Below are 57671 nucleotides of genomic sequence, written 5' to 3'. Positions count from 1 at the left end.
AACGTGCCTCATCGACATGTATCTCTCGAATGTAAGCTGCTGCGGCAGTTGCTTGTTCGTGGGGCAGCCTACGCACACGAACTTGTCGTCGAACAGCGCCGCTCTTGGATGCGCGCTCGACATGAACCATTCTGGACAAATCAGAAAATCGACGTCACCGCGCCGGAGAAGTTCATCGGGGTCGTCATCGAGCGGCAGCAATTCGAAGCTGACGGCGGGTGCTTCGCGTGCAACACGCTCCACGACCTTTTCAAAAAACACGAGTGTGGCGAAATCGGAAAGGGTGATCCTGAAACGGCGATCGGACTGAGCTGGATTGAACGGATCCCAAGAAATAATCGAACTCTGGATCTTCAAGAGTGCGCCGCGAACAGCGGGCGCGAGCGTTTCCGCACGTGGGGTTAGAACACGTTCGCGGCCGTTCATCGTAAACAGTTCATCCTTAAAATAATCGCGCAGCCGTCCGACGGCCGCGCTCATGGCCGGCTGACTTAGGTTGATGCTGCTTGCCGCCGCCGTGAGGTTGCGCTGGGTCAGCAGTGCGTCGAGCACAACGAGAAGATTCAGATCAAGGCCTTTGAAGCGCATCGCTTTCACTTATCCATAGCGTGGATGCTCGCGATCTAAACAATCGATTTTACCAAACTTCCAGGGCGCTGCATAGACGACCGCACCTGAGATGCACCCGATCAGGCCACTGCTTCTGTAGCGTGTGCTGGGAAATAACTTGCAAGTCGCCGATTATATCGAACTCTCCTCCATCTCCGAGAAGCCTATTTGGCCGATAAGGGCTTCAGGTGGTCGTAGCTGGGCCGGTGCAAGTCCGGAGGTTCGCGAAATCGGCCGTATCTGCACAGCGCAGTGGCTCACCTGGACCCCGCCGTTTCATCATGGTTGGGGAGGTTGATTTCTTGGTAGGCGAACTCGGATTGTACAGTGTGCATCCGGATCTTGAGAGACTCGAATGAGCCATTCTATCCGCATCATGCGTCCGGTGCTGCAGCAGCTTGGCATTCCATTTAGTACGGTTCGGCACGCTCTGCGGAACCGTAGCGAGAGGTTCTGCAGAGCCGGCCTGGCGACAATGGGGCCGGGCGGTCGCGTCGTCACACTTGATCGCGACCGCCACTGCGCTCCAGCTTTTGCGATCAGTTCCTGCAATTTGTCCGCTCGGTTGCAGCCAGTCGGCCTTCGATACCACGCTGCGATTCGCGCAAATTTCGATCCTTTTCACCGAAACTGGCGCGCTCGCCGTGCCCAGGATCGGCTGGTAGCAACCGCGACAGATGGGCTTGAGTCTGATGCTTAATCAAATAACAGTCGGAGCGAAGGGACGCGGCTCGCGCCCAGCGGAAATAAAGGACCGCGACCTAAGTCTCGATTTCGCCAAAGGTATACTAATTACTTTGGTAGTAATTGGGCACTTATTGCAATATGTAATTTATAGAGGTACTGACGACTTCTGGATATCTCCGTATTATAACGTAATATACATATTTCATATGCCGCTCTTTATGGCGATAAGTGGATATGTTTCTTCTGGGGCAATTTTTCAAAAACCGTTCACTCAAGGGGTCCGCGATCGAGCAGTACAGTTATTGCTGCCAATGTTTGTTTGGTGTGCATTTATTTTCGCACTAAAGTCCGCTACAATTTATCCAACGAAGAGTCAAACTGACGTATTGCTGGATCTATCGAAGGAAGTCATCGGAACATACTGGTTCATATGGGCGGCGTTTATTTCATTCGTTCTAGTTCGTGTTTTTGCAACTTCCAAACGGCTACCGATGTGGATCATAAGCGCGTCCGCAATCGGGGTCGCATTCGCGCCTATCACATTGTCAATAACCCCGTTGGTAAGATACACCTACCCATTTTATTGTTTGGGGGTCTTGTTTGCCCAGCCAATTGGATGGCACAAAAGTATCATCTGGACCCACAAATCGACCTTTGTATTCTTACTTTCGATAATAGCTTTCATATCCTTACTTCTGTGGGATAAGCAGACATACGCCTTCAACAATCATGTTTTGATCAATGATGAAGAGTCAGCCGGACAAGTGCTGCTGATGTTCGCTGGCTCTGCAGCGGCTTCTGCGGTGGCAATGCAGTTTATGGTCCAATGCTGGAGAGCTGCCTCTTCAACTAGAATAGCTCAGTTTGTCGCGATGGAGCTCGGTCAGAGCACGCTGCTCTTTTATCTTGTTCAGGGTGCCGCGTTTCGCCTCATGGATTTCATCCAGTTTGGAGAAACCTGGAATCTCACGACCAGAATTGCGTTCGCAAGTGTGGTTGGAATGACGATTGTCGCCGCAGCGATGGCAATTCGCAAGATTGCGCGCGACCTTGGATATGTGTCGCAGATCCTTGTCGGAGCGCCGCCACACCCACGTCTGCTCAAATCTCAATCTGCAATAAATTAGCCATCCACAATGGTCGCGATGACAAGCAACCACGTTACGGACAGATGAGGCATGCGTTTCAAAGGCCTTGATCTGAACCTTCTCGTTGTGCTCGACGCGCTGCTGACCGAGCGCAACCTCACGGCGGCGGCAAGCAGTATCAACCTAAGTCAGCCGGCCATGAGCGCGGCCGTCGGCCGGCTGCGCGATTATTTCAACGATGAACTGTTTACGATGAGAGGCCGCGAACGCGTTCTAACCCCACGTGCGGAAACACTCGCGCCCGCTGTTCGCGGCGCTCTCTTTCACATCCAGTGCTCGATTATTTCTTGGGATCCGTTTAAACCGGCTCAATCCGATCGCCGCTTCCGGATCATAGTTTCGGATTTCGTCACACTGGTGTTTTTTGAAAAGGTCGTGGAGCGTGTTGCCCGCGAAGCACCCGCCGTCAGCTTCGAATTGCTGCCGCTCGACGACGATCTCGATGAGCTTCTCCGGCGCGGTGACGTCGATTTTCTGATTCTTCCGGAATTGTTCATGTCGAGCGCCCATCCTAGAGCGTCGCTGTTCGACGAGACATTCGTGTGCGTAGGCTGCCCCACGAACAAGCAGCTGCCACAGCAGCTTACATTCGAGAGGTACGTGTCGATGAAGCACATTGCGTTCAGGGTCGGCCGTGCGCAGATGCCATCCATCGAGGAACAGTTTTTGCTTGAAAATGGTCTCAAGAGACATGTCGAGATTATCGTGCCGGCCTTTAGCATGATCCCGCCAATGGTCTCAGGCACAGCCCGTATAGCGACGATGCCCTTCCGGCTGGTTCAGCATTTCAAGAAGACTTTCCCTCTGCGGATCGTGGAACTTCCGCGGCCACTACCCACGTTCACCGAGGCCGTCCAATGGCCCACCCTTCACAACAGTGATCCGGCAAGCGTCTGGATGCGGCAAATAATGTTGCAGGAGGCATCCCGCATGTGAAGCCGCAGGCGCTCCGGGTCAACGGCATGCAATTCGGTGATCTTGCATGACAGTGTGGTGCTGATTTCCCGGCGATGCTGAAGATGCAATCGCGCCAGCCGCCCGGTGCCGCGTGCTGCACTGGCGTGCGTCAGGCGGTCTAAATCACCAAGCAGCCCAATGTCATCCTGCTTTGGTAGGGCTGATCACCGCTATGAGCGACGAACCGATGAGGCTCGCGGAAGGCTTGACGGCAATGCCGGGCGAGCGGGCACAGGTCGAAAACGATATTACGAGGCTGCCGGATGTGGGATGGGTGGGCCGTTCGGCTTTGCCAAGCTCACGTCGTACAACCCGCTAAGAGGCACCTTGCTGCTGATCACGGATGACGATGATGAGGTCGAACTGCAACTCGACAAGGAACCGCCGAGGCATTGCTGAGTGCTTGGGAGCCTTTCTGTTGGAAGGCGTGGTCGGTCCCCTATAGCCGCCCTGCCAAACCCACAGCGTGCGTTCCTGCCGGCCGCGGTCATACGCCGCCCTTACCTGGACTCGCCTCGGAATTGCCGGCGGGGCGCTCCCCGATGTCGAGGTTTCAACGACCCGTGCGGTCCGCTTCTCCTCAATCAAACGCGGGCAGTCGCCGGCGTCGGGAGGTGCCAAACACTCTTCGACGTTTGCCTCGTCGAGGGAAGCGAACGCATCAGTCTTTGTTCCCCGACCGGGTCCAGGATATCGGCAAGGCGCTCTTCAAAAGTGTGCCGCCTGCCACCACGCCGATGCCGCCGCGCGGAGCAAGTCTACTCAACGCATATCACAGCGCGAATTGGTGCTGGCCGATCTCAGCCGACTGCGGTCCAGTTCGTTTGAGGGTCGCCGTGGCGAAGTTATCGATACGCCAGAAGATAGCTACCTGGGGACCAGAAAGTGGGGCCGAGGCCATCCATCCGGAGTGCCCGGCCATTGACGGTCTGTGCTGGGTTTCGCCCCGTGACCGTGCTGACAATTGTACTCTTCGGCATCGGGTTGCTGCAACCGATCCCGCACGTGGACGATGCAAGACGCATGCCCGAGGATGTGGAACCTCTACTCTTCCTGACACTGACGGAGGGTGTCGGGGTCAACGTGGTCAGCTACATGCCCGGCGCCGTGGCGGAGTGGTTCGGCCGAGCAAAGGGCCGTGCAGGCCCTTTTATCCTCCAGCACATCACTAAGTTGCCAGCTTAACCGCACAGTCTCTGCGCTCTGTCGGCCATCGATCAGATTCGTTCTTCAGATCTAGGCAGCTTCAAGGGGCCACACACCCGCAGTATCAGGCTCCCTCAGCGATGCTGCCAGCGATTGCAGCGCTAGAGCGCGGCAACTCAGGTGTGTCGCAGCCTGGCGCTCAGCCCTCGAATTGACTTGCACCTGTCTTGGTCAACAGCAACCCTTCGCACCAAACGTGGTCTACGCATCCCCACTCACAGGCGGCAGCCGCATCCGGAAAAAAACCACGTCCATTAAGATTTGCACTCGTGTTGCAGAGCAGAGAAATGCCCGTGAGCTTCTCATATTCTATCAGAAGTTCAGCAATTGGGTGTTCAGATGTTCTTGAAACTGTCTGTAGTCGCGCAGTTCCGTCGAGATGGACGACCGCCGGGATCTTTTCTTTCCACTCCGAACGGGTTCGGTGATCGAACAGCATGTAAGGATCCGGCGTGCCGGGGTCAAACATGTCAGGTGCACGATCCTCCAAGCATATTGGCGCTACCGGCCGAAAGTGCTCTCGAACTTTGATTTTGTTGAGATGGTCCTTCATTTCCGGCGAAGTTGCGGCCGCCAGGATGCTTCTGCCTCCCAAAGCACGTGGACCAAGCTCTGCGTGGCCTGCAAGGAACACAACAGGCTTGTTGTCGGCCAGCACGCTGGCAAGTTCTTTCAGGCTGCAAGCAGCAGATTGCCAACCAGGTGGAACCTTGCCATGGCTCACATTTGGCCCGCTGTAGACTGACCAGTCGAGGTGCACGAAACCTTTGTCGGCGGCCAGCGCGCAGCAAGCGGCACCGATCGCCGATCCGCTGTCGTTTGGAAACGGAGGCACCCAAACTGCGTCGAACAAACCGCTCGCCCGCAGGGCGCTGTTCCATTTGATGTTCAGCCCGCATCCGCCGGCTATGCACAGGTTTCGGGTTTTGGGAACCGAGCACCCACGCAGCGCGCTGGTCATCCCCCGGACGAGAAGACGCTCAACGAAGGCATGGAACGAAGCAAGTATGTCCTCGGGCGTTTCGGGGATTAACCGCGACGCGCTTGCATCGAAGAAGTTGTGCACAGCCGTGAGTAGCGCGTCTTCGCTGTGGCTATTCTCCCTGTAACCAAGGGCAAGGTCCGTATCCCCGGCGAAATGGTCGTCGTAAAGCTCCTGAAACACCTTCACGATGTGTTCATGGACCACTCCGAGCGCGATATATGCCATCAACTTGCCGGCGATACCGAGATCCCAGCCAGTCCGCAGTTCTCGCTTGTAAGGACCAAAATGTTGGCCCGCAGCGGCATACGCATGGCCTATCATCGGAAACAGACACCCAACAAATCGGGCTCCACTTGGCTCGACGTAGTAAAGCCGCGGAAAGATGCAGCCGTCCCAAACCAGACAAAATGCTGGTTCCTCTCGTTTCGCAAATGAGCTGGTGCAGTATGCGGAAGCAACGTGCCCAAGAACATGCGGGTAGCTTTCATAAGAAAATGCCTCATTGTCGAGCATGAGACCGGAACCGTGATAGGCTGTCAGGGGATTTTCGGCGTCCCGCTCCACGTATGGTGCGCCGTTGAGAGTGATAGGGGAGCCGTTACTCAGAACTTGGAATTCCGACTGAATTTCACCGTCCCATCCGTCAATAACGAACCGGTCGATATCGCGCGGAGCAAGCCCGTTTTCCGCCAAAACGGCGGCGACCGTCTCAAGCCGCTCGATATGCTGGTATCGTGCGTTATTGTCGAGCTTCTCCTGCTCGATGGACAAGACTAATCTCCCGTCTTCCACGACAGCGATTCCCCCGTCGTGCGTCAGCTTGATACCGCAAATGCGCATAGTAGATCCTACTCAAAGTGAGAGTGACCGCAGGAAACGGCTGAGAAACATAGCCGTGGGTTTTGATGTCGCGCTATGCGCGGTGATGGGGGGGCGGTAAACTAGATTGTTTGGATGTGAGGCATCCGCGCGGTGAATGATCAGATCTGCCGCGTGGTCGAGACAAGATGGCTGACACGCAATTGCGAGGCAGCGCTGTGCGGCACAGTGAGAAGGGATGTCCACCGCAAGGTGCCACGCTCCCTCGGCACCGAGCGTGCGCGTGCTGAGCACGAAGATGGACGCCTAGAAGAGAGCCTTCCTCGATCAAGCTACTTTTTAATCTCTGGTCGAAAAGATTTTTCTCGGCGAAGGCCGCGCCCAAAGGGCCTATTCGGCTTCTTTAATATCCCGCCTGCAGATCGGCAGCGGAACAGAGCGGCTAAGCGCGTGTCGGGCTAGCGCGGGGTCGGTAGAAAGGGCATTGTCTCGGCTCGCAGATGCAGTGGCACCGGGTTGGCTCGGTAAAGACGAGCTGGGCTCTTTTGACGGATGATCGCCTTGGGGGGCGGAGACATGACCGGCTTGCAGAGATTTGAGAGGGCGGTCGTTGTTCAGGTTGGCCGCCCCAGTTCCGAGCGTATCGTATTCGATGTCAACCAGGCGGCGGCTATCCTGATGCGTGACCTTCATCGTCGGACCGAGAAACGGAAGGTAGCGATGGACGCTTGTCTGCAGGTATTGCGTGGCAAGGCCCATCCACCAGCTGCTCGAAAGGCTTTTGTGGCAGCCGCGCTTGAAGCAAAGATCCTGCGCAGCGATTGAATGCTGTTAGCGCATCAAGGCTTTGATGCTTCGAGTGGAGGTCGCAGAAATTTGGGGGGCTCGGAACGCAGCCTTCCTCCCTCGCCGATATGGAGGTTCTGCCAATCGCACGCGCTGACGAGGACGTGATTCGCGTCGAGACCTGTCGATCCGTAGGTGATCAGCACGCAGCGCATCGTTCCCAATCAGATGATGGAGCAGATCTCGGCTACTACAGGCCCATCGAAGGATGGGTGCGTACTTTTCCCCCCGGCAATATGAAGTCGCGCGGCTTACGATCCGACACCTGATCCTAGACGGTCCAGGACGCCGGCGAGCTGGCACTTCGCGGCAGCGGAAAGTGGCTTGATTGGCCGTGGTGGCTCGGCGGAACAAATTCCGAGGAGCTCGGCGATTGCGTATACGACGCGAAGGCTCGAGAACGTCTTAAAAAGCTCCCACACCGGGGCCAGGGTGGCGTCGATCCGGTGTGCTTCCGCGTGGTCGCCGTGCTGAGCGGCTCTGACCATCCTCAGGCACGGGTCGGGCAAGATGCCACCGAGGACGCTGTACCATGTATCGGCTCCGGCGATCAGGGCTTCGGTGGCGTTCCAGTCGCCGCTGTAGCCGATCGAGAATCCTTTCGGCACAATTTTTTTCTGGTGCGCAAGTTGGCCTTTGATGGCATCACCCCGGTCGGCCGAGTTCTTTATAGCGAGGATCTCAGGCAGGTGTCCCAGACGCTCGATGAGCGCTGGCGTGAAGCGAAAATGCGTGTTTGCGGGATTGTCGTAGATCACGATCGGCAGACCGCTGTCGCGCGCCACCGTCGAAAAATGCTCGAAAACTTCGTCCTCCGTGAGCGGGGTGTAGGAAACAGCCGCGAGCAACCCCGCGGCTGCGCCGAGGGCCTTCGCATCACTTGCACATTTTACCGCTTCATCGGTGCGCAAAGCGCCCACGCCGATCACGAGCGGGACTCGTCCACCTGTCTCGTCCAGCGCCTCGCAAAGCGCCCGGCGGCGATCTTCGCGCGACAAATACATATAGGTGCCGGTGCTGCCGAGCAGGCCGATGGAATCCACCTTTGCTGCGCAAAGCCGCGCTATCAGCTTTCGAAGCGCCAGGATATCGACGCCGCCATCGCTGTCGCTTGGCGTTATTGGGAAGGCCGAAAGGCCGCTCAGGAAAGCCATGCTGAAGCTCCCGTTATTACATTGGGTGAAGCGTTTGGCATCAGACCCCCGTCCAGCGCCTGCTCTAGATCCGCGATCAAATCGGCGGCGTCTTCGAGCCCTACCGACAGACGCATGAGATCGTCGCCGACTCCGTCAGGCAAATGCGCGTCCTTGCGAATTGACTCGCGCGAGCGGGTCAGGCTTGCTGGATGATAGATGAGACTGTCAGCGTCGCCGAGGCTGACCGCTCGGATGATCAGCTTGAGCCGGTCCATCATACGGCGCGCGCCCTCGAACCCCGTTTGGAGGCCGAGAGCCAACATGCCCGAGCCGTTCGACATCTGTCTGCGCGCGATCTCATGGTCGGGATGAGAGCCGAGAAATGGATAGCTAACCCAAGCCACAGCCGGATGCGCCTCGAGCGCCTGGGCGACCGCAAGCCCAGAGGCACTGTGACGCTCCATACGCAACGTGAGTGTCTTCAACCCGCGCAAGATCAGGAACGCCGACATCGGCGAGAGCGCTGCCCCGGTGAGATAGCGCAGGCCAGTTTCGCGCAGCAGGTGCAGTGTATTCACGTCGCCCAGTATCACACCGCCCAGCGCATCGCCATGGCCATTTATGTACTTGGTGAGCGAATGGATCACGAGGTCGGCTCCGAGTTCCAGCGGACGCTGGAGGGCGGGCGAGGCGAAGGTGCTGTCGACGGCGACCTTCACGCCGCGAGAATGGGCGTGTTCGGCAATGGCAGCGATGTCGAGGATACGGCCCAGCGGGTTGATTGGCGTCTCGAAGAACACGAGCCGGGTCCTGTCGGTGATGGCGCCATTGAGATTGCTCGGATTAGACAGGTCGACGGCAACGACCTTGATGCCAAACTGCGGCAGCCCCTGTTCGACCATGGCGAGCGTATTCGAATAGAGGGTCTTGTGGACAATGAGTTCGTCACCCTGCGAAAGCAGCGAAAGGATCAGCGTGCCGAAGGCTGCGATCCCCGAGGCGAGTACCAGCCCAGCTTCGGCTCCTTCGAGATTGGCGAGCCGCTTTTCGAGGATCTCGGTGGTCGGGTTGTATTCGCGTGCGTAAAGCCTTCCCCCAAGCGCTGCGGCGGCTTCGTTTGCTGCCACGCTTTCAAATCCATAGGTCGATGTGAGAAACACCGGCGTCTGAACGGAATTGGAAAAGCCGGCCGGATCGTAGCCATGATGGATGGCCCGGGTGGCGAATGCGAGACCGACGTCGTTCCGGGACGGCGTTGATGTTGTCTCGGCTTCAAGCTGATCTTCGGCGCTGTTCATCGGCTTAAGCCCTCTTGATTTCGGCGACAATGCCTTCACACTAACCCAGGTGAAACGTCCAGTTGGCGATGAAAGAAATGGTCCAGCCTTCTCCTTCCGCGTCGACAGCTCGCTCGCAAGGTCTGGGCGCGCGCCAGATCTGCGAAGCTCTTCGAGAGCAGATCCTGGGTGGAATCTATGAAACGGGCAGCCAGCTGCCGTCGTCCCGCGGCCTAGCAAATGAACTCGGTGTGTCGCGGACCACGGTCACCGTGGCATATGACCAGCTGGTCGCCGAAGGTTTCATCGAGGTCGTTCAAGGCGCAAGACCGCGCGTTGCATCTTCGCTAGTCCGGAGTAAAGAGACCAGCGCGGTGCCCAAACGGACTGGCCCCATCCATCTTTCTCGTTACGGCGAGCGACTGCGCGCCAGTCCCCCGCGGCGCGATTACCTCCCCAACCGCTTCAAGGTCGATTTCCGTTATGGCGACCTCGCCCCATCTGATTTCCCGGCGCTCACGTGGAAGCGTGCGATGAACGCGGCAATGTCACCAAGCCCCAAAAGGCTAGCTTATCACGATCCACGCGGCTCGCTTCGCTTGCGCCAGGCGCTGCAGGGATATTTGTGGCGTGCCCGAACGCTTAGCTGCCAGGTCGAGCAGATCCTCGTCGTAAGTGGATCACAGCAGTGCCTCGACATGTGCGCGCGCCTGCTGCTCGATCCTTCCGACAGCTTCGTGATCGAGGATCCCTGCTATAGAATGGCGCGCCAAGTCTTTGCCAGCACAGGAGCCACGCCCGTTGCTGTCCCCGTCGATAGCGAGGGCATGAAGACCGAGCTGCTGCAGGAGATACCAGCGCGGCTAGCCTATGTCACCCCGTCGCACCAATTCCCGCTCGGCGGCGTCTTGTCGATTTCGCGGCGGTATCAGCTCCTCGAATGGGCTCGGCGCAATGACGCCTATATTATCGAGGACGATTACGATGGCGAGTACCGGTACGACATTCGACCGGTGCCCCCGCTGCATAAGCTGGAAGACCGCAGTTCCGTAATCTATGTTGGCACGATCTCCAAGACACTGTCGCCGATGCTGCGCATCGGCTACCTGGTGGTTCCGGCCGAGTTGCAAGACGTCTTTGCGATGGCCAAGCAGCTTCTCGACAGGCATTCTCCGGTTGCGGAACAGGAGGCCCTGGCCTCACTCATTGAGAGCGGTGGTTATGAAAGGCACGTGCGCCGCGTCCGCCGTCTTAACGGGGAGAGGCGAGAGGCACTGCTTGCTGTCCTTCGACGTGCGTTCGCAGACAGCATTGCCATCGAGGGGGCCGATGCAGGGCTGCATGTCGTCGTCTGGTTCAAGGATCTTTCTCGGTCGCTGGAGGAGGTCATGGTTGACGAGGCGCGGCGGGTCGGGGTTGGCATCCATCCGATTTCATCGCTGTACATCCGAGATGAAGGCCGCGCTGATCGGATTGGATTGGTGATGGGCTATTCCGCCCTGACCATTCGGCAGATCGAGAATGGTGTTCGCCTCCTTGCTGGCGCTGTCCAACGGGTCAGAAGCTTTGCCGAAGATTCGGCAAGACGCTCTATGCGCGCCCTGACAGCGAGCGGGCCTGGCTCGTGACCTCAGAGTCGCGCCGGCATTGATCGCAGACTGGATCAGCAAGACTTGCCCGGACTGGCTCTGTCGGCCAGTCCGGGTCCAGGGCAGGAGTATGCCCTGGGACCGGGGAAGGGATTCTTGAGGAGCTCTCAAAAGGCGGTCGAAGCAAAGGCGCCCTCGCGACTGGCTTAAAGGGAGAAAGCGTTGTTGGATTTTCCGCGGATCGACGAAGAAATAGCAGAGATCGCACCTGACTTTCGCGCAATCAGCATTCTTGTTGATGCACAGGACAGTGCGCGAGGCGTCATGGCTCGGGACGTGTTGGGAGAGGCTTGCGACTTCGCCCGAGCGGGGGGGCCCGCCTGGGGAGAAGCGCACTTGGCCAATTGGGCGGAGGCATACGTTCGGTTCGGCGCGAAACCAAACCGGACGCCGTGCTCGGCGCATGCATTGAAAAAACGGGTGGAGAAGGATGGTCGAATCCCGTCAATAAATCCTATCGTTGACCTCTACAATGCCGTGAGCCTGCGTTTCGCAATACCGATTGGCGGCGAAAATTTTGATGCATATGTCGGCAAACCGCGGCTGACGGTTGCCGTAGGAACGGAGTCTTTCCACACTGTTTTGAATGGCGAAACGGTCGTCGAAAACCCTTCCAAGGGGGAGGTCATCTGGCGCGACGATCTGGGAGCTACATGTCGCCGCTGGAATTGGCGGCAGGGCACGCGCACCCGGTTGGAGAGGGTGGGCGGCCGCATGTGGTTTATTTTGGAAAGCTTGGCGGCGATGCCGGAAGAGGCGCTCGAGCAGGCGGCTAACATGCTGGTGAGCGGTCTCAGAGAGCTGGCACCAGGGTGTAAGGTCTACAAGCAGGAAATCACACCGCTAAAGCCTGTCGCCGCCAGTGTCGACAGACGGGTCGGTTGAGGAACGTGCCCGCCCCGGTATGATCGGTTCGCTCCCAACCAGTGTGCGTTCCTTTGCGGCTGGGTCTCCTGGCGCGAAGGTCAATGGGAGGTAACGCCTCTGGCCATTTCGTGCTCAGCAGGCCAGCGGAAGGTGCACCGCATTCATAATTTGACCCAGCGCCATGGTCCAAAGATTGCGCACTGCTTTGATCAATTTCGACGTCAGGCGCCAGTCCTGGCACTCCAGCCAGTACAACATCTCGTGGCGAAAGCCGGATGGAATTCAGATCGAAGCGGTCGCGAGACATCTGCCATCCTTGGGCAGACTCGTGGCTCCGCCGAGGAGGGGATGCGGATGACGATTCATTCCGCTTGCCTTATCGGAGGGCGACCGCGGCAGTTGTACCCGATCCGCCCTCGGCCGCGTGTGCCTGCCGTGCGGCAGTGCTCGGTCGCCGACATGACCCTGAGCTGCCGAGGCTGAACTGGCCTGCATGCGCGACCTTATAGGCAGGCCGGGCAGCACGGATCATGTCGGCGATCTCAATCGAGTGGCCGCACGGGCGAGCTTTCCGCTTCCTTGAAAGGCTAAGTTCTCGCGCGGACTGGCCTGCAGCGTATCTACAGGTCGGGCTTGCGTAGAGGGCCGTGTGTGTCGAGCTTGCTTCCCCCAGAGGGCCTGGGTAATTTCCGACGTCGGCGCCGGCCTCAAAGCGTGGCGAAGCTGTGACGCAGCGGTGCCGGCCCGACCCCTTGACGGTGTTGGCGCTGCTGCAGTCTCGGCGACGATTCGATGGATCTGCAGCGTCGGGTAATCGCGTGCTGCCCCGGGAACAGCCAGCCGCCGCACCGGCGCCTGAACTTCCATTCGTAGCGCAGTCGGCCAAGCCGGCCGGCCGACAGCATGGCATCACGGCACCGTGCGCGGTGCCACGCTCGACAGGAAGCAGCATGCGCTCGTTGTGGCCGTGGCCATAATGCGCCGGGCGCTCGTACTTCCTTAAACGAGCCGCCGAGGTGCGCCATCTCCGGCGTAGATTTCTTCAACAGCACCATCAGGGCCGCCAGAGAGGCTACCCCTGGTTCTATCTTTATCGCCGGCAACTCGATCGGTAGCACTATGCTGGCGACGGCGGAGCCACGGACGGTTGAGCCAGACATGTCGGGGCGCAGAAGCCGTGGAGGGCCTCTCTGTTGGATCGCCAAACTATTAGCCCAATGATCCGGCCCGCCAGGCCACTTCACCAACTGGACGGCTACAAATGCAACTAACTGGCTGTTTCCAGAGGGCCAGATTGCAAGTATCTAATCTGTAACGCACACACGGAGTTCCGCCGATGTAGCCTCTCCGGCCTTCCGAGATGATGATGATATCGATTTCCTGCGAGCGAGCATCCGCGCAGCGCCGCTGTCGAACTTAGTCTCTGCCACGGCCCAATGCTCTTCGCCTCGTCACCGCCCTCTTGCTTGATGAGGGCGAGGGCGAGCACGGCGTGATCTACGGGCACCTCGCGAAGGCTGATCCGCAGGTGCCGTGTTCCGCCGCTGGGCGACGGCTTGGCCATCTCATGGAGCCGGACACTTATGCGACGCCGGCATAGTATGCGGCCAAGCAGGAAGCCGGGAAGGTCGTCCGACTTGGAATTACATCGCCGTCCACGCCTATGATCCGGTCGAGTTCTTCGAGCATGCGGGAAGACTGCTGGACGTCGTGAATGGCCTGACTGACCACCACGAGGGCGAGCGCGCCTCGCTGGGCGGTGTCGGCACGCCCGCCGGATTAGTACAGGCGCAACTCTCGCGGGATCGTTGGCTTGCGCATGCCGATCACAAGGCTGGAGAGCAAGTGCAAACTGACTCGGAACCGGAACGCTGCCGATCGCGCTGGCGTGGCTGCGGGCCTTGCGGCGAGCGAACGGGCATCTGACCGCGAGATCGTCGCTTCCAGAATAATCATGAACTTTGTCGGAATGAACCAATGATGCCAGAACTGACCCCATTCGCCCTGTACCTCGCCGCGGCCTCCGTGCTCGCCATCACGCCCGGTCTGCGGAGACTCTATGTTATAGCCCGCAGTCTCGCCGGCGGTCACGCCGATTGCGTTCAACACGCTGGCCGACATGTTGCCCTTGTTACCAGCGGCATTCAAGGCCGCACGGCAGCGCGTCCTGGATGGATCCAGAGCCTGAGGGAGGGGGCGGAGAGGCGCGCTATGATCGCGCTGGGCACCTCGCCACGAAGAATCAGCCTGCCATATCAGTTTGGCTCCGGATCGGTCCAGCATCCTTTCCGGGCGCCTACTCTGCGGAAGCAACTGGATAGCCTCGAGCGATCTTCCGTCATTTCGCAGCAGATCAATGTTCTCAAGAGGCGCGGCAGTATCCGTTGCGTGAAAGTCGGCTCACAATGAATCACGATCGTGTGGATATAGAGCGGGTCAGTTCGATTGGCTCGCCTCCCTATGCCGATCATTTCGGCCAAACGGCAGAGGCCAGTCAGCCGAGAATGGCGGCCGCCTTGATGAAAGAAAGCCACCCCGTGCGCCAGGCGCCACTTCGGTTTGCACTCGACTACATGGCGGCGCCGGGACTTGACGTCAGGACGTTCTTCGCGCTCGCCCGCGATCTCGGTCTGACCGACGTGCAAATCCGGAATAGTCCCTGCAGCAAGGCTGTTGTGCGCGGCAAGCCGCCGGCGGATGTCCGGTCTGCCGCTGCCGAAGCGGGCGTCACGATTATCTCAGTCAACGCCCTACAGCGGTTCAACGAATGGACTCCCGCCCGCAAGGCCGAGGCCAGCAAGCTCGCCGATTATGCGGCCGCTTGTGGCGCTCAGGCGCTCATGCTGGTGCCGGTGAACGACGGTTCGTGGTCCGCCAATGGAGGGCGCAATGGCAATCTGCGCGCCGCCTTGAAGGCGCTCAAGCCGATACTTCAGTCGCGGGGTCTGATTGGACTCATCGAACCGCTGGGCTTCCAGACCTCCTCGCTTCGGTCGAAGAACGAAGCGGCCAACGCTATTGCCTGGGTTGATGGCCAGTCCGTCTTTCGGCTCGTGCACGATACATTCCACCACACGCTCGCCGGCGAGACGTCTTTCTTCTGCGATCTGACAGGTCTCGTGCACCTTTCAGGCATAAACGATCCAACCTTCTGGGTTCACCCAGATCGCATCCCGGGAGGTTCCGACAATTGCAGCCAGATCCGGGCGCTACTTGATGGCGGCTATGCGGGTCCCTTTTCTCTCGAGCTCGTCGAGGAAGTCCACTCGTTGAATGACTCTGTAGGCGCATTTGCCGCCAGCATCGATCTCATCCGAAACGGGCTACTGGCGCGAATGCCGGTCTAAGGCGCGTAGGCACTTGAGCGGACATGTCATTCGAGATCGCTCCTGTGTCTCGCTCATGCAGATGCTTGCCGGACCGCCTTGGGCGGCCGGCAGTCGATGGGTCCGCAGAGGGCGGCGGACTATCGCAGTGTTCGGACGAAGGAGCAACTGGTGGCGGACTTAGGGCGAGTGCGCGAAGCCAACCGCAGGTGCCGCGGTCGCGCAGCTGCGGTTTCACCTAGCCTGGCGACACCCGGTTCCTCCGACCACATGTGCCGGTGCCAGACCCGTAGCTATGAGCTCTCGGATGTCGGACAAGATTGCAGGGTTATTGCAAGCCCAGCTTCCTCTTCAGTTCCGCGTTCTCCTTGCGCAGGCGTTCCGCGAGCAGGCTCTTCAGTCGGCTGTTTTCTTCCTCAAGAGCGACGAGGTCCTTCAGATCGTCACCAACCGATACAGGCAGCACAGCTTTCTTCCATTGATAGTAGGTCTGTTCCGAGATACCGGCCTGCTTTACGGCGCTCTTGTGAGTGGCGCCGCCACTGATAGACTTCTGGATCAGGGCGAGCAGCTGGGCGCGCTCCTTTCCAGAGTAGATCTTACGTCCGGTCCGAACGGCCGCTGCTTCCTCCGCCTGAGACGCCGCATCGGGCACATTCTTCCGAGCAGGCGGCCTGGACTCCGCCTTCGCTTTCGGCGACCGTTGGGCATTCTTCTTCTGAGGCCTCTCTACTTTGGCTGCCGGTTGCATAGCGGTTGCTATTGGTTCTGCGTCCAGGGAATTTGCCATGAGATACTCCGCTCGCGGTTTGTGAATGTGTTCAGCATCAAGCGCTACAACACTTGAGTCAACAGGGCGACCATTTGGCAACTCCATCTCCTCGAGTTCCCTTGTTGTCTCGGCCATTGCTGCGGTAAGATCGACATCGCTCCAGATCGAACCACTCCGCTTTTGAGAGCTGCGCTTCTGTTTGATCTCCACCGTGAAAGCTCGGGGCTGCCGCCTCATAGGTCGTTCCTTGTTGAACACGAATTATGCAGTAAGTCGCGGCAGACGACGAATGAAGGTCTGGCCGCCTCTTCTGTAGCCGAGCTATATGCATCCGACCGCCCGAGCAAGCCCTGCTGGCGACGCACACTCCGGGAACGGACCGATTCCTATGAGCACCTGAGAGCAAACAGGCAATGCCATCTCGGACCGAGGCAGCATGCAAAGCTACCTTCCAGTGTTTTCGATGGTAGAGCGACGGCTGGCATCCGAACTGAAAGGAGCTGCTCAAGAGTTGCGATCCAATCTGCGCTGGCAGTGCCGGACGGCATACCTCCGAAGGCCGGCTCTACCGACGCTAGCCCACTGATCAAAAGACAGAGAACCGACATCGGTTGCCGCCGATAACGGACAACTGCCCATACTTAGCGCGCGGGGGAGAGTGGAGGGCATGAGCCCTGTCGAACTCGCACCCAGCGTCGTCCGGCAGCGGCGTGGATGATAGGCTTTTTCGACAAGAACGGAGCCTGACCGAAGCTACTCGTCGCTGCCGCGACCGTGCCACGAGGACTGGCGGCCGCCTGGTCGGAACGCCAGGCTGACCGAGTTTGAATTTCGCGGGCTCAAGCAGCCGTGTCGTGCGCAATCGGGAAAGCCAATATAGGCACGCCTTGGGGAAGACGTTTTCCAGGCCCGCGCAGCGCATAAATTCCCCAAGCCTTTACCGGGCCGCTATGCTCTTGGCAGCGAGTTTGCCAAGCTCACGATATGTCCGGAAAAATTGTTCCCCTTTCACGCCGAGCTTCAGGCCGCTTCATTTGTATTCGCCTCCTCCTGAAGGCCGGCCAACCCGCTTTTCGCGTTCGATCGATGACGCGTAAGGCCGGCCAAGGCCTTGATGTCGACGGTCAGGTTTGAGAATGCCGAAGGACGCACGCCTGGTTGCCTCCCCGGCTGCCAAGTGAGGCGATCACGGAGATCGTTGAGCCATCACCAAGCATCGCAGCTAATGGCGCCAAAACTGCCCTCGACCGGCTTCGCAACGCGCCGCTCCAGGTCGGGACACTGGATAAAGCGAAAGAGCCATTTTGGTGGGCCCGTTATACTTCATCCAGCAAACGATCGGCGCCTTGACGGACGCGAGCAGCTGGATGCATCCGAATTTAACGCCCACAACTGACCGAGCGTCTTTGTAAGAGCTGCACGCTTAGCTTCATCGTGACGTGATTGACTGGAGGAGATTCCCCAGCACGGCTTTGCTCTCGATCTGCATGAGCAGAGCCTACACTTCATTTGAAATGTGCATACCGTCCCGAGTGGAATGCGCGGCAATTATGAATGTCGGCCATGGCGATAGATCGCATCATTTCAGATGTTTTCCGGCAGATAGATGTCAAACGGCAGAAATGTCTGCCCCGGCGTCTCCGCAGTGCCGGTCTTGATGGCGCGATCCATCAGCAACATCAGCTCTTGGCAAAGTCGGCGCAGGGGCGTCGCCACCGCCATCGTAATGATATCGTCCGCGAGGGCCGACCGCGACTCCGGCGTGATTTCATTCACGATCGCGACGAGGTCCTGGCCTTTGTCTTCTTCCCGGAGCGCGGAGATAGCCCCCTCCATGCCGCCGCCAGCCATGTAGAAGCCGACGAGCTCAGGTTCCCGGTGCATAAGATCTAGCAGCGCCTCATAAGTGATCTGTCGCTTTTCAAGATTGACGAGCGTATCCACCAACTCGAATGCTGGCTCGTTCTCACGGAAATAGGAGCGAAACCCGCTTTCCCGCAGCTCATGACCCTGGAAACGGTGGCTGCCGACGAAAACGGCCACCTTGCCGGTCCGTTTAGCGACCTTGGAGAACATCCAGGCTGCCGTGCGACCGACGCTGCGGTTGTTGAGACCTATGTACCCCTCGCGCACGCCCGCGGCGAAGTCAGAAAGCAGCGAAAAGACCGGGATGCCTTTCGCCTTGAGCTCCTCGACTGCTGCGGTGATCTTCGGATGATCTGGCCCCACCATGGCGATCGCGTGGCATCGGCTACCAAGATCCTTAAGCAGTGCCGTGAGATCCCCAGGCAAATGTGAAGGCGCAAATTCGATGAGCGGAATGCCGTGGAAACAGTGGGCCGAACTGACAGACGCCTCGACCTCGCGCGCGAACTCCTGGTAGAAATACTGGCCCGGTTTTCTCAAGATGAAGCCTAGCCGGTAGCGCGGCAGGTCCTGCCGCATGCGCTGTTTGATGAGTCCCGCATTATGATAGCCGATCGCGTGGGCCGCGTGGTGAACGCGCCGCATGGTCTCCTCCCGCACCGGAAGGCGAGCGTTCAGGACCCGGTCGACCGTTGCCACGCTCACCCCGGCTTCGCGGGCGAGGTCGGCAATTGTAGGGCGCTTTGCCGTCGCTCCAATTTTGATCGGGTGGCTCTCCGTCATCAGCTGCATCCCGGCGGCGGATTGAGGCCTGAACATTTCGGCATCCCCTCCGATCGACGGTCCATACACTGAACAGCGCTCCGGACGCACCTGGGCGCGTCTCGGTCTACGGTCAGTTTTCTTAGGGCCTTCATGTTTCTTGTCCTCACCGCATTTGGTGCTTCTGATCTGTGGCCTCGCGAAGCGCTGTGTAGACCCAGCGAGCCGATTGTTTGGTGCTGGTGAGCCCGGCGAGTTGGCTGGTCGCGCTGCAGCAATCTTGCCGGGGCGAGGGGCGCTTAATCTCTCGGGCAACCCCTGAAGGCGGATTTCATGCGCGATTCGTCCAGTTCACCTTCCCAGCGGGCGACAACCAGCGAGGCCACCGCGTTGCCGACCACGTTCGTCAGCGCCCGGCATTCGGACATGAAGCGGTCCACGCCCAGGATCAGAGCCATCCCAGCAACGGGAACGCTTGGTATTACGGAGAGCGTAGCGGCCAAGGTGATGAAGCCGGCGCCTGTTATACCTGCGGCTCCCTTCGAGGAAAGCATCGCGACGAGCAATAGGAGGATCTGGTCATTAACCGACAAGTGCGTGTTCGTCGCCTGGGCCAGGAAGAGGGCGGCGAGAGTCATGTAGATATTGGTGCCGTCCAGATTAAAGGAATATCCAGTGGGGATGACGAGACCCACGATGGAACGCTTGGCGCCGGCCTTCTCCATCTTCTCCATCAGCGAGGGCAGCGCGGCCTCCGAGGAGGACGTTGCCAGGACCAGCAGTAGCTCTTCCTTGATGTAGCGCACGAGAGAGAAAATCGAGAAGCCGTTATATCGGCAGACGGCGCCAAGAACCCCGAAGACGAAGAGGAAGGCGGTGAAATAGAACGTCGCGACCAGCATGGCGAGGTTGGCCACCGAACCGATGCCAAATTTGCCGATTGTGAAGGCCATGGCGCCGAAAGCACCGACGGGCGCAGCCCGCATCAGGATGCCGACCAGCTTGAACACCGGCGCGAGAAGCGCCTGAAGCAACGAAAGCACAGGCTTGCCCTTCTCGCCGACCATCGCGAGAGCGATGCCGAACAGAACCGAGAAGAACAGGACCTGCAGGATGTCGCCGTCCGCGAAGGCACTAACGATCGTTGATGGAATGATGTTCATTACGAAGCCGGTCACCGACTGGTCATGCACCTTGGCGGCATAGTCCTTTACGGCTTGGGAATCGAGCGAGGCCGGATCGATGTTCAGTCCGGCACCTGGCTGAACGACGTTTCCAACAATGAGACCGACAATCAATGCGAGACTCGAAAAGGTGAGGAAATAGATCATTGCCTTGCCGGCGACCCGGCCGACCTTCTTGAGGTCATTCATGCCGGCAATGCCGGTTGTTACGGTTAGAAAGATCACCGGCGCGATGATCATCTTGACGAGCTTGATGAAGGCATCGCCGAGCGGCTTCAGGCTCTCGCCGACGTCCGGGTAGACATACCCGACTGCGATACCCAGCGCGATGGCGGTAAGCACCTGAATGTAGAGCTGCGCGTAGAAGGCCTTGCGGGGCGCTGGACCCGCGCTTCGGATTGGTGAAACCAACAGCTTTTCTCTCCCTGACCGGATCGGGCTGGGCCTCCTCCCTTCCCGCACTTCTCGCATCGCGGCGCTCCGGTCACGCGCTGCTGGCATGTCGCCGCAAGTCTTGTGCCAAGTGGAGGCTCGCACCCCAATACGCGTATTCCTCCGCTCGGTGAGGCAGCCTCAGTACGGGCGGGTTGTGCGGGTTTCCGCATCCTTGACGGCATCTCGGGCGAAATCCCGCACTTACGCCCAGCTTTGCACCCATGGCTGGAGCTTGGCAGCAACCAGGCGGTAACCCGGAAGCCGCCGTGCCCGTTCGCTTCTTGGTCGCACTTGCGACCCGTCCAGGCGCGGAAGTGGAGGAATCCCTACACTAGCGGATTCTTACTGCTCTCCCGCTGCAACCGTGACCTCTCGACGGGTCATCGATAAGACCGAATAGGTCGCCGGACCTCGCGCATCGGTGCGAGTCAGAAGAGGCTTCTTAGCGCCAACACTTTTGCCGCTCGACGACACTCCAAGCCGTACGTCTGCCCAACGCGCCCCAATGCCGACAGCATCCCGCAAGCTTCGATCTCGGCAGGCTTAGCGGCCGGGCATCGCTGAAAAGCCGGGGTAGCTTTGCCTATCGACGTCGATTTGTCGGCAAAATCTCAGTTGATGGAATTCTGTCATGTCCGCCTGCTTTCCTTGCATAAATGCGAGAAAAGCTCGGTTGACTAGCCATCCTCATTCCCGCTCTGTAGGCCAACGTGTGGTTGCGCCCCGGAGCCTGAACCGCGCCTCAGTTCAGTAAGGATAGCCAAGCCATGCATCAAGCCTTGCCTCCGGCCTCTTTCGTGCTTTCCCCTCGTCAGGGCCTGACGGACGCCCAAAACAGTGACCCACTCTTGATCCTATGCAAGGCAGTACGTCAGCTGCGAAAGTCTGGCGCATTGCCGCCGACACATCACGACTACCCGCATCAACGTCAAGCGTTCCGGCAAGCGGCACCCACGCGCGAGCAAGTTCGCCAATCATGCGGCGGCTCGTGGGGCGAAGACATGCTTGTTGATGCCGGCCATCGATGGCTCGGACCCTGATGCCATCCGGTGCGTCTACGCCGGGGGACATCGCAGATCCAGGTGGCGCGGCGTTGCTGTCGCGGCCCAAGATCGAGGATGACATGCCAGATCGGAACAATGGTCGCCAAGCTGAAGACGATGCTGAGGAGACTTCGTCAAGCTTCATATCACTCCACGACTCCAAAAGCGATGAATGCGAACCCGCCATTCTGCCGTCGCGCGCGAGCGCGCTTGCGGGCATCCACGAAATTTCGAAGGCACTCACCGCCTCCTCGGCGCTCGAGGTCAGGTTGGCCAAGGCCGTAGATCTGCTGCGATCGTTTCTTCAAATGCGGCACGGCATCATCTCACTTGTCGACTCTGATGGCGAACTGGAAATCATCGCTGGCGCCGACCAGACCGAGAGCTGCAGTGAGCGCTGCCGGACGTACCTGCCGCGGAATGCAATCGACCAGGTTTTGGCGACGGATAAGCCGCTGGCCACCGAGAACATCGCGGTTCATTCGGCTTTCACCGCGGCCGACAGGGACGTGCTCGGGGCTTCCGACGACATACCAGTGTCCTTCATCGGCGTTCCCATTCGCGTCGATGCAAATGTGGTGGGCACGCTGACCGTCGACCACGCACTGCGCCATGGTTCAAGAGTTTGGCTCGATTACGGCCTATGTCTGCTCCCGCTAATCGCCAACCTGGTAGGGCAGACGGTGAAGTCGCATCGCTCTTTCGAGGGCGACCGCGAGCAACCGGTGGCAAGGCAGGACTCCCTGCCAAAACAGAAGCGCCTGGCCCCGCAGCGTAACACTCAAGTGGAGGGGATGATTGGCGACAGTTTGGCGTTGCGCGGTCTGCTTGAGAAGGTCGCGCTCGTAGCCAAGGCCAAGATTGCGGTTCTGTTGCGAGGCGAATCCGGTACCGGGAAGGAGCTGGTCGCCAAGGCTATCCACGAATTGTCCCCGCGCGCCAAGCGGCCCTTCATCAAGCTCAATTGCGCGGCGCTGCCCGAGACTGTGCTGGAATCCGAATTGTTCGGCCATGAGAAGGGTGCGTTCACGAGCGCGTTCAACTCGCGCAAGGGGCGCTTTGAGCTCGCCGACAAGGGGACATTGTTCCTGGACGAGATCGGCGAGATTTCGGCCTCGTTCCAGGCAAAGCTGTTGCGCGTGTTGCAGGAGCAGGAGTTTGAGCGCGTCGGGGGCAACCAGACCATTAAAGTCGACGTCCGCATCATCGCCGCCACAAACAAGAACCTGGAAGAGGCAGTTGCCAGAAACGAGTTCCGTGCCGACCTCTACTACCGCATCAGTGTTGTTCCCTTGCTGGTGCCGGCGCTACGCGAAAGGCGCAGCGATATTCCGCTCCTTGCCGCTGAGTTTCTCAAGAATTTCAACGATGAGAACGGCCTTATGTTGACGTTCGATCCGAGCGCAATCGAAGTGCTGATAAACTGTGACTTTCCCGGCAACATTCGCGAACTGGAAAATTGTGTGTATCGGACCGCCGTTCTGGCGGCGGGGCCATCAATCGGGAAAGAGGACTTTGCGTGCTGCCAGGGCAAATGCTTCGCCGAGGCGCTGCATAATTGCAAACTTGGCAAAGTCGCGCTGCAACCTTCGCCGGTCGGGCCGCTGGCACTGGGTCGGGCCGTACCGCCGGCTGCTGGGATTAGTTCTGCCGCCGTCGCAGCCCCAGACACCCTGGGGCAGTCGCCGCTGAACGCAGCTGGGATCGTCCACTCCGCGAGAATGGCCGATGCCGAACGTGTCATCCAGGCAATGGAAAGATGTGGCTGGGTTCAGGCAAAGGCGGCACGCCTCCTCGGACTGACGCCGCGCCAGATTGGCTACGTGTTGAGGAAATACGGCATCGAGATCAAGCGTCTTTGAACAAGTCACCGAGCCGAGCATCTGGGACAATAAGCATTCGTGCCTTGGCGCCTTGAGACGAGTGATGCGGTGCTCGTCCAATTCCGATCCGATCCCATAGGCCACGCTGCCCGGTAGTCCCCACGAGCGGTCCGACGGCGGCGCTTTCGGTGGTCCAGCCTATGTCACGATCCCAACGCGTGCCCGACACACGGAAACAGAAACTGAGAAAAATTGATGTCTGATGCAAAACTTCAAGCTGTGCTTTCTTCCCTTTCGCAAGTCGCGAAACAGTTGGATGTTCTGCTGTCCGACAAACCGGCGTCTGATCCTTGTTGCGTCAAGCTAAACACGAACGAGAACCCGTTTCCGTTGCCGGAACCCATAATGCAAAGTGCGATGGCCGCTCTCGGACAGCAATATCTATATCCAGAAGACGACAACGCCAGCTTGAGGCAAGCAGCGTCGGAAGCCTACGGCGTCTCGAAGGATCAGGTGATCGCCGGAAACGGATCGTCTGAACTGCTCGGGCTTATCTACAGAGCTTTCCTGGTTCCAGGAGACAGAATGGCGATGTTGTCGCCGGGGTTTTCGTTCAACCGCAAACTTGCCCGTTTGCAAGGTGCCCAATTCATCGAAATCGGATGGGGCGCGGATCATTCCTTGCCCGTCGACGACTTGCTCTTGGGACCGGCAAAAGATGCCAAGTTCATTCTGCTGGCTAACCCAAACAATCCCACCGGAACGTTCGTTCCTGTGGCCGATGTCGAACGCCTGGTATCACAATCAGACCGCCTGATTGTGTTGGATGAGGCGTATGTCGATTTTGCACCGGACAATGGTCTGCATCTCCTCAATCGTTATCCAAACCTCCTGATCTTGAGAACATTCTCGAAAAGCTATGCCACCGCCGGCATTCGCGTCGGTTTCGGACTTGGCCACCCTGAAGTCATTGGCAGGCTGCGGGAGCTCCAGAACGTCTTCAACATGAACGTGATCGGCCAGGCTGTTGGCATCAGCGTGCTTGGGCACCGCGGCGCCTACGCCGAGAACCATAAGCACATCAAGCATGAAAGACAGCGAGTGACAGTGGCACTGTCGAAACTTGGATTTTCCGTAATACCTTCTCACGCAAATTTCCTGCTAGCGCGTGTGCCAGCCGGGCAGGAAGGCTCATGGTGGCAAGGAGCCTTGGAAAGGCAAAAGATACTCGTTGCCTTCTTTGAGGATGCAGGGCTGGAAAATTACATCCGCGTCAGCATCGGTACAAAAGCCGAGATGGATGAATTTCTCGAGGTCGCCACAGAGATAGCTGCAACGGCGAAGGAAACGACCCCGTTGTGCCGGCCGTCGGCGGCGGCCGCTTCTGCCTTAAGTCGGTAGTTCCCCGGCGATTTCAGCGCACCATTAATTTGAATTTGCCCATTGCGAGCCACGAACTGTTGCAAAGAGTTGGAGAAAATCCGTGAAGAATGCCTTCCCCGGCGGCCTGACCTTCGGCATATTCGACCATCTGGACGAGGACGGCTGCGAGATTGCCCGGCAATACGCCGATCGTCTGAGTTTGGCAGAGGCGTGCGACCAGCTTGGGTTCTACGCATATCATCTGGCAGAGCACCACTGCACACCGCACGGGATGGGGCCATCGCCGAATCTGTTCTTATCCAGCGTCGTTCAACGCACCCGGCACCTTCGCGTCGGCCCGATGGTAATGCTCCTTGCCCTTTATCATCCACTGCGTGCGTTCGAGGAGATCTGCATGCTCGACCAATTGAGTGGTGGCCGGGTCGAACTGGGCATAGGGCGCGGCTCTCTCCCAGTCGAACTGGGTTACTTCGGGATTGCTGCGGAGGCGGCGCCAGGTCACTATGCGGAAGCCAGTGAAATCCTTATCAAGGCGATGAAGGGCGACACGCTGTCCTATCGCGGCCGCATTTTGAATTGAATGACGTCCCTTTGACGCTGAGATCGCATCAGCGCCCCCATCCACCGACATGGATCGCCACCAATAGACCCGAGTCGGCCAGCTGGGCCGCTGCTAGTGGCGCCAACATCGCGTGCCTGGGACCTGCCTCTTCGGTTCGCAGAATTACGGATGCATTCCGAGCCTGCCTGAAGCACAGTGCCGACGCGGACGAGCGAAGGCCATTTCTTGGGATGCTCCGCATGGTCGTGATCGCGCGATCGGAAACAGATGCATATGCGCTCGCGGCCCCCGCCTACGAACGATGGCTCAAGAGCTTCAGGTTCCTCTACGACCTCAATGCACTCCAGACGCCTCCAAATCTGCCGCTGAGCTTGGAGGCAGCAATGGAGAGCGAGCTGTGCGTGGTGGGGACGGCATCTTCCGCGCGACAAGTTCTTCTTGATCAGCTCGAAGAGGCCGGCGAAAATTATCTACTTTGCCAACTTGCATTTGGAAATCTGTCCTTAGACGCTTCGCTATACACCGCAAGGTCGATCCAATCTGAAATCATGGCTCGAATTACCTGACGGAAATGCGCGTTCCGCGTTCGGATTCGAACTTCTCCGGCGCACCGGTCCGGCTAATGATGCTGACATTTTGCAACGACCGCGGCCGATGCTGCAGCGCGCCGGCCGATTTCCATTTAACCCCCCAAATTGTTCAGCCGGCCAAAATTCCACAACCGTTTGTCGTTCTCTAACAGAGCGTTTCGCATGCAACGCCGTCGCCATCACGATCCAACTTGCGGCCCCATGGGCAATTGCTGAGATACCATTGGGCTTCGTCGCAGGAGCCGATTTGCGAGCAAGTCCGCCGCGGCTCACATGAGTAGCTTTGCGCTACCTGCCGGCGGCTGATGATGCCGAGAGGTCGACTCACGGTTGGCTGCTGACTGTCCGCATGCTCGGCACGCCAATCCCATGGCTTCTGAAACGTCCCTACCCACAGGCCGACTTTCGCCTTCTCGGCTTTGGTTTGCCGCGCTGCATACGCGCCGTGGCTGTAGCGAAACCAATCGAGTGCCTGGCCGTGCTCGACCATCCAGGCGGCGACGCCGGCGCCGTCGGCGCGCCGGCAGTCGCCGACAAAACGGCCGTAGCGGTCCCAGCTGACGAAGCTGCAATGCACTGGCCTCGAGGCCGCCAGGAACTTATCCAGTGCTTCGGCGGCCTGGCGCCCGCAGGCATATTCGAAGCCCTTGGCGTCGTCGCAATACTGCCGGCTTTCTGGCGCGTCGATTCCGTTAAAGCGGATTCGCTGTCCGTGAATTTCGATCGTGTCGCCATCGATCACCGACGCAACACCGGCGATCGGCGCCGGGCTCGGGCCATTCCAGTTCGCCAGATTGAACTCAGGCATGCGGTCGCCATGCTGCATGACGAACTGCGTGGCGTAGGCCGCCATCGCCGCCACGGTTACGACAATCAGCCGCTTTGGAATGCCCGCCAATTTGCGTACTCGCCGCTGCTTGGCGCCAGTCCGTTTGCGCCATTGGGCAGATCGATTGTCGTAGCGAGAGCTGTCCAACGTCCGCCGCCCCTACTCGCACCCGACGCCGTCGTGATCGCGGTCCAGCTTGTTGGGATCACCGTTGGTGATCTTCACCGGGCCAACCACGACAGCGTTGTTTCCCTTGTCGCCTGCGCAATCCAAATCACCGCCGCCCGCCCGTGACGATTGAGTCGGTGCTGCCGACACCCCTCGATACCTATTGACGACTGCGGCAGCGCGCACGCCGTCGCCCTCGATATGCGTGTTCTGACTGTTCGGATTGAACGGGTCGACTGTTTGGAGGAGCAGATTTGCATGGCTCGCGTCGCCGGCCGTGAGTGTCACCGTATCGTAATGGTTCAAGTAGTCCGCGGCGCAGCCCGAGAAGAGCACTGCGCGTAACACGCACGAAAATTCGCGCACGCCCATGAATGAATTTCCCCAACCCAGGCAAGATCATGCGCTATTTGGCTTTTGTTGTCGAATCCAGAGAGGTTCGCCCTTCCGTGCAGGCACCATTGCCGTCATTGCCGCGTCGTCTGCAGTTGATATATCAGAAAAGCCGGCTTCGGGGAGGATTACATGCGTGGCGCGCTCGTCTTTGGTTCCGTTCTTTCGTTGATCCTGTCATCGGCGCCTGCACTGGCCTGGTGGGACGGCGGGCACATGCAGGTCGCCGCCGTGGCCTACTCTAAACTGACGCCGCGGGCGAAGGCCAAGGTCGATGCACTGATCAAGCTGAACCCCGACTATCCGGGTTGGATCGCCGGCGTGCCCGATGACAAGAAAGCGCAATACGCCTTCGTTCATGCGGCCGTTTGGGCGGATGACATCAAAGACTCTGCCCACGGCTACACCAAGGACGACGACACGCCGACGGCGCAGAACATCGGCTACGCAGACAAAAACATGCACCGCTACTGGCATTTCAAGGACATCAGATTTTCGACCGACGGGACGCAATTCTCCGATGCCAATCCGATCAATGCCGTTTCGCAGATGAAGCTGTTCATCGCGGCGCTGCCGGCGACGTCGGCCGCGACCGATGACATTCGCTCCTACGACATGGTTTGGCTGCTGCATCTCATCGGCGACATTCACCAGCCATTGCACGCGACGGAGCGAATTTCTGCGATCAACACAGATGGCGACCGTGGCGGCAATGAAGTCAACGTGACGCCGGCGACCGGCGAAACGATCGACCTTCACGCCTATTGGGATCGAATGTTCGGAGGTTACGTCTCCGTGCCCGGTGCGATCTTCGATGCTAATGACAAGGCCGGCATCTCGAAGCTCCAGGCCGACAGCGCAAAAGCCAAGCTGCTGGACCCGGACGCTTGGACCCAAGAGAGCTTCGTGCTCGGCAAGAACTTTGCGTATGCGGAGCCTGTGATGAGCGAAAACACCGTGGCCGTGCTAACCCGCACATATGAGACCGATGCGCGAAACGTTGCCAGAAGCCAGGCAGCGCTGGCGGCGGCAAGGCTCGCCAACGTTCTCAACGACGCATTCAAATAACGGACAAGAGACGGGCGAATTAAGAACGGGCGAGGGTGACGGTTTCGACGGTCACCCGCAGAACGGCAGGGCCATCGAATCGTGAAACTGCATAGGCCCCGACCGGATTTCAGCAGCAGACTACCCTGTCACCAAGTACGCCTCTACCGTCGTAAGCGGGAGAAAGATTCACGATCACTTTGCCAGCTTGCTCATCTGGCTTTCTTTGGAACATGATGCCGAGCCGGTGCCAAATTCAACTGCGGGTGGCTTTAACGCCCGACATCACGCCCTTGAAGGGAGACGATGAAGTCACGTTGTCGAGCATAGCGCACATCTTGTTCGGACCATCAAAATTGAAGCCTAGACATCTCTGATCGGCAGCGCAGGCCAATACGCAGTCGGCGTAACCGCTCCGAACATTCGCGTAAGCGCCCCCGACCACTACTGTGTCCTTGGCGAAAACGAGGCTTGAGTACTGGAGATTCGCCTTGATTGCTCCCTTCGCCGCCATCACTGCGTCAGGACTCCTAACCAGAATCGACCCATTATCTTTCATGAAACAGGCGGCGTGTTTCTTATCGTAAGTGAGTGCTAAGCAGCGGCGATCTGCTTCGCATTGGGCTTGGCACTGTTCAAGCGAGATATTCCAAACAGGCATACCCGGCAAATCATTTCCCATAGCGTCCCATCCGTCCTGCTGCACAGACAATTCTTCGGCCGCGGTAGCTGCTTCTTTCCGCTCATGGTCCATGTCGAAATCGCCTGGCGCGAAACTGGCCTTGTCGAGCCAGAGGCAACGGCTGGCGAGTTCTCGCGCCGAATTGTCATCAAGGCCCACCGATGACAGTGTCTCGCTCGACGACACCGGTGCCAACGGCACCGACGTAGGTGAGGGTCTGTTGACGAGGCTTACCTGAACCTCGACCCCGGTGTTTGCCAGCCTCCGCGTGTAGCACCAAGCGGTGTTCCAAGTTGGAGCTTTCTCACTATCAAAATGATGACCAGACTCGAGTTGCCAAGTGCTGCCAGCATAGGTCACTTGGCGATTGGCGAATTTTACGAAATCGAACGTATCTGGATTGGCTGGGTCTGCGGGCGGCGGCGTCGGCTGCTCGATTGGGGGCGACTTCGGCTTGTCGGTCTTTCCCTCCTGGGCGATCGTCTCGCCACCCGGAATTCTGTCTTCTGATTTCTTCGTCTCTCTTGGCTCGTTTTCGTTCGGGTTTGACGGAATGTTTTGGGTGATCGGCGGTTCCGGTTGGGTCACCGTTGGGTCACGATCAAAGACCAGCCATACACCCACGCCGATCCCAATTGCGGCCATTGCGACGGCAGCGCCGCTAGCCATTCGCCGAAATGCATTGGCGCGAGCGATCTTGTCGTGCGCAGCTGCTTCTGCTTGCAGGGTTGGAATGGCCGACCGTTTGATCTGCAGATCGATAGCCTGCTCGAGCAGCTTGGTGTTATGTCGTACGAGCACGTCTGCTACCCCGCTTAGCCCCAGTCGCCGGCTCGTTAAAATCTGATCGCAGTTCACCTTCGAGGGCTTTCTCCATCTCCCTTTGGTCGTATTGCCCTTTTGCAGAAACCTTCACCAAATCGATTACTTCCGGGGGCAGTTCCCGGTCCAATGCCCGGCGCAACGCCTCCGGGTCGTCAGTAAGGATAGGCACATAGAGTATCTCTTTGACGACCTTCTCGACTTCAACAGGAACCTCGACGCGCTTTTCTACTTCTCTGTCGACAGGCACCTGCACCCGTACCTTCCGGACACGGCGCCACCGCCAGCGCAACAGCATCCGGCGCAACAATCGCGAGAGTTTGCTGTCACGCTGAACTTCGGGCTGCGCGCCGATGCGTTGCAGGGCCAGCGCGACCATCGCCGTGATTGGCCCCGCTAACGCGGCGATGAATGCAAGCGAGGCGAACCAGATCGTCGATACCGTGCCGGCCTGTGCGTCCGAAACGTCTTCCGGCTTCAGCCCATACCAGCGAGCTGCCAACCTACGGATCTGATCGTTGCGAGCAACTGGGAGGCGCTCTGTTTCCAGGCGGCTGAGTTCCGTAGCGATCGCCTCTTGCCGCTGCTGGTTCTTGGCGAGTGTCTCCGACTTTCGAGTTGCGCCTTCCTGAGCGGCCGCTAGCGCAGTACGTGCCTCGTCAAGCTTACGATCCCAATCGGCCGCGGTGCCGTCATAGAGCTTCTCCAGATCGTTTCGCCTACCCTCAAGGCGTTGTTTGTCTTGGAGGGTCATCGGAGGACTATCTTTTCGCAGCCTCTCATATTCCGCGCGGGCCGTGGCGACTGCGGGCTCCAATTCGGCCAACTTCGGCGCGAATTCGGCCTCCTTTTTGAGCCGCGGATTGGCTAACTTGTTCAGCCCTTCTTCGTTGCGCTGCACTGACGCAAGATCGCCTTTTTCGCGCGCGCTCTTTATGCGATCAACGTAGCTATCCCGCTGTCGCTCGAACTGCTCCACGGCGTCCTTGATCTCTCGATCGCGCCGTTCCACCAGCGCGCTTAGCGCTGCTTGTTTCTCCTCGAGAAGCTCTTTGGCTCGCGCAGCCGCAGGTGAGAGGGTGGTTGCTGCCTGCAGCTCTTCGTCAACCTCAGTTATCCGGGCACGCAACTTATCGCGCTCGGTGTCAGCCAATCCACTGAGCTGCTCCAGATCGCTCCGGGCCTTTGCCTCGTCGTCACTGTTTCGCAAACTTTCGGCTGCCGCCTTGAGATTCTCGAGCTCTTGCTGGAGTGTTTTGGTTTGGTTGGCGAAGTTGGCGTACTGCACCTCGCGCATTGTGCTGGCACGCTCCAATCCGAGTAGAACTGTCTCAAAAGTGATACCGGCCAAAACGAGCAGAAAAGCCAGGACAACAGGCTTCCAAATCCACGAGGCGCCGAACAGAAGCGTGGCGATTGGGATTTTCGTCAGCTCAGCAATCGCGATCATAAAGAAGGGGGCACTCGCAAGCACAAGGTCCATTGAGTCCGCCGCCTCATTGGCAACGAAGCCGCGGTAGCTCAGAGCAACGCCGGTGGTTAGGCCGATGATCGCCGCGACGATTTCAAGTGCCCACGCACCGCGATACGTCCACTGGCCATAGCTCGCCAGCTTTTGGCTCATTGCCGTGTGCATATGTGATCCCCACCCTTTTCCAAGCCCATCTTGACATGCGGCGCCGGCGTTTGCAGCAGAATTTAACGCTTGATACAGCGTTACTTGGAACAGGGTGAATAATCGGATGGACGCTGATGTTGAATAGGTATCGAACTGTGATTGGGTCCTACGCCAAGAAGGTGCGGACAGAGCAATCCGCAGATTTGACACTAAGGAGGAGGCCACCAAAGGTGGTGTGCTGGAATCTGCGGTTGGGAAAGGTGGCGGCTCCGTCCGGATCAAGAAACCTTGGCACAGTTCAAGAGGAGCGAACGTTCCCAGGAAGTGCTGACCCCACGGAGTCACCCGGCTAATATGCGTCGGGTGCTACCGTTTGCCATAATAGCTATCTTCACGCGAGTTGGATATCGGCAAATGACCATTTGCACGACGCTCTGCTAGATCGTGAGATGGAGGCGCTTCGGGATAGTTACCTGTTCTCACCGCCTTCGCGGCAATGCTCGTCGCGTGTTTCAAGGTCCTCGCGTCAAACCTGAACACGCCGCGCGGGTGTGCGAGGTGATGGATCGGCGCAGCAGTGTTTGGAACATCCGCAATCGCGTCGCAGCCGTAATCGCTGCATTGGGGGAGGAGTTGGTGGGGCTCGATGCGAATAGGGACACCATGGCGATCTAGGATCCCACGCCTGACGACCGCAGGACCGGTTGATAGACACCTGCGGCGCCGGCGCATGGTCGCCGGCAACCTCTTTTGACATCGGCGGCGTCACTGCGCTTAGTTTTGCCCAAGAAAGTTGCCGACGGCACCTCCACTTGGCGAGCTAGAATTACCGAACGGCGATTATTTGCTGCCTATATGTTATTCCTGTGGAAACTCTTATCGCGGCATTTCTTCTCAGAAGCCGCCATGCTCCGCTTGAAAAAACGGGAACGCGGGGGGTGCCATGAGGGTTTTTGTTCGGGGATCGTTAGGGTTCTGCTTCGCCTTTTCGGGTTGTGCCAGCGTTCCGAATTTGCCAACCGATGTCGGTCTGCTTCGGATCTCTGACATTGTCGACAACATCCGGTGTGACCTAAAAGACGGCCGCGACGGCAGGCCCAAAGCCAATCCCCCGGTCAAGCCGGCCACATTCCTGACCGATAAAGGCAAATGGGCCGCGGCGGTCGAACTGTCGCTGAACGTGGTGGCGACAGGCGGCGGCGACGGCAGCGCCGGAAATGAAGTGCCGTATATCCCCCAGACAGGCACGTTTGCGCTGGCGACGAACGCGACCGGCACCGCTGACCGGATGGTCGGCTACAAGTTTACCATCGGCCTCAGTCAGAAAGACGATATCGCGTGCGACACGGACACCGTGAACGGCAGGCGCGCCCATGGGTCACGGCTTGTCGGGAACCTGAAGATCGCGGACTGGCTTGCCCAAGTCCAGGATTCCTACGCGGATACCAAAACCCCGCCCGATTCCGTGTCCTATACCATGGGATTTACGCTCGACCAGGGCGCCTCAGCGAGCGTCAAGATTGTGACCATACCTTTCAACACCGGGCAAGCCAGCCTTGGCATGGGCTGGAAGACCACCTGGAAAGATGTCAACAAGATCAGCATTGTGTTCGCGCCAAAGGCAGAGGAAACGCCGAAAGCCGCGCCGGCGCCCCAACGCGCGAACCCGCTGCCGAAAGGCCAACCGATAAAAAAAGTTCCGCCGCCGCCGCCGGTCGATCCGGGCGCAAAGGACAAACTGCTCAACGACCTGAACCTGCTCATCCTTCAGCAAAGCCTGAACAAGTAACAGGGACGCCTCGCGCGGCAGCTTCGGCCTTGCTGGGAACGGTGTGGGGGCGGCGCGGCCGATATGCCCGCCGGGCCTGCACCGCCGACATCTGCGGCGCGCAGCGGCTCACCCGTGCGTTGCGGATGGGTCCACCTTGCTTGGCGCGCCATAAAAATTGGGGACCGAAGAGAAAATTATGACAACAAAAGCCGAGCATCTGTTGGTTCACCATATCCGCGAGACACTTAGGGAAGCATGGGCCGCGTCGAGGGAGATGATCCATCAGATCGAGAACCAGGCCTACAAATCAATGAAAGAACTGGAACAGACGGATGCTGCCTACGATTTGGCCGGGGTTATGTTCGTCTACTATGTCGAGAAAGCGTTCCGGGAGATCGGAATGCTGGCCGAGCGTCTGCAGTTGCCCCAGACCAAGGCGGACCTGGTCGAACGCCGCAAGGGCCTTAAAATGATGACCGGCTCGGGCCTCATCGAGATGCTCGAAGATTTCTACTCGCCGGTTCTCGGTGAGCTGAACGCCACGTTCGAGGCCATGGCGGTCATGGTAGACGGGAGCGCCACGACCGGCATGTCGATGCTGGAATCGATTCTCAAAAACACGGCAGGGATCATTGACGATCAGGGCTTGGATCCTACGAAGGAAGGGGAAATAGACGACGCAATCGCGAAGATCGTGAGATACGTATTCCCGGACTTTGTGAACAAGCCGCAGATTGATAAGGCCGTCATCAATTACAAGCCTGATTTCGGGGTGAAATCCCTCGGTGCCCTGGTGGAATACAAGTTTGCCGTCGACGCGAAGGGCGTGAAGGTCGCTTTGGAGGGAATCTCTGCCGACATGATCCATTACGCGGGCGATCCCAATTGGGGAAAATTTTACGCCGTAATCTACACGACGCGACCAATTCTCCATGCGGAGCGGATCGAGGCTCACTTCACGTTCTCAACCAAAGATGCGGATCGGTGGTCGATTATCTTCGTCAACGGCCCGGGTGGGCCGAGGACCAAGCTCAAGGACAAGGAAAAGGCCAAGGTGCTTCAGACTGCGAAGAAGCGCGATGTAACGAAGTTACCGAGTGCGGCTTTGCGCAAGGCTCCCGCCACCCGACAAAGGGTAGCGACTAGTCATCGCCCGAGGCGTCAGCCTCAGCTTTCAGCAAGCTAAAGTGGGGAGCATGAGCAGCAATCGCAAAGCCAAAAAGCCATCTTTCGACAACGATCAGAAAAAGGAACTGAAACAACACGCGATCGGCCTCATGCGCGGGCTCCTGCAGGGGGCAATTCGGGTTGGCGATCCGAAGCCATTTGACTTTGGCGAACTGGGCGGAACTTTTTTTGAAGGGTTCACGGCTCGCTTTACTCCCTGTTTGTTGAGGCCAACTTCAAGTGCGTCATTCTTGACGTGGCAAGGTGAGAATTGGGAAAGGAACGGCAAATGGCCCTGTCGTGCAGATCTATACAGCCAATCTTCAACGTGATCCCGAGCAGCGATAGTCAGGGATGCAGTTCGGGCGTCCTGTTCGAGTTGTGCTGGATCGGTGATGGACCACCATTCTCCACGATTGCAGAGTGTCACTCGAGATGTTTCCCGTCGTCCTGGAGCCACATGCGGAGGACGAGCGCGCGGGATAGACGGTCAGATACGGCTCGCAAGGAGCATCAGGTACGAGAGGCGGCTTGTCCGGTCGGATCGGCTCCCTCTTCGGGAATATCGTCGAATGACGAGTAGTTCAGATTGTAGAGTTTGGAATAGAGCCCGCCCATAGTCATCAGTTTGTCGTGGTTGCCGGACTCGATAACCTGGCCGTTCTGAAGCACGATGATACGATCGGCACCTCGGATCGTGGCGAGACGGTGAGCGATGACAAGCGCAGTCCGGCCTTCAAGGAGCTTTCTGAGAGCCTTCTGGATCAGCATTTCCGTGTAACTGTCGATGCTGGCGGTGGCCTCGTCAAGAACAAGGATTTTGGCGTCGGCGACGAGGGCGCGGGCGAAACTGACAAGCTGGCGCTGGCCGAGAGAAAGATTGCCGCCGCGCTCGCCGAGTTGAGTTTCATACCCGTCGGGAAGGCTCATGATGAAATCATGGGCTCCGACCACCTTGGCGGCCCCGATCACTTTGTCCCGTGTGGCTTCCGTCTTGTGGTAGCGGATGTTCTCGAAGATCGTCCCGGTGAACAGAAACGGCTCCTGCAGCACCATGGCGATCTGGTTGCCGAGCGATTCCTGTGTGAGATCGCGCACATCATGCCCGCCGACCATCACTTGGCCTTGCTGAGCATCATAGAAGCGGTGGACGAGGGCCATCGCGCTGGATTTGCCAGAGCCGGTCGGCCCGACTAAGGCGACCGTCTCGCCGGGATTAACCCGGAAGGAGACGTTTTTCAGCACCGGATGGTTGGACTCGTAGCCGAACGTGACGTTCCTGAACTCGACCGGGCAGTCAATTTCCGCCGAAAGGACCCTCGCATCCCGTTTGTCCTGGACTTCGACCTTGACGTCGAGCACATCGGTCAGGCGCTTGCCGGAGGCCATTGCGCGCTGCATGACCGAATACTGGAGGGTAAGGGAGCGAATTGGATCGAAGAAGCGTTGAATATAGAATATGTAGGCCACCAATACCCCTACACCAATACGGCCATTCATAATCATGGAGCCCCCGACGACGATGACGACGGCCATAGCGAGACCGGTGAGACTATCGACGATCGGGACCATGACCTGTGCATACCTGGCAGCGGTCAGGTGGGTCCTGAGGTCGGCATGTGCCTTATCGTCATACAATAGGAAGTTTACGCACTGGCGGTCCATGGACTGGACGGTGCGTACGCCCTGAATCGCTTCGGCCAATGCGCCGTTGACGACTGAATTGGTCTCTTGCGCAGCCATGAAGGCCTCGCGAGCACGCGGCAGCCACACGATACGAATAATCAACAGGGCCGGCAAGACCGAGAGCGTCAGAAGGCCGAGGCTGAAGTTGACCGACAGCATTACAAAAATGATGCCAAAGAGAAGCGCAATGTCGCCTACGGAGTAGATCGAGTTTTCGAGAAATTCGTGAATAGAGTTGACATCGCCCTGAAGGCGAGACATCAGGCGTCCTACTTCGGTCTTGTCCATGAACGAGAGCGATACGTTCTGCAGATGGGCAAACATGGCCCGGCGGATGTCGAAAAGGACGCTCTCAGCCATTTTCCCTACCACGGTTTCCTGCGTGTACGCCGCGCCGAAATTAACCAGAATGGCAAGCGCAAACGCGACGGCAGCCTCAACCAGGGCGGAGGCATCAGCGCCTGCCGGAGTTATGGCGTGGTCGATGGCGTAGCGGATGATCAGCGGGATGAGAAGCTGCGTGCCAGTGAAAATCAGCAATGCGGCAAGCGAGACGAGCGCCATGGCTCGGTAGGGGTGAACGAAGGCCCATATGCGGCGAATGATGTTCTTGTCAAAAGCGCGGCCAAAGATCTCCTCCTCGATGCGATGGGACCCGACGACCGCGCGCGGAGGACGTCTACCGCTATCATTCGGTTCGATTTCGAGTTGGTTGGCGTGCCGCTTGGCCATCAGGGCGCGCCTCCAAAAGTGGTCGCAATGTCATCTCCAGGGCGCAACTGAAGATCATAAAGCGCCTTATAGCGTCCTCGCCTGGCCAAAAGCTCTTGATGGGTGCCGCGTTCCACGATCTCGCCCTTGTCGACAAACAGGATCCGGTCGGCGTGCTTGAGGGAACTCAGCCGGTGCGCGATGATGATCGTCAACCTATCTTTGGCGAAATGCTCTATCGCCGCTCGGATGCGCTGCTCTGTGGCGGCGTCGATCGCGGCCGTTGAGTCGTCGAAAACGACGATTGATGGGCGCAACATCATCGTGCGAGCTATGGTGAGACGCTGACGCTGGCCACCAGAAAGAGATCCACCACGTTCGCCGACGACCGTCTTGTAGCTCGCGGGCAAGCCAAGGATGTAATTGTGCAACTGGGCGGATTCGCTAGCGCGTTCAATCCGCTGTTCCTTCGCCCAGGGGTCGCCATAAGCGATGTTGTTCTCGATCGTGGTGGTGAACAGATATGCATCCTGCTGTACGATGGCGACCGCCTTGCGAAGCGTAGCCAAGGTCACCCCGCGGATGTCCTGCCCGTCAAGCATGATGGTGCCGCCAGTGACGTCATAAAAGCGAGGAATTAAGTGAGCGATTGTCGATTTTCCCGAACCCGGCGGACCCACGATCGCGATCGTCTCGCCCCTATGGGCGCTAAACGTGATGTTCCTCAGAAGAACGCGGTTTCCGGCGCCGGGATATGCAAACGAGACATTGTCGAAGCGCAGGGTACCTTCGCTTATCTCGAGCGGTCTTGCACCGGAAGCATCCCTGATCGTGACGTCCTGGTCGAGCAGACCGAAGACGCGCGAACCGCAAGTGGAAGCGCGGGCGAAGCCATTCACCATCAGCCCGATCTGGCGGACGGGCATTTGCAGTATGGTCATGAACGTCAGGAACATCGTGAGCGTCCCAACGCTGATCTGGCCGGCGATGACCTTGTTGCAACCGCTCCAGAGGACCAACCCCATGGCGAAAAAGAAGGCCAGGGTCATTGCCGACGTATTGGTCACGTAGACGTTAACCTGCTCGTGGGCGAGTTTGAGCGCATTCTTCGAGGCGCGGTCGAACTTTACCATTTCATAGGCTTGTGCCGAAAACGCCCGGACAACACGGATGCCCGCGAGATTTTCCTCCATCACGCGGCCTAAGACGGAAAGCCGCTCCTGCAGGTCCAGCCAGATGGCGCGTAGCTTAAGCTGTGTGACCGACGACCGCCAAGCCACGAAAGGCATGAAGCTCAGCGCGACGAGACCGAGCACCGGGTCGGTAGAAATCATCATGCAAGCGCCGATCCCGATCAGCATGATGAGCATAAGCAACCGAACCAGAGCGGTGGAAAAATACATCCGCACGCCGTCGAGATCTAGAATGGCGAGGGTGATCAGGTCGGCTGAATGGACCCGGTCGTGAAAGGAAAAGCTCAGGCGCTGGACCTTCTCATAACAAGCCAGTCGCAATTCGTACGCGGCGTGGTGCCCGACGGCTTCGGCAAAATAGTTTTGCGCCATCGTGAAGAGGCCGCGCAGCAAACTCGCTGCGAGCAGCAGGAGAGCCAGGGTCAAGAGCGATTGTTCTGCAGCCTTCCCCTTGAGATCACTCCCAATTGCCACCTGGGTCTGGTCGACAGCCCAGCCGAGAAGCCAGGGAATTAGCAACTGCAGGATCACGGCTATAATCGTCGAACCGATAGCAAGTGCGACCTGCCACGGGTGCCTCAAATTGATCCGCGTAATGCGCAGTAGTATGTTCAAGCCCCGGCCCCACCCGGCCGCTTTCACATGTGCGGACAATTTGGGAGGAGTCGTGCCAACAGCATCACTGCCCACAGAATATCCTCGACTGAATTTTGTGCCTTCGGAAGCGAGCCGGTCGACTCACACCGAAGACTTCCTCCAAGGTGATCCTGGCCACCATCGGCTCAAGACGCTGGTCCGGCGAGTTGCGCAAGGGCTTCGCTCGCTGGCATGTCGATCACAGTGATTCCGCTTGCCGCAAGGAAACGGGCCTCGTTTCTGGTCAACGCTTGCCCATCCATGATCGCGTAACGGGGGCCTTCCGAGCGCTTCATGATCTGCCTGGCATAAGTGCGCAGCATCTGATCATTGAAGCGGCAGCCGATGAAGAAAAAACCCCGGTGGACGCGTCTTTCCTTGACCACGTCAGGAATGGGCGTCTGGATATCGATCTCAGTCAGGGCTTCGACATAATCGGAATCGGCAATGAGGAAATTTGCGGCCGGCCTGATACTGCCATGAGGCGCATAGAGAACCGTCTCTGCCGCTGCCCCGGCTTCGAGCTCCCTTCCGAACAAGTCGTAGGTTCTGGTCCAGATGTCGCGAACTTCGTTCGCTCGCGTGATGCCTTGTATCTGGGCGACGTCGGTTCGCCCGGCCTCAGCCAGCGCCGCCCTCATGGCGCCTTCATACCAGCTGTCGATGATGAGGGAGAGCGGGAGCTTTGCGAGCCATTTGTGCAGGAGCGTCGGCGCCGTAGGACCTGCGAATATATCTGTCATCCAGGCCTGAAGTGTGCGGCGATGCCGGCGCTGCTCGATGAATTGCGCGACTGACCACATGTTGGTGCGGATCTTCGAGGGGGCTGGCGTCCGAGTGTTGAGCGCGGCGGCGACGGCCTCCGGGGTACACGGCACTGGCGACTCCGCTGAGCTTAGCTGCAGCAGACCCGGACCGAGATATGGGATCACGTGATCCGAGACGAGCGCTTGTCTGGCCAGCTCGAGCAGCTTTCGGGCGAAACTGTCCCGCACGACGACGAGGTGGCCCGAGGTCGGGATCGTATTCATGCTCTTTTCCTCTTGACGCCTCTCATCGAGGGGCAGCATCAGTCCTCGCCGGGAAGCTTCCTTGCCTCGACGGTGATGGGCAGGCGCGTATGTGGCGGAAGATCGGGTAGGAGGAGCCGCCACCCGTTCCTGAGCGTTACGACCCCGCCCCAGAGGTCTTGGTTCTCGAACTTGATGATCGGCTCTTCGAGATCCTTTTTGGGGACATACGCCGACAATCCCGAATCGGTCCTGCGGATCATTACTTTCATCCGACCATTCCTTGTTTGGCTGTTTCTTCGGCGTTGAAGGGAAGGTCGGGTTTGTCGAGGCTCATCAATTCACGCGCTCGCATGCCTACGATCGTCCCACGGTCGATCCATTCGACCGCGTAGATGAAGAACTGCTGGAGAAACGTGCCGATGTCGCGCACATAACCCTCTTCGCCCTTGCGCACGAGATTTTCGCCGATCTGCATGCCAGGATAAGTGCCGTCATTCCTAACGTGACGAGTGGCACGGACCCGCTCTCCCGGCTGAAATTGGGGAGGTTTGCGGACTTCCACCTCCTGTTCGCGTGCGAGCCACATGGCGTTTCCTTGGTTCTCTGGGCTATTGTCATTGATGCGGCGCGCAGGCATTCCCGGGGGCAGCCACTTGTGTGCGTAACCAGTCGACTCAAGCAGGAACGCAGGTCTTCGGCACAGGACACACCGAAGCACATTGCTGCGTTTCGAAAGCTCCTTCGCATTCGGTGCACTTCTGCAGCTCGACCACGTAGCTCTCGCCTTTGAACTTGATCGCGCCCGAGGGGCATTCGAATTCGCAAGCGCCGCATTGTGTGCATTGGGATGCGATGATCTTGAAAGCCATTTTGACTCCTGATTCGAGTAGATGAGATGGGTCAGGCCGTCGCCGCGCGTGCCTGGACGCCGAACTCGGCGGCGTATACCGCGCCAATTGCCGTTTCGATGTAGTCATGGCCGTAAGCGTCGGTTGCTCGAATACCGGCGGCCGCGAGCTGATCCTTGGGCCAGTCCCCTATTTTGACGCAAAGCACGACGTCCACGCCTTCCAGCGCAGCGATGACCCGGTCGAGAGTGGCCTTCTCGCCCCAACCGCCGAGGCAATACTGCTCAACCTTGCGGTGCCCGACAAAGTTGATCCCCCGCGCCGAGGCTTCATACATCTGGAATTCCTTGGCATGGCCGAAGTGTTCGTTGACGCGGCCGCCGCCCCTCGTCGCCACCCCGATGACAAGGGACTTCCCGGAACTCGATGCCTTCATCACTCCGATCGCTTCACTCCTGGCCGCCAGGTGATCGCGGCGCTCGTGCGCGACCAACTCCCGGTAGGCTTCACGTTTGCTGGCATCGTAGGTGAGCTCACCGGGGATGTGATTGAGCGTGAATTCCTGGCCACGATCCTCACCCAGCAGGCCGACGGCATCGGCCCGGCATTGCCGGCAGTGGCGCATCAATTTGGCGCCGCCTTCGAGACGATCCTGAAGGGTCTTCATCTCCATTGCATTTGGGCCACGCTGCCCGGTCAAGCCGTAATGGGTGCCGTGTGCCGGGTCCGAGATCAGAGGCATGACGTTATGCAGGAACGCGCCGCGCTGCTTGACCCACTTGTTCACCTCGATCAGGTGCTGGTCATTCACTCCAGGGATCATCACCGAATTGATTTTGGTGAGGATGCCGCGCGCGCTGAGCATTTCCAAGCCCAGCATCTGCCGCTCGTGCAGAAGTCTGGCGGCTTCGATGCCGCAATAGCGGCGGTGACCGTAAAAGATCCAGGGATAGATTTTTGCGCCGATTTCCGGATCGACCATGTTGATAGTGATCGTCACGTGTTCGACATTCATGTCGGCAAGCTCGTCGACATGGTCCGGCAGCGCGAGCCCGTTCGTGGAGACGCAAAGCCTGATGTCGGGGATTTCCCTGACGACGCGTTCGAACGTGGCCTTCGTCTTCTCCCAGTCGTAGCAGGCATCACCCGGCCCGGCGATGCCAAGCACGGAAAGCTGCGGCACCTCATTGGCGACCGCGATCACCTTGCGTGCCGCCTGATCGGGCGTCAGCTTTTCCGAGACAACCCCGGGCCGGCTTTCGTTGGCGCAGTCATATTTGCGATTGCAGTAGTTGCACTGGACATTGCAGGCCGGGGCAACGGCGACGTGCATGCGCGCGAAATAGTGGTGCGCCTCTTCTGAAAAGCACGGGTGATCCTTGATCTTGTCCCAGATGGCCGGATCCAGATCGTCCGGCCCTATCGACGACCCGCAGGCGGAAGATGCGCAACCACCCGACTTCGCACTCACCAGCAACTGGTCCGAGACCCTCGCGCCGGTCAGGCTCTCAACTGAAATCGCCGGTGCGGCCATTGAACGGCTCCGTTACGGGTTAACGTCGCCGTTCGAAGCGCAAGAGCAATGCCAACTCAAAACGTGGCGCTAGCTCACCAACTGGGTTTGCGCGTCTGATATCATGGAGTTGCTCCGACATAACTTTGTCGGACTTCTTACAGGGGCACGCTTAGAAGGTGAGGAAAACGACTGTGGCCGGACAATCAGCTCAAGAAAGACAACATCCTTGTCGCAAGACCGGTCGGAATTGCGCCGAGAGTGATCACGCGCCGACCGCTCAGCCGGCCCTGGGCCAGGCGCATTCGTCCGTGGTGAAGTTGCCACTGCTCGACTGGGTCTGCAGGGTTCCGATTCAGGAGGGTGGGTCACTCCTTTCTGCGATCGGCAAGATGCCGGAAAGGGCAGGTGATGAAGGGGGTGTGACAGCATCACACGATCGCGCAACTTCGGCCTGGGCTCCAACACAGTTCGCGTTCTCCACGTCATGAGAATGCTAAAATTTCTTCACCTCGATGCCGTGTCGGCGCAAAGCGTATCCGACCTGTCGCGGCGTGACGCCGAGGACACGAGCGGCCTTGGCCTGAACCCAGCCGACTTTCTCCATCGCATCGATCAGCCTGTCGCGTTCCGTAAGGCGCGGGCCTATTGCGGGGAGAGCGGGATCCTTTGCATGGTCGGCAGTATGGAGTCGCACGTTGTCCTGCGGGGCGCCGAAACGCCCGCCCGGCATCGGCAATCCGCCGGGCATCATATTGCTTCGAAAGCGCTGGTTGCCGGTATTGCCGTTGTGCGAATGATCAGCTCTTTTCCAAAGGAGCCAAGACAGGCATTGGTTATTGTTGCAGGCAAAATCCGATGGAGCGATTGTCCTTGAACGCGCCAGCGTGGCCGTCCTTTGTACGCAGTTCTCCAATTCGCGGACGTTACCAGGGAAGTAGCATTGCGAGATAAACTCGAGCGCTGGCGGCGCGAAGGCGAGGTCGAGATTGTTCTCCTTGTTGAACCGCTCGAGGAAGGCGTTCGCAAGCCGAGGTATATCCCCCGGTCGCTCTCTGAGCGGAGGCAGGATGATTGGCACCACATTGATGCGATAATAAAGGTCGGCCCTGAAATCCCCGTGTACGACAGCCGACTCGAGATCCCTGTTGGTGGCGCATATAAGTCGCACGTCGACCTGTAGCGTCTTGCTACCGCCGACACGCTCCAATTCGCCTTCCTGCAAGACGCGTAACAGCTTGGCTTGGAAGGCAGGCGAAATCTCGCCGATTTCATCAAGTAGCAGCGTTCCCCCGTTTGCCAGTTCAAAACGGCCGGCGCGCTGGGAAATTGCCCCTGTGAAGGCACCTTTTTCATGTCCGAACAGCTCCGACTCCAGAACGCTTTCCGACAGTGCGGCGCAGTTCAACTTGACGAAAGACTTCATCCGCCGGCGCGAGAGCCTATGTATGGCTTGCGCGAAAAACTCTTTGCCGGTGCCGCTCTCGCCCCTCAGAAGCACGGTGGAATTCGTCCTTGCTACAATGGAGACCGTTTTGAGCACCTGCGTGAGTGCCGGGCTCTCTCCGATGATCCCGTCTATCTTGACGGGCGCATGCGCGACGGGGACGGTCCGGTCCTCATTAGACGAAGTCTCCGCAGGCCAGTGCTCAGCGACGCGCCGTTCACGATCGGCAATCAGGCCCCGATGGAGGCGAATGGTGCGGCCGACGAGGTTGGCGACCATCGTCAGGAAACAGATGTCCTCATCGTAGCGGGACCCGTTTGCGCTGTCTCTTACGATCGACAACGTCCCAAGGATCGTGTCCTCCGCCTTAACCGGGACGCCGATAAAGGCCATCGGGAGGGAATTGAAGCCAGAATGTGTTTGAAGGCCGCTCTGAAACAACTCGGACGTGCTGAGGTCCGAGATCACGAGCCGCGTGCCCGTTGCGACGATCTGATTTATTGCGGCCTTTGGCATGACGGGGCGATTGCCTGATGGGGCGCTGCCGGCACTCGCGGCGATCTCCGGCTCACCTTCTGAATCTAGGACGAAGATTGCTCCGTGACGCATTTGCACAAATGACGGGAGCGTGTTCACGACGTTGGCCAGCGTAACCTCCAGCCGGGCGGGGGCCGTCAGCGCCTTCGAGACCTCGTAGATTCCCCTGAGCAAGTCATCTGCTTCGAACATCCCCTCACTGGCGGGTTTGCGGAGGGGATCGCGTCGTCCTGCTTCGTTGACCCGATCCGGGGACATGTGAGCCATGGAAGACCTCAGCGGTTGTGGTCAGGGGTGCTCCTCCCAAGCGCCTGTTCATCAGTTCAGGACGTTCACCCCTCCGCACTTGGGGCGAGATGGTGCCGGCGATTGCGCTTTGTCGTTACTTGGGTGTGCACGGCTGCACACCACTGAAAGGGGGTGCCAAGGCCAATCATCCGAACTTGAAGAGGACGCCGAAGCCACCACGCGGATAGTTCCATACGATCTCGCCGCTGGCCTCGCATAAAACGCGGCAGGTGCCACACTCCATGCAGCCATCGGCGGTTATTTCGACCTGACCTTTGTCGTTCAGCTCATAGCATTTTGCGGGACACACGTGGGTCAGTGCGAGCAGACTTGCGCTCGGTTGCTCGTGCGGTCGCACCTTGATATGCGGACGGCCGGGGTCCACCAAATAACGGTTCTGGTAAAGCTTGTCTTCGACACGTAACTTCGTCACGGGGTTGGTCATGTCGTCAGTGCCTCACCGCCACGCCATCGCCAAGCGAACCGCGTCGCTGATCAGCCCCCAGCGCGAGCGCGCCTTGATGAAGGCTGCCGTGGTCGCCTTTTCCTTCTCGATCTTTGGCGTGCCGTCGACACGCATGAAATTCTGCGCGGCTTGCGACATCAACCATGGGTAGGTCGTGAAGAAATTGGAGGCGTTCGTGTGGAGCAAAGCCGGCATGTCTTTGTATTTCCGCAGGTCTTTGATCACGAACGATTTGTCCAGCATTGCCTTGTAAAGGGCGAGGTTGCGCTTGTTCATAGGATCGTTGCGTCTCTTAACCTGGATGATAGCCTCCGCCGCGATCCGGCCCGAGGTCATGGCGAGGTTGGAGCCCTCGCGGTGAACGGCGTTGTTCAATTGCGCGGCATCACCGACAACCACCCAGCCGTCGCCAAAGAGCTGCGGAATAGCTTTGTACCCACCTTCGGGAATGAGGTGCGCCGCATATTCTTTCACCTCTGAACCGGCAATCAGCGGCCGGACCGAAGGATGGTTTTTGAATTCGTCGAGGAGGGCATATGGGCTCTCCACCTTCGCGGCGAAATCCGAGACGAGGCAGCCGATGCCCAGTGAGATCGATTCCTTGTTGGTGTAGAGGAACCCGAGCCCGGCCATGCCGTGGGAAATCGTGCCGACTGCCTCAACGACACAGCCTTCACCTCCTTTCACGCCGAACCGCTGCTCAATGACCTCTTCGGGCAGGAAATGCATTTCCTTGACTGCCAGCGCAACGGATTGCGGCTTCAGCATCTTGCGCAGGCCGCCCCGTGTGCCAAGCAGCCCGCAGACACCTTCTGCAAGAACAACGACGTCCGCGTAAATCACTCCGCCAGCCCGATCGGTGCGGACGCCGATCACCTTGCCCTTAGTATCACGCACGAGGTCCGTCACCGTGGTCTCGCACAAAACCGTCGCGCCGGCCTCCCGCACCCTGCGCGAAAACCATTTATCGAACTGGGCCCGGATGATCGTATAGCGATTGGGCTTTACCTCGTTGAAGTCGTCCGATCGATAGTGAATCCCGGTGTGGGAGGTGTCATCCATAACCCATAACCGCTGTTCAACCAGATGCCGCTCGAGAGGTGCATCATCGCGGAAATCCGGAATGATCCTCTCCAACATGTTCGCATACATGATGGCGCCCTGGACATTCTTAGAACCCGGATATTCACCTCGCTCCAACTGGAGCACATTCAAGCCGTCGCTTGCCAAAGTATAGGCAGCTGCGTTCCCGGACATTCCGGCGCCGATGACAATGGCGTCGAACTCTTCCTTGATCATCTGCATCTGCCTTAGCTCGCAAGCTTGTCGCGACTGTGCGGTGACAGCCGCCGGGTGAAGGCTTCGGTCAAAGCCGGTAGGAAGCGCACCGCGTCGGTGACGATCCCGAGGTGAGCGAAATCGAAAATCGGCGCGTTCGGGTCGGTGTTGATGGCCACGATAAGATCGGCTCCCTCAACTCCAACGCGGTGCTGGATGGCGCCGGAAATGCCGGCCGCTATGTAAAGCTTTGGCCGGATTGTCTTGCCTGTTTGGCCGATCTGCCGATCGACCGACATCCAGCCCTTTTGGACGAGCGGCCGCGAACAGCCGTATTCGGCGCCGATCACGCGCGCGAGACTCTTCACAAGCTGCAGGTTCTCCGCTCCGCCGAGACCAAGCCCTCCCGCAACCACCACATCCGCATAGGCGAGATTGGCGATGCCCGATTGGCTATCCGGAAGGAAGCCCAGCACCTTGGTGACGATTTGATCCTCGGCGAGCGACAGCTTGTGCGGGATGACACGCCCGATCGCTCTGTCGGCCCGCTGCGGCATGGGCATGACTCTCGGTCGCACCGTCGCCATTTGCGGCCTGTAGTTGAGCGTGTAGATCGTGCATAGCAATGAACCGCCAAAAGTAGGGCGGGTCGCGGCGAGTGAACCGTCAGCATCCACGTCGAGTTCGGTGCAGTCGGCCGTCAGCCCGGTCAGCAGGGTGGTTGCGACGGATCCGGCAAGATCCCTGCCGAGCGTGGTTGCGCCCAGAAGCAGGATCTCGGGTTTGTAAGTATCAACCAAGTCCGTCATTGCTTTGGTGAAAGGCTCATTGCGATAGTCGGCGAGCAGCGGCGCCTCTACGAGGTAGACGAGATCGGCGCCATAGGCGAAGGCCTCGGCGACGGCGTTCTGGGTGGCATCTCCAAGGGGCCCGAGCACAGCACCCGCGAGCTGGACGCCAAGTTTGTCCGCCAGCTTGCGGCCCTCGCCTAGCAGCTCAAAGGATACCGGGTGGACCTGGCCGCGTTCGAGCTCGATGAAAACCCAGACGTGCCGATAGTCCCTGAAACGCTCAGGAAGCTCTTTCTTCATCCCGGCACGGCCGGGGGGCTGCCGAGGGGCGTCTGAGTTCGTGCTCGACATATGATCTGCTCCTTGCCGTCACACGCCCTCGAAGGCGAGTTCCGGTTCCAGCGCCGGCTGGCGGGTGAAGATTGCACCGATCAGCTCGTCGGCGACATCGCGCAGCGTCTTCTCCGCGGTCTCAATTTGCGTGGCCTTTTCCGACCGGGCACTAGGGGCAAAAACGCGTTTGACGACCGTCGGCGAGCCACGCAAGCCGCATTTGGTGAGGTCTTCAATGCCGGCCTCGGCCGCGCTCCATTTCACAATTTGGCTGCGGGCGGCGCAAAGCGCGTCTTCGATCGAGCCCCGGCGCATCTCGTTTGTGCCTTCCAGCATGGTGATGAGGCATGGCAGCCTGCTCTTCAGCTTCTGGGTGCCGCCTTCGCAGCGGCGCTCGACCGTGATCTCGCCTGCGGCGAGATCAATGGAGGCGATTTTCGACACATAGGTGAGTTGAAGCAGATCAAGACGCTTGGCGATGCCGGGCCCGACTTGGGCGGTGTCGCCGTCGATCGTCTGTTTGCCCGTGAAGACCACGTCCGGCGTGCCGAACGTCTCGCCGATCTTCGCGATTGCCTGGGAAAGAGCAAAGGAGGTGGCCAGGGTGTCGGAACCGGCAAAATAGCGGTCGGTCAAAAGCACCGCGCGATCGGCGCCGTAGCCGAGCGCCTTGCGCAGGGAGTCCTCGGCCATAGGTGGACCCATGGTGAGCACGGTGACTTCCCCGCCATAAGCGTCGCGCAGTCTGAGTGCTTCTTCCAGGGCGAACAAATCGTAAGGGTTGATGATGGTCGGCACACCCTGGCGCATGATGGTGTTCGTCACCGGGTGCACCCGTATCTGTGCCGAGTCCGGCACCTGCTTGATGCTGACGACGATATGCATTGGCGTTCTCTGCGTTATCCCGATGCGGGCTGGCGGTGCGCGTTCTTTGTTTGCATCATTCGTGCCAGGCGTTTTGCGGGCGCCCGTGCCGTGTAATTGCGCTGAAGCCCCCGGTTTCGACGTCCGAATTGTCGGCTTGTCGACATTGTCGCGTCGCAACTATGTGGCTTATTCGCCGAACCGCTTCAGGACCGTGTCGAACGGAACGAATGTGCGGCCGGGCGTGTGAGGTTTGTCCGGATCATGGTCTTTGAGCACCTTGAAAACTCGGTGCGTGAGCGGGGAGGAAATCGCGAACTCCTCGTAGGCGCGTTGCAGCATCGCGCGCACGCGCGCTGCAATCACCTGATCGGGCAGACCGGAGAAATCTTCCTCGACAAGGTATTGGCCCACACGCTTGAGAATATGCAGCCGTGAGACATCGAGCACCGTCGGATCATACGTGACGCCAAGAGCAGCAAAGAACTCCTCGGCGGATGACAAGCCTTTCAGGCGCTCGAGGATGTTGGTGACGTCGATGGGCCTGCTGTCAGCGGAACAATTCATTGCATTCTCCCTTGTCGGAACGGTGGTTTGGTCGTTCGTCGCACATTGGACATGAAGCCCCGAAGAAAGCCCCGCATCCGCAGTTTGATGACGAATGCGCTGGCAATCGCCTCGTCGACTCGACTGTCTATCCGGTGCCTGGCGTTCGGCCCGACCGAGGTCTGGCGCGAGCACCAGTGACAAGCCGGATTGCGCGCCTTGAGAGCCGTGGCGGCCGCGCGCCCGACCATCTGCTCGATGAGCTGTAGCGCTCCTTCCCTGAGCCCGCTTGGTGGCAGCTGCACATCCGATGGAAGACAAATTGAGGCGCAAACGCCGCTCTCGGCTGACGCATGGAGGTCCTGTGAGGTCATCCGGCACCATGTCGTGAGCGCATCGAGACCCTCCGTACGACCACGGCGCAGATTGCGTCGATTTCGTCGGTCCCCGTGACCGTGTGCCGATCTCGATCCCAGGCAAGCTGGCTGCCGCAAGCAGGCGGTCGCAAGCTTTCCGCTCTCGAGGCAACGCCGGGAGCCTGCTCGACCTCGCGCAGGGTGGCCTCCTCAAGAAGACCTGGCTGCTCACGAATGGACGCCAGTCCTTCTTCCGCTGAGATTTGGAACGCATTGGAGATCCTCGGCGCTGCGTCCATTCGACCCGGAACTGTGGGCGTGGCGCAGCGTCTCCACGACCGAAGGCAAGACCTCGAGAACCCGGTCCACGTCTTCTTGTCCGTTGTCACGCGCGAAAGAGAAGCGGACCGCCCCATGTGGTATTTTCATTGCCCTCAGCACATGGCTTGGCTCCGAACGGCCCGATGTGCAGGCGGATCCCGAGGAACAGACGACACCCTCGCGGTCTAGGAGATGCAGGATTCCATGGCCGCCCTCAATATGCTCGAAGGCGATGTTCGCGGTGTTCGGCAAACGCTCCCGGGGATCGCCATTGACGAAGCTGTTTGGGACACGCTGGAGAAGCCCTTTCTCGAGCCGGTCGCGGAGCCACTTTAGCCGCGTGGTCTCGTCATCCATGAATTTCAAGGCAAGTTCGGCGGCCATGCCGATCCCGACTATGCCGGGCGTGTTTTCGGTGCCGGCGCGGCGATCGCCTTCTTGGTGACCCCCCTTGATCAGGGAATGGAACGGCACGCCGCGCTTGACGAAAAGTGCGCCTATCCCTTTTGGCCCATGAAATTTATGGCTGGAGAGCGACAACATGTCGATCGAGGTTGATTTCAGGTCGATCGGGAGCTTGCCGACGGCCTGCACGGCATCAGTGTGGAAAATGGCGCCGACTTCCTTGGCCAATTCGGCGAGCTTGGCGACGGGGAAGATCGTGCCAGTTTCGTTGTTGGCCCACATGATCGAGACGACCGCCACGTCTGAGGTGAGCGCAGCCCGATAAGCGTCGACATTCAGCTGGCCGTGGCGGTCCACCGGGATCCTGTGCACCTTGGCGCGGCCCGTCTGCTCAAGATGAGCGCACAGGGTCAGCACAGCCGGATGTTCGACAGCGGACGTCACGATCTCTGTTCGGTTACGCATTACCTCCAGCGCCGAAAGAATGGCCGTATTGTCGCTTTCCGTACCACCCGAGGTGAAGGTGATCTCATCGTCGAACTCCGCGCCGATCAGCGCCTGCAACTGACGCCGCGCCTTTGCCAAAGCAGCGCCGGCAAAGGCGCCAAAACGGTGCGCAGACGAAGGGTTGCCGAATTGATCGGCAAGGAACGGCAACATGGCTTCAACGACCGCGGGATCGACCCGGGTCGTTGCGTTGTTGTCGAGATAGACAACTGTCATCGGTGGTCTCCAATCGAGCGGAATGCCGTCAAGCGCGGCCTGGTCGCATCGAGCCTGCGCCGTTGAGAGTGCGATCCAGAGTCTGCGCAAGTCTCCACAGATTGAACGCAGGCCCGGGACCAGGGCCACCGCCAAGCTCACCGAAGGCGCCCTCTCTCCTTCTTCGACGATCAGCCGAATGACTTGCCGCAGGAGCACTTTTGTCGCGCGCTAGGATTGTCGAAAACAAAGCCGGAGGATTCGAGACCCGTGATGAAGTCGACGGCCATGCCGGCGACATGCGGTTGCGAGTCGGCGTCCACAAACAATTTGATCCCATCTGTCTCGACAATGGCGTCGCCCTCGCGCGGGACGCTCTCCAGGCCCAATGAGTATTTGAAGCCGGAGCAGCCGCCGGCCTCAACCATGATGCGAAAGCCGTCTGCGGGCTCGCTAGCGGCGGACAGAGCGGTCTTGACGGCGGCAACGGCCTTGTCGGTGAGCGTGATCATGGCTCGCTTCTCCTTGATGCGGACGAATTGCGGATTACCGCGCATGGAGTGTGCCAACTGGAAAAGCCCTTTTCGAACAGCGCTACATCCCCAACACGCCCAGGATTCCCCTTTCGGAACTGCCGCGTATACGTCGAGCATCGACGCGTATTGTCGGATTTGTCGGTTCCGCCACACCTGCATGGACCCCGGTTCCTCCTCGAACTGCATGCAAGCGAGGTTTCCGGGATGGTTTCGGGAATTGGTACGCCTTTTGAGGCTCCTCTTGGCGAGGACTAAGGCTCCCAACACCGACAATACGCAGGGGTTAAGACATGCACCAGCGCGAGGAACTTTCGCCGGAGGCAATCCGGCGCGCACGTGAAGACTGTCCCACCATCCGCGGCCGCGATCTCGCCGCCAAATTGGGCATTTCGGAAGCTGAGCTCTACGCGGCACATTGCGGTTTTGGCGCGCTGCGCATCGAGCCGCGCGTCAATAATGTGCTTACCGGCCTCGAGGCCGTCGGCGAGGTGATGGCGCTGACCCGCAATGACAGTGCCATGCATGAGAAGATAGGCGTCTACGACAAGGTGTTCACCGGCAACCATCGCGCCATGGTGCTCGGCAATGACATTGATTTGCGCATCTTCCCCAAGGTGTGGACGCATGGCTTTGCCGTGGAGACACGCGAAGCCGAGGACATCCGCCGCGGGTTGCTGTTCTTCGACGCGGCAGGCGAGGCAGTGCACAAGGTATATCTGAGACCGTCCTCAAACCTCCATGCCTATCGAAAACTGATAGACGAGCTCCAATCCTCCAACCAGGAACCGATCATCTCGGTTGAGACGAGGTCGGCCGAAAACGACGCAAAGAGTCCGGACCAAGCCGCTACGGTCGATGACCTACGCGAGCACTGGAGTCAGCTGAGCGACGTGCACCAGTTCTACGGCATGCTGAAGGCGCTCAACCTCAGCCGCCGCCAGGCGGTGCGCATGGTCGGCGAGGACTACGCCTGGCTGCTCGACCATGCTGCGCTGGGCGCCATGTTCCATCGTGCGGCCGAAGAGGAGATGCCCATCCTGTGCTTCGTCGGCAATCGTGGCTGCATCCAGATCCATTCCGGCCCAATCAAGACGATCAAGTCCGGCCCAATCAAGACGATCAAGCAGATCGGACCCTGGATCAATGTGCTCGACAAGACCTTCCGCCTGCATCTCAGGACCCACCACATCCGCGAGGTTTGGGCCGTGCGCAAGCCGACCAGGGACGGCCACCTCACGTCACTTGAAGCTTATGGCGCCGACGGCAAGATGATCATCCAGTTCTTCGGGATGCGCGAGGAAAGCGAATCCGAGCGCGACGACTGGCGGTCACTGGCCGAGAACCTTCCGCGCATTCCCCGTTCGACCGCTGCTTGAGGCAACACCGATGCGTCTTGATTTCCGTTCTCGCGCGGTCTGCGGGCCGCTACTTTGGACTTTGCTGACCATCGCTGTGCCGCGGACGCCAACCAGGACACAGCTGCGGATTTGGGGCCGCCGCGGATCGCCTCCAGGCACAGGCTCCATTCCCACGAGCGTTTCCGCGTTTGGCGAGAATCGCCGCCAATCGCTGCCGTTGCGGTGAGCCCCAACCCGAACCCCGCGCTAAAGCTGCTCAATTCAGGCAAACGCGTCCGCTGGTCGCGGCGGGTGTGTTGTCAGTCAATTCCGGGTGCCCGCCATGTACGGCAGCGGCGGCAGGAATGGGTCCAGGTGAAGTCGATTGGCGGCTGAGTCAAATTTCCAGAGGACGGCCTCCACAAAGGCATCCTCGAATTTTCCATCAGCAGCAGGGGCCTCGGCGTCTGATGCCGAGCTCGAAAAGCTAGTCTTAGTCTAGCGTCCGGATGGTTATGCGAGGCCCGACATAGGTCTTCTTACGCCTCTGGCCAGGCAAAATTGGGCTTAGGCCGGCCCGAGTGCCACACACGGGGTGCTACACATGGTACTTGCTATGAGCGTCTGGGTCGTTCGCATTACCCCCCCGGTTGAATGCGCGTTCGCATCGGTATGGACGGCATGTTCGGAATCGGTGCGCGTTACAGCTGGTGGATGAATTTCAGCGCCAATGCGGTTGAATTGGGTAAACGGTTTTTTTCAGAGACTGGTTATCGGAGCTTGCGGGCGCATTCACGCGGAAATCGTGCCTGACGAGTTCGCGATGGAGATCATCGCCTTCGGCGGGCAGGCAGTTCCTGATCCAAACTGCGCCCCTCCGCCTGGTATTTCACTGCTGTACGTTTTTTCAGCAAATGCTGAAAGCCGGCATCATAATGAAATTCCCTAGACGGCATTTCACCAAATATGGGTTTGTTGGCACGATGCGTTCGACAAAGATCCCGTCAAAAGCCAGGCGGCAGAACGGCTTGCTTTTCGTTAAGCCGCGCGGCTGACCGCTGTAGCTGGGAAATAGCGTCGCGACCCTGACGGGGCTGCCCTATTGATTTGACCTCAGCCAGCAATGTGCGTCTCAGGTCGGTCCTCGAGCCTCCCTCGGATTGGTCTCAGCAATCCGAGTTATCGAGCAAGTGTCGACGACGACGCAAAGCCGCTCGCTCGCTACGGCGCTTGTGGAGGGCGCGCGGCGAGCGGCTTTTCTGCCGCCGAGCTGCGTCCGGAGTGGCAGGTGACCTCGATCGATACTCGGCCTCGGTCCACGAGGCGCCCCGTTCGATCTTCATGCGCCATCCTGTGGTGTCTGGAGCCGGACAAGAATGTCTGATGCCCGCCAAATGGTAGCCTCATACGGACCGCCGCATCGCAGAATGAGCGGGGTGCCGATGGTACGCTTGCGCGGCACGCAACTTGCTCGATTTTGTCATCGGAGACGTGTTGGCGGTGCGTTGCGGAGCCCAGCGGTGGCGAACAGCCTGGCGATCTCAACCGAGCGTAAACGCCTGAACTCAGGAGAACCAAATGGCGACCATCCCGGTTCCAGATCATGTCCCGCCGGAAATGGTAGGCGACTTCAGCCTCTTCTCCTCGCCAGGCATGTCTCCGACGCCCAACGGCGACCCGCACGCAGCAATCGCTTGCGTGCATGCCGGACCGCGTATCTTCTATTCGCCCTGGAACACGCGTACCGGGCAGGGTGCTTGGGTCATCACTCGCGCCGCAGATCAGCGCCGGGTGCTGCAGGAGACCGAAAACTTTTCCAGTCATCGCAATGTCTTCGCATCCGCCCTGGGCGAAGACTGGCCGACGATCCCGCTCGAACTCGATCCCCCTTCCCATGCAGTCTTTCGCTCATTGCTCAATCCGCTCTTTTCCCCGAAGCGTGTAACGGAACTGGAGCCCGCCATCCGCGAGCGAGCGAAAGCGCTTATCACGAGGATCGCCTCGTCGGGAACAAGCTGCGATGTCATGAAGGATTTCGCCTTTCCTTTCGCGGTCAGCATCTTCCTTCGCTTCATCGGACTGCCGGAGCACCGTCTTGAGACGTTTGTTGCCTGGGCGAGAGATCTGCTCCACGGCGATGATGTGAGACGGCCGGCGGCGGCTCGGACGATTGTGGCGTTCATAGACGAGCTGGCGGCGATGCGCCGCAAAAAGCCCGTCGACGATTTCATGAGCTTCATTGTGCAGGCGCAGGTCGAGGGCCGCGGGCTGACAGACCAGGAGGTCCGTGGCATTGGCGTGCTCGTTTTGGTGGCGGGGCTCGACACGGTCGCTACAGCCATAGGCTTTGACTTGGCCTATCTAGCACGAAACCTGGAAGATCAGGAATTGCTCCGAAAAGAACCGGACCGGATCGTGCGTGCAGCCGAAGAACTGCTGCGCGCCTTTCCGACCGTCCATCTGATCCGCGTGGCACGAAGAGATATCGACTTCGAAGGCGCGCCGATCCGCAAGGGGGACTTTGTTTCCTGCGCCACAATGATCGCAAATCGTGACCCGGCGGAATTCGAATCTCCCAACACGGTCGATCTGACCCGAGAAGGCATCCGCCACGCCGCCTTTGGCTATGGTCCCCACCGTTGCCTTGGCTCACATCTTGCCCGGCGGGAAATTGTCATTGGCCTGGAGGAGTGGCTGGCGCGCCTGCCGCCCTTTCGGATCAAGGAGGGAACAGCACCCATCACCCATGGCGGACAACTGTTCGGGATTGAAAATCTGATCCTGGAGTGGGGCTAAACCTAGCCCGGCCTGAGCCGGGAGCACAGACGTTGGAGGTCGCCTTGCGCATCATCGTTCACCAAGCCAGATGTCAGGGTCATGCGCAATGTTCGGCGCGAGCGCCGGCAGTCTTCAAGCTGGACGACGCAGGTTACATCCTCCCCGGTGACATCGAGGTTGCGGACGGGGAGCAAGCGCTTGCGTCGGATGGGGTGCGATCCTGCCCCGAACTTGCGCTGGAAATCGACGATCCCCCCGCTGCGCGAATGGTTTCGGAGGCCCCCCTCGAACCGAAGACAGAGGTCCCGGAACACGTCGGAACCGCCGAATCTGCGACAGACCCGACGGGCCAAGCAAGAATCATCGAACTGCTCGATCGCGAGGCGATCCGCGACTGCCTCTTTCGGTATTGCCGCGGGACAGACCGCGCCGATGAGGCGGTGCTGCGCAGCGCCTACTGGCCCGACGCGCATGACAGCCACGGGGCGTATCGCGGCTCGGCCGAGGGCTTCATTGGGTATGCGCTCGATGTCTTCAAGACCGGACCGCGCAACATCCATCAGATCACGAACATCCTGATCGAATTCATTGACGCGGCGCAGGCCACGGTCGAGAGCTATTTCACCGCGCTGCAACGCGGACCAGACAAAGGCGGAGAAGTGCGTCAGATCTTTCTATGCGGGCGCTACTGCGATCTGTTTCAAAAGCGGGAAGGGGAGTGGCGGATTGCCGAACGGACCGTTGTCTATGACTGGCTGGAGGAGCAGATCCCAACCTTGGTCCTGGAGGCAGAACGCTTCGGCACGCGACAGCCGATTGGAGCACCGTATCCGCACGATCCGGTCTATGCGCTGGGCAAGCGTCGCATTGCTTCTCATGACGATGCCTTCACAACCACGCAACCGCATCAGTATGACTACGGACTGTGAAACTTCCAACGCCACCGCGACAACTCCAAGGGAAAGATGGGCCGGCAGGGACCGCGCCACGCCGCGGCTCGTGCTCTGCTCTCCACCACCAGCGTACCAAGGAGGCCGGTCTGCGTCGCTGGCTGGAGCTTGTAGAGCCGCTCATCATCCTGAACCCGGGTCAGATCGTGTCGCAGACCCGGTTGGGAAATTTCGACCAGGGACAATGCTGCCAGACCGAACCGGGAGACCGGATCATCCCCTATCAACAACGCTATGGGTCATGGTCTAGGGCGGTGACTTCGAAGGCCAGCTCGAGGCCTGGTCATGCGGTCGACCCGCGGCCGCTGTACTGGAGTCGAGCACGCGCCGGCGTGCCCGTAGTCGGACCCAGTGTTGCTCAAGGCTGGGCCGCTGCATCGCGAAACAAACCAGGAGAACAGGACCATGTCCGCCCATAAAGACGCATGTATCGGCGCCGGCCAATGCCCCACCATCGAGCCCGAGAGGGGGTTCGACAAGCATGTTCTTGCCTGCGTTCTCTCGTGTGCGCTCAAGGAGGTCGAGGCTGGCGAAGCGACTGCGACGGAGTCGACAGGCTTGTCCCTCGCCGAGCTGCGCCAGGTCCTGCCTGGGGGTTTGTCCGCAACCGCACTGGCAGCCTTAGCCTTGGAGGACGTCAGCGATCCTGAGCCGGGCATGGAGGAAGAACTTCTGCGCGGCCTGCTCCTGGCGCATGCCCGGCCGAGCGACCCGGCGAGCGCGCGCTTCGCCAAGATCGTTGCCCGGCGTGCCATGCGCGATGATCATCTGTGGCAGGATCTTGGTCTTCTCAATCGGGCCGAGCTCAATCGCCTGCTTGCCACGCATTTTCCAATGCTCGCGGCCGGCAACACACGAAACATGAAATGGAAGAAGTACTTTTATCGCAAACTCTGTGAGGCCGAAGGGTTCTCGCTATGTACTGCGCCCAATTGCCGGGAATGCCGCGATTTCGACAGTTGCTTCGGCCCGGAGGAGCACGAACGCGAAGAACGCATCACATTTGACTTAGGGGCTACGCCTGGTCACGAGGCCTTGCGCCCTTGATCGCCGTCGCGCCACAAGCGCTTTTCCCGGCGCCGCTGTATGGAGGAGGGGATGTTCATCGCCTCGCGATATTTGGCGACCGTGCGGCGAGCGAGATCTATGCCGCATTCCTTGAGCCGGTCAGCGATGTCGTCGTCAGAGAGCATGTTATCAAGCGATTCTTCGGCGACCATCGCTCTGATCCGATGACGGACAGCTTCCGCGGAGTGCGCGTCACCGCCTTCGCAGGAGGCGATCGCGACAGTGAAGAAATATTTGAGCTCGAACACGCCGCGTGGGGTAACCATGTACTTGTTCGACGTCACCCGGCTCACGGTTGACTCGTGCATGTTGATCGCCTCAGCGACCGTCCTGAGATTGAGAGGCCGCAGGTGGGCGACGCCATATTCCAGAAAAGCATCCTGCTGACGTACGATTTCCGTGGCGACCTTAAGGATTGTCTTGGCGCGCTGATCGAGGCTGCGGATCAACCAGTTCGCGTTTTGCATGCATTCATTGAGAAATGTCATGTCCTTCGATTTTTTCGCAGCTCTGCAGGAAACCTCCGCTACATAGCTTTGGTTGATCAGCACCTTGGGCAGCGTGTTCGGATCAAGTTCGATCTGCCATCCACCTCCGGGCGAGCGCAGGACCCATACGTCCGGTATGACGCACTCGGGC

General features: G+C 59.1%; 47 protein-coding genes and 4 pseudogenes (2 of these 51 cut by a window edge). 23 read left to right on the top strand and 28 right to left on the bottom strand.

Features of this window, described 5'->3' with window-relative positions; all coding sequences use genetic code 11:
- Positions 1-588 carry the 5' portion of a LysR family transcriptional regulator gene (locus M729_RS0121490; protein ID WP_027162808.1) on the bottom strand. The gene continues 354 nt to the left of window position 1, outside the view, so the window shows 588 of its 942 coding nt (coding positions 1-588); the start codon lies at positions 586-588; the stop codon falls past the left edge of the window.
- Positions 589-1301: 713 nt separating this feature from the next.
- Between M729_RS0121490 and nolL the strand changes: the two genes are divergently transcribed.
- The 4 genes from nolL (at position 1302) to M729_RS0121465 (ending at position 4586) form a co-directional block, all read left to right on the top strand.
- Positions 1302-2423: a nodulation factor fucose acetyltransferase NolL gene (gene nolL / locus M729_RS0121485; RefSeq protein ID WP_027162807.1), complete on the top strand. Its 1122-nt coding sequence runs from the start codon at positions 1302-1304 to the stop codon at positions 2421-2423.
- A 51-nt stretch (positions 2424-2474) separates the two neighbouring features.
- Complete coding sequence (locus M729_RS0121480; protein WP_027162806.1) at positions 2475-3380, top strand: LysR family transcriptional regulator; 906 nt, start codon at positions 2475-2477, stop codon at positions 3378-3380.
- A gap of 291 nt (positions 3381-3671) precedes the next feature.
- A complete protein-coding gene (locus tag M729_RS1000000139740) occupies positions 3672-3800 on the top strand; it encodes a hypothetical protein (protein ID WP_280940183.1) in 129 nt (42 codons plus the stop codon).
- 549 nt (positions 3801-4349) lie between these two features.
- Positions 4350-4586, top strand: coding sequence for a hypothetical protein (locus tag M729_RS0121465; RefSeq protein ID WP_156949321.1), 237 nt, complete (start codon positions 4350-4352; stop codon positions 4584-4586).
- A gap of 160 nt (positions 4587-4746) precedes the next feature.
- On the opposite strand, the gene nodU is transcribed toward M729_RS0121465, so the two are convergent.
- Positions 4747-6432 carry a nodulation protein NodU gene (gene nodU, locus M729_RS0121460; protein WP_027162804.1) on the bottom strand — a complete coding sequence of 562 codons (1686 nt, stop codon included), beginning with the start codon at positions 6430-6432 and terminating at the stop codon, positions 4747-4749.
- Between the two features lie 555 nt (positions 6433-6987).
- On the opposite strand from nodU, the gene M729_RS0121455 reads away from it, so the two are divergent.
- On the top strand, positions 6988-7236 hold the full coding sequence (locus M729_RS0121455) for a DUF982 domain-containing protein (RefSeq protein WP_027162803.1): 249 nt from the start codon (positions 6988-6990) through the stop codon (positions 7234-7236).
- 272 nt (positions 7237-7508) lie between these two features.
- On the opposite strand, the gene M729_RS0121450 is transcribed toward M729_RS0121455, so the two are convergent.
- Both M729_RS0121450 and M729_RS01000000135555 read right to left on the bottom strand, forming a co-directional pair.
- Complete coding sequence (locus M729_RS0121450) at positions 7509-8411, bottom strand: dihydrodipicolinate synthase family protein (protein ID WP_027162802.1); 903 nt, start codon at positions 8409-8411, stop codon at positions 7509-7511.
- A complete protein-coding gene (locus tag M729_RS01000000135555) occupies positions 8399-9691 on the bottom strand; it encodes a PLP-dependent aspartate aminotransferase family protein (RefSeq protein WP_084652688.1) in 1293 nt (430 codons plus the stop codon). Before M729_RS01000000135555 ends, M729_RS0121450 begins: the two co-directional genes overlap by 13 nt.
- A gap of 68 nt (positions 9692-9759) precedes the next feature.
- Here M729_RS01000000135555 and M729_RS0121440 point away from each other — a divergent pair, with 68 nt between their 5' ends.
- The 3 genes and pseudogenes from M729_RS0121440 to M729_RS1000000139865 form a co-directional block, all read left to right on the top strand.
- Positions 9760-11298, top strand: a complete 1539-nt coding sequence (locus M729_RS0121440; protein WP_032809042.1) for a PLP-dependent aminotransferase family protein — start codon at positions 9760-9762, stop codon at positions 11296-11298.
- A gap of 183 nt (positions 11299-11481) precedes the next feature.
- Positions 11482-12204 (top strand): B3/4 domain-containing protein, encoded by a 723-nt coding sequence (locus M729_RS0121435; protein WP_027162800.1) that lies wholly within the window; start codon positions 11482-11484, stop codon positions 12202-12204.
- Positions 12205-13719: 1515 nt separating this feature from the next.
- Positions 13720-13878 (top strand): annotated as a pseudogene (locus tag M729_RS1000000139865) (hypothetical protein); the annotation flags it as partial.
- Between the two features lie 87 nt (positions 13879-13965).
- On the opposite strand, the gene M729_RS1000000139860 reads toward M729_RS1000000139865, so the two are convergent.
- Entirely contained in the window at positions 13966-14307 is a 342-nt protein-coding gene (locus tag M729_RS1000000139860; protein ID WP_032809038.1) for a hypothetical protein, read from the bottom strand.
- A gap of 383 nt (positions 14308-14690) precedes the next feature.
- On the opposite strand from M729_RS1000000139860, the gene M729_RS0121425 reads away from it, so the two are divergent.
- Positions 14691-15533: a TIM barrel protein gene (locus tag M729_RS0121425; protein WP_050596312.1), complete on the top strand. Its 843-nt coding sequence runs from the start codon at positions 14691-14693 to the stop codon at positions 15531-15533.
- Positions 15534-15840: 307 nt separating this feature from the next.
- Here the strand turns inward: M729_RS0121425 and M729_RS0121420 are convergent, their stop codons facing one another.
- The 3 genes from M729_RS0121420 to M729_RS0121405 form a co-directional block, all read right to left on the bottom strand.
- A complete protein-coding gene (locus tag M729_RS0121420; RefSeq protein WP_245267608.1) occupies positions 15841-16494 on the bottom strand; it encodes a transposase in 654 nt (217 codons plus the stop codon).
- Positions 16495-17868: 1374 nt separating this feature from the next.
- A complete protein-coding gene (locus M729_RS0121410; RefSeq protein ID WP_050596311.1) occupies positions 17869-18933 on the bottom strand; it encodes a LacI family DNA-binding transcriptional regulator in 1065 nt (354 codons plus the stop codon).
- A gap of 278 nt (positions 18934-19211) precedes the next feature.
- Positions 19212-20510: a dicarboxylate/amino acid:cation symporter gene (locus tag M729_RS0121405; RefSeq protein WP_032809061.1), complete on the bottom strand. Its 1299-nt coding sequence runs from the start codon at positions 20508-20510 to the stop codon at positions 19212-19214.
- A 1144-nt stretch (positions 20511-21654) separates the two neighbouring features.
- Here M729_RS0121405 and nifA (M729_RS0121400) point away from each other — a divergent pair.
- The 3 genes and pseudogenes from nifA (M729_RS0121400) to M729_RS01000000135535 all read left to right on the top strand — a co-directional run bounded on the left by nifA (M729_RS0121400) (position 21655) and on the right by M729_RS01000000135535 (position 25908).
- On the top strand, positions 21655-23436 hold the full coding sequence (nifA, locus tag M729_RS0121400; RefSeq protein WP_027162795.1) for a nif-specific transcriptional activator NifA: 1782 nt from the start codon (positions 21655-21657) through the stop codon (positions 23434-23436).
- A 216-nt stretch (positions 23437-23652) separates the two neighbouring features.
- Positions 23653-24798 (top strand): histidinol-phosphate transaminase, encoded by a 1146-nt coding sequence (hisC, locus tag M729_RS0121395; protein WP_027162794.1) that lies wholly within the window; start codon positions 23653-23655, stop codon positions 24796-24798.
- A gap of 82 nt (positions 24799-24880) precedes the next feature.
- Positions 24881-25908: pseudogene (locus M729_RS01000000135535) on the top strand (LLM class flavin-dependent oxidoreductase).
- Positions 25909-26077: 169 nt separating this feature from the next.
- On the opposite strand, the gene M729_RS1000000138490 reads toward M729_RS01000000135535, so the two are convergent.
- Together M729_RS1000000138490 and M729_RS0121380 are read right to left on the bottom strand one after the other, a co-directional pair.
- Positions 26078-26830 (bottom strand): thermonuclease family protein, encoded by a 753-nt coding sequence (locus tag M729_RS1000000138490; RefSeq protein ID WP_245267607.1) that lies wholly within the window; start codon positions 26828-26830, stop codon positions 26078-26080.
- Positions 26831-26920: 90 nt separating this feature from the next.
- Complete coding sequence (locus tag M729_RS0121380; RefSeq protein WP_027162793.1) at positions 26921-27301, bottom strand: excalibur calcium-binding domain-containing protein; 381 nt, start codon at positions 27299-27301, stop codon at positions 26921-26923.
- 153 nt (positions 27302-27454) lie between these two features.
- Between M729_RS0121380 and M729_RS0121375 the strand changes: the two genes are divergently transcribed.
- Positions 27455-28390 (top strand): S1/P1 nuclease, encoded by a 936-nt coding sequence (locus M729_RS0121375; RefSeq protein ID WP_027162792.1) that lies wholly within the window; start codon positions 27455-27457, stop codon positions 28388-28390.
- Between the two features lie 235 nt (positions 28391-28625).
- Here M729_RS0121375 and M729_RS0121370 read toward each other — a convergent pair whose 3' ends face one another.
- Positions 28626-29852, bottom strand: a complete 1227-nt coding sequence (locus tag M729_RS0121370; protein ID WP_027162791.1) for a PAN domain-containing protein — start codon at positions 29850-29852, stop codon at positions 28626-28628.
- Positions 29836-31509, bottom strand: coding sequence for an ABC transporter permease (locus M729_RS0121365; RefSeq protein WP_027162790.1), 1674 nt, complete (start codon positions 31507-31509; stop codon positions 29836-29838). Before M729_RS0121365 ends, M729_RS0121370 begins: the two co-directional genes overlap by 17 nt.
- A gap of 175 nt (positions 31510-31684) precedes the next feature.
- Between M729_RS0121365 and M729_RS1000000137495 the strand changes: the two genes are divergently transcribed.
- The 4 genes and pseudogenes from M729_RS1000000137495 to M729_RS1000000137485 form a co-directional block, all read left to right on the top strand.
- Entirely contained in the window at positions 31685-31822 is a 138-nt protein-coding gene (locus M729_RS1000000137495; protein ID WP_198032122.1) for a hypothetical protein, read from the top strand.
- Positions 31823-32434: 612 nt separating this feature from the next.
- Complete coding sequence (locus M729_RS1000000136600; protein ID WP_145721649.1) at positions 32435-33280, top strand: hypothetical protein; 846 nt, start codon at positions 32435-32437, stop codon at positions 33278-33280.
- 178 nt (positions 33281-33458) lie between these two features.
- Positions 33459-34448 carry a hypothetical protein gene (locus M729_RS0121350; protein ID WP_027162789.1) on the top strand — a complete coding sequence of 330 codons (990 nt, stop codon included), beginning with the start codon at positions 33459-33461 and terminating at the stop codon, positions 34446-34448.
- Between the two features lie 213 nt (positions 34449-34661).
- A pseudogene (locus M729_RS1000000137485) lies at positions 34662-34774 on the top strand (sugar O-acetyltransferase); the annotation flags it as partial.
- 168 nt (positions 34775-34942) lie between these two features.
- Here the strand turns inward: M729_RS1000000137485 and M729_RS0121345 are convergent.
- From M729_RS0121345 to M729_RS0121270, 15 genes are all read right to left on the bottom strand, one after another.
- Positions 34943-36847, bottom strand: a complete 1905-nt coding sequence (locus tag M729_RS0121345) for an ABC transporter ATP-binding protein (RefSeq protein ID WP_027162788.1) — start codon at positions 36845-36847, stop codon at positions 34943-34945.
- The gene (locus M729_RS0121340; protein WP_027162787.1) at positions 36847-38709 is read right to left on the bottom strand and encodes an ABC transporter ATP-binding protein; all 1863 of its coding nucleotides are present in this window, start codon (positions 38707-38709) and stop codon (positions 36847-36849) included. The genes M729_RS0121345 and M729_RS0121340 overlap by 1 nt, the downstream gene beginning before the upstream one ends.
- 92 nt (positions 38710-38801) lie before the next feature.
- Positions 38802-39686, bottom strand: a complete 885-nt coding sequence (locus M729_RS0121335) for an SIR2 family protein (RefSeq protein WP_027162786.1) — start codon at positions 39684-39686, stop codon at positions 38802-38804.
- Between the two features lie 38 nt (positions 39687-39724).
- Positions 39725-39937 (bottom strand): putative nitrogen fixation protein NifT, encoded by a 213-nt coding sequence (gene nifT, locus M729_RS0121330; protein ID WP_027162785.1) that lies wholly within the window; start codon positions 39935-39937, stop codon positions 39725-39727.
- Positions 39934-40254, bottom strand: a complete 321-nt coding sequence (locus M729_RS0121325; protein ID WP_027162784.1) for a nitrogen fixation protein NifZ — start codon at positions 40252-40254, stop codon at positions 39934-39936. Before M729_RS0121325 ends, nifT begins: the two co-directional genes overlap by 4 nt.
- Before the next feature lie 88 nt (positions 40255-40342).
- Positions 40343-40537, bottom strand: a complete 195-nt coding sequence (locus tag M729_RS0121320; protein WP_027162783.1) for a 4Fe-4S dicluster domain-containing protein — start codon at positions 40535-40537, stop codon at positions 40343-40345.
- Positions 40538-40568: 31 nt separating this feature from the next.
- Positions 40569-42050 (bottom strand): nitrogenase cofactor biosynthesis protein NifB, encoded by a 1482-nt coding sequence (nifB, locus tag M729_RS0121315; protein WP_027162782.1) that lies wholly within the window; start codon positions 42048-42050, stop codon positions 40569-40571.
- A gap of 475 nt (positions 42051-42525) precedes the next feature.
- A complete protein-coding gene (gene nifA / locus M729_RS0121310; protein ID WP_027162781.1) occupies positions 42526-44280 on the bottom strand; it encodes a nif-specific transcriptional activator NifA in 1755 nt (584 codons plus the stop codon).
- A 166-nt stretch (positions 44281-44446) separates the two neighbouring features.
- Positions 44447-44746 (bottom strand): ferredoxin family protein, encoded by a 300-nt coding sequence (locus tag M729_RS0121305; protein WP_027162780.1) that lies wholly within the window; start codon positions 44744-44746, stop codon positions 44447-44449.
- Positions 44747-44758: 12 nt separating this feature from the next.
- Entirely contained in the window at positions 44759-46066 is a 1308-nt protein-coding gene (locus tag M729_RS0121300) for an FAD-binding protein (RefSeq protein ID WP_027162779.1), read from the bottom strand.
- Between the two features lie 11 nt (positions 46067-46077).
- Positions 46078-47187, bottom strand: a complete 1110-nt coding sequence (locus M729_RS0121295) for an electron transfer flavoprotein subunit alpha/FixB family protein (protein WP_027162778.1) — start codon at positions 47185-47187, stop codon at positions 46078-46080.
- A gap of 18 nt (positions 47188-47205) precedes the next feature.
- Complete coding sequence (locus M729_RS0121290) at positions 47206-48054, bottom strand: electron transfer flavoprotein subunit beta/FixA family protein (protein WP_027162777.1); 849 nt, start codon at positions 48052-48054, stop codon at positions 47206-47208.
- 168 nt (positions 48055-48222) lie between these two features.
- A complete protein-coding gene (nifW, locus tag M729_RS0121285) occupies positions 48223-48600 on the bottom strand; it encodes a nitrogenase stabilizing/protective protein NifW (protein WP_027162776.1) in 378 nt (125 codons plus the stop codon).
- Positions 48601-49163: 563 nt separating this feature from the next.
- Positions 49164-50384, bottom strand: a complete 1221-nt coding sequence (nifS, locus tag M729_RS0121275) for a cysteine desulfurase NifS (RefSeq protein ID WP_027162774.1) — start codon at positions 50382-50384, stop codon at positions 49164-49166.
- A gap of 170 nt (positions 50385-50554) precedes the next feature.
- Positions 50555-50875 (bottom strand): iron-sulfur cluster assembly accessory protein, encoded by a 321-nt coding sequence (locus tag M729_RS0121270; protein WP_027162773.1) that lies wholly within the window; start codon positions 50873-50875, stop codon positions 50555-50557.
- 314 nt (positions 50876-51189) lie between these two features.
- On the opposite strand from M729_RS0121270, the gene M729_RS0121265 reads away from it, so the two are divergent.
- The 6 genes and pseudogenes from M729_RS0121265 (at position 51190) to M729_RS01000000135520 (ending at position 57011) form a co-directional block, all read left to right on the top strand.
- Complete coding sequence (locus M729_RS0121265; protein ID WP_027162772.1) at positions 51190-52275, top strand: hemin-degrading factor; 1086 nt, start codon at positions 51190-51192, stop codon at positions 52273-52275.
- Positions 52276-53059: 784 nt separating this feature from the next.
- Complete coding sequence (locus M729_RS1000000139735; RefSeq protein WP_280940181.1) at positions 53060-53185, top strand: hypothetical protein; 126 nt, start codon at positions 53060-53062, stop codon at positions 53183-53185.
- 629 nt (positions 53186-53814) lie between these two features.
- A complete protein-coding gene (locus tag M729_RS0121260; protein ID WP_027162771.1) occupies positions 53815-55032 on the top strand; it encodes a cytochrome P450 in 1218 nt (405 codons plus the stop codon).
- A pseudogene (locus tag M729_RS1000000139330) lies at positions 55023-55247 on the top strand (ferredoxin); the annotation flags it as partial. The gene M729_RS0121260 and the pseudogene M729_RS1000000139330, both read left to right, overlap by 10 nt.
- Positions 55248-55373: 126 nt before the next feature.
- On the top strand, positions 55374-55943 hold the full coding sequence (locus M729_RS0121255) for a nuclear transport factor 2 family protein (protein WP_027162770.1): 570 nt from the start codon (positions 55374-55376) through the stop codon (positions 55941-55943).
- Positions 55944-56369: 426 nt separating this feature from the next.
- Entirely contained in the window at positions 56370-57011 is a 642-nt protein-coding gene (locus M729_RS01000000135520; protein WP_050596307.1) for a nitrogen fixation protein NifQ, read from the top strand.
- On the opposite strand, the gene rpoN is transcribed toward M729_RS01000000135520, so the two are convergent.
- Positions 56990-57671, bottom strand: the final stretch of a protein-coding gene (rpoN, locus tag M729_RS0121245) for an RNA polymerase factor sigma-54 (RefSeq protein WP_027162769.1). The gene runs 728 nt beyond the window's last position; the window shows 682 of its 1410 coding nt (coding positions 729-1410); the start codon falls outside the window, past its right edge; its stop codon occupies positions 56990-56992. The genes M729_RS01000000135520 and rpoN overlap by 22 nt on opposite strands.

This window comes from Mesorhizobium sp. WSM1293 (genome assembly GCF_000513875.1).
GTDB classification, from domain to species: Bacteria; Pseudomonadota; Alphaproteobacteria; order Rhizobiales; family Rhizobiaceae; genus Mesorhizobium; species Mesorhizobium ciceri.
The sequence above is the reverse complement of the archived record's forward strand: the minus strand, read 5'-3'. Positions and strand labels throughout refer to the sequence as shown.

Bases quoted from the DNA above. Each gene is read 5' to 3' on its own strand.
- nolL (WP_027162807.1), top strand. From the start codon at position 1,302: ATGCTTAATCAAATAACAGTCGGAGCGAAGGGACGCGGCTCGCGCCCA.
- M729_RS0121480 (WP_027162806.1), top strand. From the start codon at position 2,475: ATGCGTTTCAAAGGCCTTGATCTGAACCTTCTCGTTGTGCTCGACGCG.
- M729_RS1000000139740 (WP_280940183.1), top strand. From the start codon at position 3,672: ATGGGTGGGCCGTTCGGCTTTGCCAAGCTCACGTCGTACAACCCGCTA.
- nodU (WP_027162804.1), bottom strand. From the start codon at position 6,432: ATGCGCATTTGCGGTATCAAGCTGACGCACGACGGGGGAATCGCTGTC.
- M729_RS0121455 (WP_027162803.1), top strand. From the start codon at position 6,988: ATGACCGGCTTGCAGAGATTTGAGAGGGCGGTCGTTGTTCAGGTTGGC.
- M729_RS0121450 (WP_027162802.1), bottom strand. From the start codon at position 8,411: ATGGCTTTCCTGAGCGGCCTTTCGGCCTTCCCAATAACGCCAAGCGAC.
- M729_RS01000000135555 (WP_084652688.1), bottom strand. From the start codon at position 9,691: ATGAACAGCGCCGAAGATCAGCTTGAAGCCGAGACAACATCAACGCCG.
- M729_RS0121440 (WP_032809042.1), top strand. From the start codon at position 9,760: ATGAAAGAAATGGTCCAGCCTTCTCCTTCCGCGTCGACAGCTCGCTCG.
- M729_RS1000000139860 (WP_032809038.1), bottom strand. From the start codon at position 14,307: ATGTCGGCCAGCGTGTTGAACGCAATCGGCGTGACCGCCGGCGAGACT.
- M729_RS0121425 (WP_050596312.1), top strand. From the start codon at position 14,691: ATGGCGGCCGCCTTGATGAAAGAAAGCCACCCCGTGCGCCAGGCGCCA.
- M729_RS0121410 (WP_050596311.1), bottom strand. From the start codon at position 18,933: ATGACGGAGAGCCACCCGATCAAAATTGGAGCGACGGCAAAGCGCCCT.
- nifA (WP_027162795.1), top strand. From the start codon at position 21,655: ATGCCAGATCGGAACAATGGTCGCCAAGCTGAAGACGATGCTGAGGAG.
- hisC (WP_027162794.1), top strand. From the start codon at position 23,653: ATGTCTGATGCAAAACTTCAAGCTGTGCTTTCTTCCCTTTCGCAAGTC.
- M729_RS0121380 (WP_027162793.1), bottom strand. From the start codon at position 27,301: ATGGGCGTGCGCGAATTTTCGTGCGTGTTACGCGCAGTGCTCTTCTCG.
- M729_RS0121375 (WP_027162792.1), top strand. From the start codon at position 27,455: ATGCGTGGCGCGCTCGTCTTTGGTTCCGTTCTTTCGTTGATCCTGTCA.
- M729_RS0121365 (WP_027162790.1), bottom strand. From the start codon at position 31,509: ATGCACACGGCAATGAGCCAAAAGCTGGCGAGCTATGGCCAGTGGACG.
- M729_RS1000000136600 (WP_145721649.1), top strand. From the start codon at position 32,435: ATGAGGGTTTTTGTTCGGGGATCGTTAGGGTTCTGCTTCGCCTTTTCG.
- M729_RS0121350 (WP_027162789.1), top strand. From the start codon at position 33,459: ATGACAACAAAAGCCGAGCATCTGTTGGTTCACCATATCCGCGAGACA.
- M729_RS0121345 (WP_027162788.1), bottom strand. From the start codon at position 36,847: ATGGCCAAGCGGCACGCCAACCAACTCGAAATCGAACCGAATGATAGC.
- M729_RS0121335 (WP_027162786.1), bottom strand. From the start codon at position 39,686: ATGAATACGATCCCGACCTCGGGCCACCTCGTCGTCGTGCGGGACAGT.
- nifT (WP_027162785.1), bottom strand. From the start codon at position 39,937: ATGAAAGTAATGATCCGCAGGACCGATTCGGGATTGTCGGCGTATGTC.
- M729_RS0121325 (WP_027162784.1), bottom strand. From the start codon at position 40,254: ATGTGGCTCGCACGCGAACAGGAGGTGGAAGTCCGCAAACCTCCCCAA.
- M729_RS0121320 (WP_027162783.1), bottom strand. From the start codon at position 40,537: ATGGCTTTCAAGATCATCGCATCCCAATGCACACAATGCGGCGCTTGC.
- nifB (WP_027162782.1), bottom strand. From the start codon at position 42,050: ATGGCCGCACCGGCGATTTCAGTTGAGAGCCTGACCGGCGCGAGGGTC.
- nifA (WP_027162781.1), bottom strand. From the start codon at position 44,280: ATGGCTCACATGTCCCCGGATCGGGTCAACGAAGCAGGACGACGCGAT.
- M729_RS0121305 (WP_027162780.1), bottom strand. From the start codon at position 44,746: ATGACCAACCCCGTGACGAAGTTACGTGTCGAAGACAAGCTTTACCAG.
- M729_RS0121300 (WP_027162779.1), bottom strand. From the start codon at position 46,066: ATGATCAAGGAAGAGTTCGACGCCATTGTCATCGGCGCCGGAATGTCC.
- M729_RS0121295 (WP_027162778.1), bottom strand. From the start codon at position 47,187: ATGTCGAGCACGAACTCAGACGCCCCTCGGCAGCCCCCCGGCCGTGCC.
- M729_RS0121290 (WP_027162777.1), bottom strand. From the start codon at position 48,054: ATGCATATCGTCGTCAGCATCAAGCAGGTGCCGGACTCGGCACAGATA.
- nifW (WP_027162776.1), bottom strand. From the start codon at position 48,600: ATGAATTGTTCCGCTGACAGCAGGCCCATCGACGTCACCAACATCCTC.
- nifS (WP_027162774.1), bottom strand. From the start codon at position 50,384: ATGACAGTTGTCTATCTCGACAACAACGCAACGACCCGGGTCGATCCC.
- M729_RS0121270 (WP_027162773.1), bottom strand. From the start codon at position 50,875: ATGATCACGCTCACCGACAAGGCCGTTGCCGCCGTCAAGACCGCTCTG.
- M729_RS0121265 (WP_027162772.1), top strand. From the start codon at position 51,190: ATGCACCAGCGCGAGGAACTTTCGCCGGAGGCAATCCGGCGCGCACGT.
- M729_RS1000000139735 (WP_280940181.1), top strand. From the start codon at position 53,060: ATGGAGATCATCGCCTTCGGCGGGCAGGCAGTTCCTGATCCAAACTGC.
- M729_RS0121260 (WP_027162771.1), top strand. From the start codon at position 53,815: ATGGCGACCATCCCGGTTCCAGATCATGTCCCGCCGGAAATGGTAGGC.
- M729_RS01000000135520 (WP_050596307.1), top strand. From the start codon at position 56,370: ATGTCCGCCCATAAAGACGCATGTATCGGCGCCGGCCAATGCCCCACC.